The organism is Nocardia sp. NPDC056000, assembly GCF_042269265.1.
GTDB lineage: Bacteria > Actinomycetota > Actinomycetes > Mycobacteriales > Mycobacteriaceae > Nocardia.
Genome location: NZ_JBHJXS010000014.1, coordinates 284077 through 341747, shown reverse-complemented (window position 1 = coordinate 341747; position 57671 = coordinate 284077). Strand labels below are relative to the sequence as shown.

Annotated in this window: 53 protein-coding genes (2 of these 53 only partly in view); 34 read left to right on the top strand and 19 right to left on the bottom strand. The window is 67.3% G+C overall.

The window, feature by feature from the left end; genetic code table 11:
• From ACFC4D_RS36780 to ACFC4D_RS36770, 3 genes are all read right to left on the bottom strand, one after another.
• Positions 1-480 carry the 5' portion of a YeiH family protein gene (locus ACFC4D_RS36780; RefSeq protein ID WP_376070355.1) on the bottom strand. Its footprint begins 660 nt before the window's first position, so 480 of the gene's 1140 nt are visible here — the first part of the coding sequence; it begins with the start codon at positions 478-480; its stop codon lies beyond the left edge, outside the window.
• Positions 481-484: 4 nt separating this feature from the next.
• Positions 485-640 carry a hypothetical protein gene (locus ACFC4D_RS36775; RefSeq protein WP_364628794.1) on the bottom strand — a complete coding sequence of 52 codons (156 nt, stop codon included), beginning with the start codon at positions 638-640 and terminating at the stop codon, positions 485-487.
• Between the two features lie 175 nt (positions 641-815).
• Positions 816-1874: an AraC family transcriptional regulator gene (locus ACFC4D_RS36770; protein ID WP_376070353.1), complete on the bottom strand. Its 1059-nt coding sequence runs from the start codon at positions 1872-1874 to the stop codon at positions 816-818.
• A gap of 82 nt (positions 1875-1956) precedes the next feature.
• Here ACFC4D_RS36770 and ACFC4D_RS36765 point away from each other — a divergent pair, with 82 nt between their 5' ends.
• Positions 1957-3675 (top strand): GMC oxidoreductase, encoded by a 1719-nt coding sequence (locus ACFC4D_RS36765; protein ID WP_375955691.1) that lies wholly within the window; start codon positions 1957-1959, stop codon positions 3673-3675.
• A 55-nt stretch (positions 3676-3730) separates the two neighbouring features.
• On the opposite strand, the gene ACFC4D_RS36760 is transcribed toward ACFC4D_RS36765, so the two are convergent.
• On the bottom strand, positions 3731-4702 hold the full coding sequence (locus ACFC4D_RS36760) for an NAD(P)H-dependent flavin oxidoreductase (RefSeq protein ID WP_376070351.1): 972 nt from the start codon (positions 4700-4702) through the stop codon (positions 3731-3733).
• Between the two features lie 80 nt (positions 4703-4782).
• Complete coding sequence (locus ACFC4D_RS36755) at positions 4783-6024, bottom strand: oxygenase MpaB family protein (RefSeq protein WP_376070348.1); 1242 nt, start codon at positions 6022-6024, stop codon at positions 4783-4785.
• Positions 6025-6238: 214 nt separating this feature from the next.
• Here ACFC4D_RS36755 and ACFC4D_RS36750 point away from each other — a divergent pair, with 214 nt between their 5' ends.
• Positions 6239-6904, top strand: coding sequence for a TetR/AcrR family transcriptional regulator (locus ACFC4D_RS36750; RefSeq protein WP_376070346.1), 666 nt, complete (start codon positions 6239-6241; stop codon positions 6902-6904).
• Between the two features lies 1 nt (position 6905).
• Positions 6906-7445, top strand: coding sequence for a TetR/AcrR family transcriptional regulator (locus tag ACFC4D_RS36745; protein WP_375955684.1), 540 nt, complete (start codon positions 6906-6908; stop codon positions 7443-7445).
• 28 nt (positions 7446-7473) lie between these two features.
• Here ACFC4D_RS36745 and ACFC4D_RS36740 read toward each other — a convergent pair whose 3' ends face one another.
• On the bottom strand, positions 7474-8127 hold the full coding sequence (locus tag ACFC4D_RS36740) for a TetR/AcrR family transcriptional regulator (protein WP_375956109.1): 654 nt from the start codon (positions 8125-8127) through the stop codon (positions 7474-7476).
• 198 nt (positions 8128-8325) lie between these two features.
• Between ACFC4D_RS36740 and ACFC4D_RS36735 the strand changes: the two genes are divergently transcribed.
• From ACFC4D_RS36735 to ACFC4D_RS36710, 6 genes are read left to right on the top strand one after another with little or no spacing between them, the layout of a single operon-like run.
• Complete coding sequence (locus ACFC4D_RS36735) at positions 8326-9186, top strand: metal-dependent hydrolase (RefSeq protein ID WP_375955683.1); 861 nt, start codon at positions 8326-8328, stop codon at positions 9184-9186.
• A 30-nt stretch (positions 9187-9216) separates the two neighbouring features.
• Complete coding sequence (locus ACFC4D_RS36730; RefSeq protein ID WP_376070343.1) at positions 9217-10095, top strand: metal-dependent hydrolase; 879 nt, start codon at positions 9217-9219, stop codon at positions 10093-10095.
• 9 nt (positions 10096-10104) lie between these two features.
• Positions 10105-11673 carry a flavin-containing monooxygenase gene (locus ACFC4D_RS36725; protein ID WP_376070340.1) on the top strand — a complete coding sequence of 523 codons (1569 nt, stop codon included), beginning with the start codon at positions 10105-10107 and terminating at the stop codon, positions 11671-11673.
• On the top strand, positions 11670-12602 hold the full coding sequence (locus tag ACFC4D_RS36720; RefSeq protein WP_376070337.1) for an SDR family NAD(P)-dependent oxidoreductase: 933 nt from the start codon (positions 11670-11672) through the stop codon (positions 12600-12602). Before ACFC4D_RS36725 ends, ACFC4D_RS36720 begins: the two co-directional genes overlap by 4 nt.
• Positions 12599-13666, top strand: a complete 1068-nt coding sequence (locus ACFC4D_RS36715) for a 2Fe-2S iron-sulfur cluster-binding protein (RefSeq protein ID WP_376070334.1) — start codon at positions 12599-12601, stop codon at positions 13664-13666. The genes ACFC4D_RS36720 and ACFC4D_RS36715 overlap by 4 nt, the downstream gene beginning before the upstream one ends.
• 28 nt (positions 13667-13694) lie before the next feature.
• On the top strand, positions 13695-14918 hold the full coding sequence (locus ACFC4D_RS36710) for a serine hydrolase domain-containing protein (protein WP_376070331.1): 1224 nt from the start codon (positions 13695-13697) through the stop codon (positions 14916-14918).
• A gap of 107 nt (positions 14919-15025) precedes the next feature.
• Here ACFC4D_RS36710 and ACFC4D_RS36705 read toward each other — a convergent pair whose 3' ends face one another.
• Both ACFC4D_RS36705 and ACFC4D_RS36700 read right to left on the bottom strand, forming a co-directional pair.
• Positions 15026-16261, bottom strand: a complete 1236-nt coding sequence (locus ACFC4D_RS36705) for an amidohydrolase (protein ID WP_376070328.1) — start codon at positions 16259-16261, stop codon at positions 15026-15028.
• Positions 16258-17496 carry an MFS transporter gene (locus ACFC4D_RS36700; protein WP_376070325.1) on the bottom strand — a complete coding sequence of 413 codons (1239 nt, stop codon included), beginning with the start codon at positions 17494-17496 and terminating at the stop codon, positions 16258-16260. Before ACFC4D_RS36700 ends, ACFC4D_RS36705 begins: the two co-directional genes overlap by 4 nt.
• A gap of 50 nt (positions 17497-17546) precedes the next feature.
• Here ACFC4D_RS36700 and ACFC4D_RS36695 point away from each other — a divergent pair, with 50 nt between their 5' ends.
• The 14 genes from ACFC4D_RS36695 (at position 17547) to ACFC4D_RS36630 (ending at position 34741) form a co-directional block, all read left to right on the top strand.
• On the top strand, positions 17547-18674 hold the full coding sequence (locus tag ACFC4D_RS36695; RefSeq protein ID WP_376070322.1) for an Lrp/AsnC family transcriptional regulator: 1128 nt from the start codon (positions 17547-17549) through the stop codon (positions 18672-18674).
• Positions 18675-19057: 383 nt separating this feature from the next.
• Positions 19058-20752 carry a thiamine pyrophosphate-binding protein gene (locus ACFC4D_RS36690; RefSeq protein WP_376070319.1) on the top strand — a complete coding sequence of 565 codons (1695 nt, stop codon included), beginning with the start codon at positions 19058-19060 and terminating at the stop codon, positions 20750-20752.
• Positions 20749-21408, top strand: a complete 660-nt coding sequence (locus ACFC4D_RS36685) for an SRPBCC family protein (RefSeq protein WP_375955668.1) — start codon at positions 20749-20751, stop codon at positions 21406-21408. Before ACFC4D_RS36690 ends, ACFC4D_RS36685 begins: the two co-directional genes overlap by 4 nt.
• Before the next feature lie 3 nt (positions 21409-21411).
• On the top strand, positions 21412-22428 hold the full coding sequence (locus ACFC4D_RS36680; RefSeq protein WP_376070316.1) for a 3-oxoacyl-ACP synthase III family protein: 1017 nt from the start codon (positions 21412-21414) through the stop codon (positions 22426-22428).
• 9 nt (positions 22429-22437) lie between these two features.
• Positions 22438-23442, top strand: coding sequence for a pyridoxal phosphate-dependent aminotransferase (locus ACFC4D_RS36675; protein ID WP_376070313.1), 1005 nt, complete (start codon positions 22438-22440; stop codon positions 23440-23442).
• Between the two features lie 122 nt (positions 23443-23564).
• Complete coding sequence (locus ACFC4D_RS36670) at positions 23565-23954, top strand: MarR family winged helix-turn-helix transcriptional regulator (protein WP_375956106.1); 390 nt, start codon at positions 23565-23567, stop codon at positions 23952-23954.
• A 165-nt stretch (positions 23955-24119) separates the two neighbouring features.
• Positions 24120-25922 carry an AMP-dependent synthetase/ligase gene (locus ACFC4D_RS36665; protein WP_376070310.1) on the top strand — a complete coding sequence of 601 codons (1803 nt, stop codon included), beginning with the start codon at positions 24120-24122 and terminating at the stop codon, positions 25920-25922.
• 353 nt (positions 25923-26275) lie between these two features.
• Positions 26276-26683 carry a hypothetical protein gene (locus ACFC4D_RS36660; protein WP_364628848.1) on the top strand — a complete coding sequence of 136 codons (408 nt, stop codon included), beginning with the start codon at positions 26276-26278 and terminating at the stop codon, positions 26681-26683.
• Between the two features lie 102 nt (positions 26684-26785).
• Positions 26786-28477, top strand: a complete 1692-nt coding sequence (locus ACFC4D_RS36655) for a condensation domain-containing protein (protein ID WP_376070307.1) — start codon at positions 26786-26788, stop codon at positions 28475-28477.
• A 3-nt stretch (positions 28478-28480) separates the two neighbouring features.
• Positions 28481-29866 (top strand): glycosyltransferase, encoded by a 1386-nt coding sequence (locus tag ACFC4D_RS36650; RefSeq protein ID WP_376070304.1) that lies wholly within the window; start codon positions 28481-28483, stop codon positions 29864-29866.
• The gene (locus ACFC4D_RS36645) at positions 29863-30819 is read left to right on the top strand and encodes an ATP-binding cassette domain-containing protein (protein ID WP_376070301.1); all 957 of its coding nucleotides are present in this window, start codon (positions 29863-29865) and stop codon (positions 30817-30819) included. Before ACFC4D_RS36650 ends, ACFC4D_RS36645 begins: the two co-directional genes overlap by 4 nt.
• Positions 30820-30952: 133 nt before the next feature.
• Entirely contained in the window at positions 30953-31786 is an 834-nt protein-coding gene (locus ACFC4D_RS36640; protein WP_375955656.1) for an ABC transporter permease, read from the top strand.
• Between the two features lie 15 nt (positions 31787-31801).
• Positions 31802-33142, top strand: coding sequence for a hypothetical protein (locus ACFC4D_RS36635; protein WP_376070298.1), 1341 nt, complete (start codon positions 31802-31804; stop codon positions 33140-33142).
• 96 nt (positions 33143-33238) lie between these two features.
• Positions 33239-34741 (top strand): flavin-containing monooxygenase, encoded by a 1503-nt coding sequence (locus tag ACFC4D_RS36630; RefSeq protein WP_375955652.1) that lies wholly within the window; start codon positions 33239-33241, stop codon positions 34739-34741.
• A gap of 65 nt (positions 34742-34806) precedes the next feature.
• On the opposite strand, the gene ACFC4D_RS36625 is transcribed toward ACFC4D_RS36630, so the two are convergent.
• From ACFC4D_RS36625 to ACFC4D_RS36615, 3 genes are all read right to left on the bottom strand, one after another.
• On the bottom strand, positions 34807-35343 hold the full coding sequence (locus ACFC4D_RS36625) for a hypothetical protein (protein WP_364628866.1): 537 nt from the start codon (positions 35341-35343) through the stop codon (positions 34807-34809).
• Positions 35304-35756 carry a hypothetical protein gene (locus tag ACFC4D_RS36620; RefSeq protein WP_376070295.1) on the bottom strand — a complete coding sequence of 151 codons (453 nt, stop codon included), beginning with the start codon at positions 35754-35756 and terminating at the stop codon, positions 35304-35306. Before ACFC4D_RS36620 ends, ACFC4D_RS36625 begins: the two co-directional genes overlap by 40 nt.
• A 120-nt stretch (positions 35757-35876) precedes the next feature.
• The gene (locus ACFC4D_RS36615) at positions 35877-36080 is read right to left on the bottom strand and encodes a hypothetical protein (protein WP_376070292.1); all 204 of its coding nucleotides are present in this window, start codon (positions 36078-36080) and stop codon (positions 35877-35879) included.
• An 83-nt stretch (positions 36081-36163) separates the two neighbouring features.
• Here ACFC4D_RS36615 and ACFC4D_RS36610 point away from each other — a divergent pair, with 83 nt between their 5' ends.
• Together ACFC4D_RS36610 and ACFC4D_RS36605 are read left to right on the top strand one after the other, a co-directional pair.
• The gene (locus tag ACFC4D_RS36610; RefSeq protein WP_375955646.1) at positions 36164-37189 is read left to right on the top strand and encodes a helix-turn-helix transcriptional regulator; all 1026 of its coding nucleotides are present in this window, start codon (positions 36164-36166) and stop codon (positions 37187-37189) included.
• Positions 37186-38607, top strand: a complete 1422-nt coding sequence (locus ACFC4D_RS36605; RefSeq protein ID WP_376070289.1) for an aminotransferase class I/II-fold pyridoxal phosphate-dependent enzyme — start codon at positions 37186-37188, stop codon at positions 38605-38607. Before ACFC4D_RS36610 ends, ACFC4D_RS36605 begins: the two co-directional genes overlap by 4 nt.
• A 103-nt stretch (positions 38608-38710) precedes the next feature.
• Here ACFC4D_RS36605 and ACFC4D_RS36600 read toward each other — a convergent pair whose 3' ends face one another.
• Positions 38711-40942, bottom strand: coding sequence for an Rv1355c family protein (locus ACFC4D_RS36600; protein ID WP_376070286.1), 2232 nt, complete (start codon positions 40940-40942; stop codon positions 38711-38713).
• 138 nt (positions 40943-41080) lie between these two features.
• On the opposite strand from ACFC4D_RS36600, the gene hutH reads away from it, so the two are divergent.
• The 3 genes from hutH to ACFC4D_RS36585 all read left to right on the top strand — a co-directional run bounded on the left by hutH (position 41081) and on the right by ACFC4D_RS36585 (position 44427).
• Positions 41081-42607 (top strand): histidine ammonia-lyase, encoded by a 1527-nt coding sequence (gene hutH / locus ACFC4D_RS36595; RefSeq protein ID WP_376070283.1) that lies wholly within the window; start codon positions 41081-41083, stop codon positions 42605-42607.
• On the top strand, positions 42604-43302 hold the full coding sequence (locus ACFC4D_RS36590; RefSeq protein ID WP_376070280.1) for a hypothetical protein: 699 nt from the start codon (positions 42604-42606) through the stop codon (positions 43300-43302). The genes hutH and ACFC4D_RS36590 overlap by 4 nt, the downstream gene beginning before the upstream one ends.
• A gap of 63 nt (positions 43303-43365) precedes the next feature.
• A complete protein-coding gene (locus tag ACFC4D_RS36585) occupies positions 43366-44427 on the top strand; it encodes an aminotransferase class V-fold PLP-dependent enzyme (protein WP_376070277.1) in 1062 nt (353 codons plus the stop codon).
• Positions 44428-44431: 4 nt separating this feature from the next.
• Here ACFC4D_RS36585 and ACFC4D_RS36580 read toward each other — a convergent pair whose 3' ends face one another.
• Both ACFC4D_RS36580 and ACFC4D_RS36575 read right to left on the bottom strand, forming a co-directional pair.
• Complete coding sequence (locus ACFC4D_RS36580; RefSeq protein ID WP_376070274.1) at positions 44432-45130, bottom strand: hypothetical protein; 699 nt, start codon at positions 45128-45130, stop codon at positions 44432-44434.
• Between the two features lie 150 nt (positions 45131-45280).
• Complete coding sequence (locus ACFC4D_RS36575; protein ID WP_376070271.1) at positions 45281-46822, bottom strand: carboxylesterase/lipase family protein; 1542 nt, start codon at positions 46820-46822, stop codon at positions 45281-45283.
• Between the two features lie 66 nt (positions 46823-46888).
• Here ACFC4D_RS36575 and ACFC4D_RS36570 point away from each other — a divergent pair, with 66 nt between their 5' ends.
• From ACFC4D_RS36570 to ACFC4D_RS36560, 3 genes are all read left to right on the top strand, one after another.
• Entirely contained in the window at positions 46889-48256 is a 1368-nt protein-coding gene (locus ACFC4D_RS36570) for an ROK family protein (protein ID WP_376070268.1), read from the top strand.
• Positions 48257-48344: 88 nt separating this feature from the next.
• Positions 48345-49694, top strand: coding sequence for a M20/M25/M40 family metallo-hydrolase (locus tag ACFC4D_RS36565; protein ID WP_364628899.1), 1350 nt, complete (start codon positions 48345-48347; stop codon positions 49692-49694).
• On the top strand, positions 49691-51217 hold the full coding sequence (locus ACFC4D_RS36560) for a YfcC family protein (protein WP_376070265.1): 1527 nt from the start codon (positions 49691-49693) through the stop codon (positions 51215-51217). The genes ACFC4D_RS36565 and ACFC4D_RS36560 overlap by 4 nt, the downstream gene beginning before the upstream one ends.
• A 1-nt stretch (position 51218) precedes the next feature.
• Here the strand turns inward: ACFC4D_RS36560 and ACFC4D_RS36555 are convergent, their stop codons facing one another.
• Positions 51219-51782 (bottom strand): TetR/AcrR family transcriptional regulator, encoded by a 564-nt coding sequence (locus ACFC4D_RS36555; RefSeq protein WP_376070262.1) that lies wholly within the window; start codon positions 51780-51782, stop codon positions 51219-51221.
• A 109-nt stretch (positions 51783-51891) separates the two neighbouring features.
• Between ACFC4D_RS36555 and ACFC4D_RS36550 the strand changes: the two genes are divergently transcribed.
• A complete protein-coding gene (locus tag ACFC4D_RS36550; protein WP_376070259.1) occupies positions 51892-53202 on the top strand; it encodes a family 1 glycosylhydrolase in 1311 nt (436 codons plus the stop codon).
• A gap of 50 nt (positions 53203-53252) precedes the next feature.
• Here ACFC4D_RS36550 and ACFC4D_RS36545 read toward each other — a convergent pair whose 3' ends face one another.
• Both ACFC4D_RS36545 and ACFC4D_RS36540 read right to left on the bottom strand, forming a co-directional pair.
• A complete protein-coding gene (locus ACFC4D_RS36545) occupies positions 53253-54245 on the bottom strand; it encodes an LLM class F420-dependent oxidoreductase (protein WP_364628911.1) in 993 nt (330 codons plus the stop codon).
• Positions 54246-54355: 110 nt separating this feature from the next.
• Positions 54356-54823 carry a MarR family winged helix-turn-helix transcriptional regulator gene (locus ACFC4D_RS36540; RefSeq protein WP_375955625.1) on the bottom strand — a complete coding sequence of 156 codons (468 nt, stop codon included), beginning with the start codon at positions 54821-54823 and terminating at the stop codon, positions 54356-54358.
• A gap of 86 nt (positions 54824-54909) precedes the next feature.
• On the opposite strand from ACFC4D_RS36540, the gene ACFC4D_RS36535 reads away from it, so the two are divergent.
• Positions 54910-55233, top strand: coding sequence for a rhodanese-like domain-containing protein (locus tag ACFC4D_RS36535; RefSeq protein WP_364628920.1), 324 nt, complete (start codon positions 54910-54912; stop codon positions 55231-55233).
• An 81-nt stretch (positions 55234-55314) separates the two neighbouring features.
• Positions 55315-56037, top strand: a complete 723-nt coding sequence (locus ACFC4D_RS36530) for a dienelactone hydrolase family protein (protein WP_376070256.1) — start codon at positions 55315-55317, stop codon at positions 56035-56037.
• Here the strand turns inward: ACFC4D_RS36530 and ACFC4D_RS36525 are convergent.
• Both ACFC4D_RS36525 and ACFC4D_RS36520 read right to left on the bottom strand, forming a co-directional pair.
• On the bottom strand, positions 55938-56840 hold the full coding sequence (locus ACFC4D_RS36525) for a sterol desaturase family protein (RefSeq protein ID WP_376070253.1): 903 nt from the start codon (positions 56838-56840) through the stop codon (positions 55938-55940). The two genes, ACFC4D_RS36530 and ACFC4D_RS36525, sit on opposite strands and share 100 nt — an antisense overlap.
• A gap of 118 nt (positions 56841-56958) precedes the next feature.
• On the bottom strand, positions 56959-57671 hold the 3' portion of the coding sequence (locus tag ACFC4D_RS36520; RefSeq protein ID WP_376070250.1) for an MFS transporter. It continues 655 nt past the right edge of the window; the window shows 713 of its 1368 coding nt (coding positions 656-1368); its start codon lies off the right edge, out of view; the stop codon is at positions 56959-56961.

The following is a 57671-nucleotide window of genomic DNA, read 5'->3' as shown; positions in this document are numbered from 1 at the left end:
GGTGCCGATGGCCAGCAGCGACCCCAGCTTGCCGGACAGCCCCAGCAGTCGCGCCACCAGCAGGATGATGGCCCCCGAGACCGTCATATCGACCAGGATCTGCAGGAAGCTGGTGCCGCCCAGCTTCGCCACATCACCGAGCAGGAAGCGCGAGCCCAGCGCTACGATGCCGATCTTCAGCCAGAATTCGTAGGTGCCCACGCCCGGCCGGAAAATGCGGTGCAGCCCAACGGTATTGGTGATGAGCAGGCCGATCAGAATGGCCCACAGCACGTACTCGATATCGGGCACGGTCCAATGCTGGTGCTTGGCAAGGGAATTCCACCAGATCTGCGCGTACTTGCCGAGCACGCCGACGCCGATGAGCAGCGCGATGCCGGGCAGATAGGACAGCAGCCGGTTCAGCGTGAGCGGCTCGTTATCGGTGGTCTCATCGAATTCGTCGGATGTGGTGTTCGCGGTGATCGCCGTATCGCTCATGCCGTCACCACGGAATCTTGGGCAGGGCATCGAAAATGGCGAGCACGGTGGCCACGCCCGCCACGATCACGGACCACCAGTCGGCGCCGAGCCGCCCGAGGGCGTCCAACCACGACGATCGGGCGCCGGATGACTCCGGCGCGGGATGAGAACTTGTCACGACTTGCCTCCAGAAACACACTGCGGGTGGACCCCCTCTGGGCCGCAGACCTGCACTATGAGGCTGGGAGCGGTCGCGAACCAGTGTTGAAATCGCGGTGATTCCGGATGCGTGGGTTCGGCCGCCGATCAGGTATCCGGTGGGCCGATCCAAGCGATCGCGGTGATGGGCGGGCTCAATCGCGGCGGTGGGCGCGGCGATGCGCGGCCGGGGTGGTGCCGGTCCAGCGTTTGAACGCGTGGATGAACGGCGTCGCTTCGGCATAGCCGAGCCGAATCGCTATATCGTCGACGGATAGCGGTGTGGCGGTGAGCATTTCCTCCGCGAGCGCCTGCCGCACCTCGTCCAGTAGCGCGCGATACGACGTGCCCGCGGCCACCAGGTGGCGGCGCAGCGTGCGGGTGCTGAGATTGAGGTCGCGGGCCACCGCGTCCAGGCTGGGCGGTGTGCTGAAACCCGTTGTGCCCGAACCGGGCAGCAGTCGATCGCGGACCTCGGCGGCGATACCGGTGCGGGCGCTGCGCCGGTGCAGCAGTTCCCGGCACTGCGCCACGCATACCGCCCAGGTGGGTTGATTGGCCTGGGGGAGCGGGCGAGTCAGCAGATCCGGGTCGATGCCGAAAATGGTGTGCGCGCGATCGAAACGCGGGCGCACCCCGAACAGGGCGGCCATCCGATCGACCTGATCGGTTGCGGGATAGCAGAATTCGGCGCTGCTGAAATCGACGCGCGCGCCCAGCAGATCGCTCATCACCCGGTGCATGGCGACGATATCGCGCTCCACCAGGAAGCGCTGTACATCCGCCGGGATGGTGTCGTGGTGAATCCAGGTGATCACCTCGTGCGGGCGCGATTCCACGATCGGCGTGCAGAACGCGAAACCGAGCCGGTAGTAGCGCAGTGCCAGCGAAATCGCCTCGCGCAGCGTGGGACTGGTGACGCACGCGTAGCCGAAGATGCCGAAGGTGCTGATCCGGTAGCGCCGCCCGACCTCGACGCCCAGCGCGGGCACATCGGTGACCTCGCGCACCAGATTGCGCACCACGGCGAGTTCGGCCTCGGCGGAGACCTGCGCCTCCGGATCGCCGAGCTGTGCCACGCTCACCCCGGTATCGGCCAGCATGCGCGCGAGCGGCACCCCGTGCTCGCCCGCGAACTCGGTCATGACCGCGACGCTGGCGGTGCCGCGCGGAAAATTCCAGGTGCGGACCTCCGGCTCCTCGAGCGTGCTCATACCCCCAGTATGTCCGAAACTGTGGATTTCTTGGCCGCCACGCATTCTCGCTCGCATCGCCGCTGGTCGTAGCGTTTCCGGTATGCGCTTCGACTACGACGTGATTGTCATCGGCTCCGGTTTCGGCGGCAGTGTCAGCGCCCTGCGCCTGACCGAGAAGGGGTATCGCGTCGGCGTGCTGGAGGCCGGGCGGCGGTTCGAGGACCACGAATTCGCCAAGACCTCCTGGCGCGCACGGCAGTTCCTGTGGGCTCCCGCCCTGGGCTGCTTCGGAATTCAGCGGCTGACCCTGCTCAAGGACACCTTCATCATGAGCGGTGCGGGCGTCGGCGGTGGTTCGCTGGTGTACGCCAATACGCTCTACCAGCCGCCGGACAAGTTCTACGCCGATCGGCAGTGGGGGCATATCACCGACTGGAAGGCCGAACTCGCTCCGCACTACGACCAGGCCAAACGCATGCTGGGCGTGACGACCAATCCGGCCACCACGCCCGCGGACCGGGTTTTGCGCGAGGTCGCCGACGATATGGGCATCGGCGACACCTATCAGCGCACACCCGTCGGCGTCTTCTTCGGCGGACCCGGCCGGCGTCCGGGGGAGGATGTGCCGGATCCGTTCTTCGGCGGCGTCGGCCCCGACCGCCGTACCTGCACGCACTGCGGCGAGTGCATGACCGGGTGCCGCCACAATGCCAAGAACACCCTGGTCAAGAACTACCTCTACCTGGCCGAAAAGGCCGGTGCCGCAGTGCATCCGCTCACCACGGTGACCGATGTGCGCCCGCTGTCGGGCGGCGGCTATGCCATCGAGACGGTGCGCACCGGTCGGCGAATTCGCAAGCAGCGGCGCGAATTCACCGCCGAACAGGTGATTTTCGCGGCGGCGTCACTCGGCACCCAGCGCCTGCTGCACCGTCTTCGCGATCGCGGCTCACTGCCGAATATCTCGCCCCGGCTCGGATACCTGTCCCGCACCAATTCCGAAGAGCTGCTGTCTGTTCGGAGCCGCGACCGCGACAACGACTTCACCAAGGGCGTGGCGATCACCTCCTCCATCCACCCCGACCCGGACACCCATATCGAACCGGTCCGCTATGGCAGGGGCAGCAATGTCCTGGCCCTGATGACCACCGCCATGGTCAGCGGCGAACCGCCGCGCGGTCGGCGCTGGCTCCGCGAATTGGCCAGGAACCGGCGCGATCTCGCGAAAATGCACAACCCGCGCCACTGGTCCGAGCAGATGATCGGCCTGCTGGTCATGCAATCGGTGGACAATTCGATCACCACGGTCACCAGGCGCGGCCTCTTCGGCCGCCGCATGACCACCACCCAGGGCGAGGGCGACCCCAACCCCACCTGGGTCCCCTCCGGCCATGAGGTCGCGCACCGCGTCGCGGCCAAAATCAATGGCTTCCCCACGGGTTCGGCCACCAGCAGTATTTTCAATATCCCCATGACCGGCCATTTCCTCGGCGGCTGCGCCATCGGCGATTCCCCCGACACCGGCGTGGTCGACCCCTACCACCGCCTCTACGGCCATCCGGGCCTGCACATCATCGACGGCTCCACCATCTCCGCCAACCTCGGCGTGAACCCCTCCCTCACCATCACCGCCCAGGCCGAACGCGCAACATCGCTGTGGCCCAACAAGAATGAGCCCGACCCGCGCCCCGCCCTCGGTGCGCCCTACGAACGCCTCACCCCGATCACGCCACACAACCCGATGGTCCCCCCGACCGCCCCCGCCGCACTGCGCCTCCCGATCATCGCGATCAACGAAACGACGCCCGCGGAAAGCTGATTCGGGCGCAATACCCCGTCATCCCGGCGAAGGGGCGGTGCGCCCGACGAGTGTGTCAGAGCTGGGCCAGTCGGGCCTTAGCCGCGGCGTATTCGCGAGCCAGGCGGCCCACCAGGTCGGCGGTGGGCACCACGGCGTCGACGGCGGCGATGCCCTGGCCCGAACCCCAGATATCGCGCCACGGCTTGGGCCCGATGGTGGGGGAGTCGCCGGTGCCGAAGTCCATGGCGGACGGATCGGCCTGGCCGAGGTTGTCCGGATCCAGGCCGGCGGCGGTGATGCTGGGGCGCAGGTAGTTTCCGTGCACACCGGTGAACAGGTTGGAGTACACGATGTCCGAGGCCGAGGAGTCGGCGATCATCTGCTTGTAGCCGTCGACCGCATTGGCCTCCTCGGTGGCAATGAACGCCGAGCCGATGTACGCCAGATCCGCGCCCGCCGCCTGGGCCGCGAGGATGGACCGGCCGTGTGCGATGGCCCCCGAGAGCAGCAGCGGCCCGTCGAACCAGGCCCGAATCTCCTGGATGAGCGCGAATGGCGATTGCGCGCCCGCATGCCCGCCCGCACCGGCCGCGACGGCGATGAGTCCGTCCGCGCCGCGTTCAACCGCCTTGTGCGCGAACACGTCATTGATCACATCGTGCAGCACGATGCCACCGTAGGAGTGCACGGCCTCGTTCACATCCGGGCGCGCGCCGAGCGAGGTGATGACGATCGGCACCTGGAATTCGACGACCGTGGCCAGGTCTTCCTCCAGCCGGTCATTGCTCTTGTGCACGATCAGATTCACCGCGTACGGCGCGGACGGCTGCTCCGGATGTTCCGCGTCATGTTTGGCGAGCGCCTCGTTGATCTGGATCAACCATTCGCGGAACTGCGCCTGCGGCCGGGCGTTCAGTGATGGGAACGAACCCACCACGCCCGCACGGGATTGCGCGATCACGAGCTCCGGCCCGGAGACGATGAACATGGGGGACGCGACGGCGGGCAGCCGCAGACGTTCGGACAGGATGGGCGGCAGGCTCATTGACGCATTTCCTTCGATGGGCGGTTAACTTCGCGCGGGGCGCGCTGGTGATACTGCCAGCGCGCGCCCGCGCCCGCGATTCAGGCCGCGTGACCGATGTAGTTGACCGACCCGCCGATCGTCCCCTGCTCCTTCGGACCGATCAGGACCTTGATGAACGACTGCTGCGCGCGCAGCCCCGCGCGGGCCTGCCGAGCGCGCCAGCCGGGCACCAGCATGCCGACGCCGGAGCGCGCCACATTGACCGGGAACTTCGCCACCGGATACCAGGGCGGCATATAGCCGGGCAGGCCGAGCTGCCGCATCCGGCCCCGCCCCAGGAAGGCCGTGCTGATCGAAAGATGCTGTGCCCAGGCGATTCTGCGGCGCAGCGCCGGAAGTGTGGAGTAGTGCCAGGTCAACGGGTCCTCGGCCATGGGCCGGGCCAATTCCATACTGCTGTCGTCGGGCGCGGTGAGGACGCTCAGATAGTGGTAGAGCTGTTTGGTGGCATCCAGGAACCCGTTGGGCAGGTACCGTTCCTCGATCCCCATGACCCAGCCGACATAGCGGGTGAGGTGCACGATGGCGTCGAGTTCCCTGGGTGTGAAGACATTGCCCATCATCATCCCGGTGAGCGCGGGCGCGTAGAGCGCGCCCAGCATGGTGACGGCCATATCGGTCTGATTGACCGGCACGCCCCATTCCTCGGCATTCCACTCCGGCAGTTTCGCGACGTGCCGTCGCACGAAGGTGTGGATAAGCCGCACGTGCAGCGTGGAGCGAAAACCCTTGCGGCCGGGCCGCATTCCGCCGTCGGAGATGACGTCCAGCGCCCATTTCATGGTTTCGGCGAAGCGCTGGCCGCCGCCGGTGGCGCCGCTCTTACCGGTATTGGTGAGCAGCAGCGTGCGGTTGATGCCGGAGGCGACGAATCCGCCGAGGAACGGCACATCGCGTGCGAGGTAGATGCCGTCGAGTCCGGCGGCCTGGAAGATGCGCTCGCCCAGTTCGATTCGCTTCCAGTCCACCCATGCGGGCGGGTTCTCCACCTGGGTGAAGAAGGCGCGCAACGGTTCCGGTGCGTCCGGGACATTGTCGATACCGTGCTCCAGCGCCTGATCGAAGAGCGGCCGCACCTTGCCCATTCCGGCCGTGTACATCCACTCGACAAGCTCGTCCATGGGCCGGTCGCCGATGGTCAGGGCCTCGCCCATGGCCGTCCACTCCGCATCGTCGGGCGGCCGCATTCGCATCAGCTTGGCCACCGGGCCCAGTACCGGCACCGCGGCCGGGTGCACGGGGTGCCGGGTCGGAATGGTGGACGGTCGAGTGCGCGTCATCGGGCAGCTCCTTCGCAATTCTGGTGAACTTCCTCACCAGATATCTGGCAATAGTCTCCACCAGACGGGCGACCGTGACAAGACTCGAGAGAAAATCTCTCATGCACTCAGACCTGCTCAGGGGTGGTATCGGACCGGGCCGAGCCTGTCACCAGTACGTTTGGTGATAGGCTTCACCAAAATTGCCGAGAATTTCGGACGGGCGGTGCGGCACGTGGTAGCGGATCGTGGGCGATACGCCGGACTCAGCGCCGAGGAGCGCATGCGGCAGCGGCGCGGGAAATTGCGCGAGGCCGCCCTGGCGACCATTGCCGAGCAGGGCCTGTCCGGGCTCAAGGTGCGGGCGCTGTGCGCTCGCGCGGGTCTGAACGACCGCTACTTCTACGAGAGCTACGCCGATACCGACCAATTGCTGTTCGAGGTCATGGAGATCGAACTCGCCGCCGTCATGGCCGAATTGGTCGCCGTCATCGCCACCGAACCCGCGGATACCCGGGTGCGCCTGCGCGCGGTGGTGGAGGCCGGAATCGCCGCGGTCGCGGACCATCCGGTGCGCCGCGCCATCTTCGTCGATTTGCAGACCACCGGTGAATTGCGCCGCCGCCGTGCCGAATTCGTCGCCATCGTGGGCGGCATCATGCTGGATCAGGGCCGTGAGTTGCTGGGCGCGGACGCCGTCACCGGCATCGACGCCGAACTCGCCGCCCGCACCATCTCGCACGGCGGACTGGAGTTGGTATCGGAATGGCTGCGCGGCGATCTGGATATCGAGCGGGCCCGGCTCATCGACTTCCTGGTCGCGATGATCCTGACCACCTCGCAGATCACCACCACCGTGCGCCGCGAGATGGCCGGGGCCACCGACGGATCGCGAGGCTGAGATGGCGGCCGAACCCCGGGTGGATTGGCTGGCGGGCGGTGTCCGCCGCTCGCTCGCCAGTGATCGGATAGTCGCGGTCGCGCGGGAATTGTTCCTGGCCAAGGGTTTCGACCGGGTCGGCATGGACGATGTGGCGGCGGCCGCCGGTTGTTCCCGGGCCACCCTGTACCGGCATTTCAAGGGTAAGCCCGCGCTGATCGACGCGGTGATGGCGAATTCCGCCGTGGTGGTGGCCGAACGGGTCGCGGCGGCGGTGCGGCGCTACGAGGGTTCGCGCCGCATCGTGGAGGCCATTCTCGCCTCGGTGACGGCGGTGCGCTCGGATCCGGCCATGGCGCGCTGGTTCGCGGACCGCGCGGGCGGCACCGACGAGGTCTTCGCCACCTCACCGGAATTGGGGCGGATCGCGACCGTGCTGACCGGTATCGCGCCCGATGACGAAGCGGCGCAATGGATTGTGCGGGTGGTGCTGTCCCTGCTGTGCTGGCCGCTCGCCGATGCCGCGAGCGAACGCCGCATGGTGGAGCGCTTCGTCAGCTGACCACCGGATCTCAGCTGACCACCGGATCTCAGCTGAGCAGCGGCGCGTCCGGATCCAGGATCAATCCGCGCGACTCGGCCGTGGAAGACAGTGCGCCCCAGGCGAAATGGGTGAGCTGTTCGGCCAATTCCTTACCGTCGATGACCGGATCGTTGAGCCAGCGCAGTACGCCGAGCCCGACCGCGCCCAGCAGCGCGTCCACCACGAACTGGGTGTGCTCCCCGTTCGCGCCGCGCAGGCGCAGCACCCCGGACAGGAATTCGGCGACGGCGTCGGAGAGCGGCCGCCCGTCCTCGATCAGCCGCGCGGCCCCGAACGCCGCCACCACATGCGAGCTGACAATGAACCGAAACAGGTTGGGCCGCTCGGAAACCAGATCGATATAGGCCGTCAGCGCGGTGCGAATCGCCTCGCGCGCCGAGGCGGCCGGATCGAACAGTGGCGTCACCCGCTCCACGATCAGTTCCTGCACCCGCCCGCTCACCGCGGCCAGCAGTTCCACCTTGTCGCCGAAGAACCGATACAGCTTGGGGCGAGGTATACCGGCCGTTTTCACCACATCGTCGATGGACAGATCCGGCCCGTGCGCGTCGATGGCGCGAATGGTGGCCTCGATGAGTTCGGCGCGCACCAGCGCGCGATGGGTATGCCAGCGGTCATGTCTGGCATCGCCTTTGAGCATGCCCGCGCCTTTGAGCACGGCCGCCGGACCGCGCGGGATCTCGGGCAGGGGATCGCGCGGCGGATCGGAAGCCATGCGGCAGATTCTAATTCGATCCGTTACGACGCACCCCTTGCTAGCTGTCTGGGACAATCCTACACTGACATCACATCGAACACTCAGTACTAGGTACTCCGTGTTGCACCAAGGATGGTCGAGATGACACTTGCCCCCGTAGCAGGCACCTATCCGAAGGCCAGGCGGATCAAATTCCGCTTCGACCAACACGATTCGAACGATAAGTACTTCGTCGACGGCGATATGGTCTTCAGCCACTTCGTCGCCGGACTCTCCGGCGGATTCCCGCCCGGTGAGGAATCCTTCATCCGCTCGGTCCGCCGCGTGGCCGACCGCATCACCGATCCACTGCTGAAGAAGCGCATCGCCGGATTCGTCGGCCAGGAGGCCACACACGGCCAGGAGCATCGGCAGCTCAATCGCAAACTCGTCGAAATGGGTTATCCCATCGAATGGATCGATACCGAGCAGGCGCACGCCCGCATGCTCGCCATCGAGGAGCGCTTCTCCGATCTGGTGCATCTGGCCGCCACCGCGGCGGCCGAGCACTACACCGCCGTGCTGGCCGAACGCGTGCTCTCCAGCGACGAAATCCAGTCCATCCCGGCCGAACCCGAGTTCTGGAATCTGCTCAACTGGCATGCGCTCGAAGAGCTGGAACACAAATCAGTGGCCTTCGACGCCTTCCGCGCGGCGGGCGGCACCGAAGGTGTGCGCATCGGCGTGATGGCCGGGCTGTACGCCTTCACGCTGCCGTTCACCTTCGGCAGCCTGGCGTACGCACTCGTCCGCGATCCGGTCGCGCGCCGGCAGCCGGTGCGGGTCGCGCGTGAGGCGTACGACCTGTTCCGCGGACCCATCTTCCGCGGCCTCATGGTCGAGCTGGCCAAGTACATGCGGCCCGGTTTCCATCCCGACGATATCGACACCACCGCCCTGCTGAAGCACTGGCAGACAGAGCTTTTCGGCGATGACGGCGTACTGGTCGACCACCTGAAGTAAACACAACTCCATTTGAGAAAGGACCGGCCAATGACGATCGGTCAGGACGCCAAGTCCCTCACCCCCTACCCCAAGGTCCGGCGCATGCGATTCCGGTTCGGCCAGCCCGAACCGATGACGCACATCTTCGCCGAGGGCGATATTCCGCTCACCCATCTGATCGCCGTGCTCTCGGCGGTCTTCCCGCCCGGCGAGGAATCCTTCATTCGCTCGGTGCGCAAATTCTCCGGTGAGATCACCGATCCCGTACTCAAGAAGCGGGTGGCCGGATTCATCGGGCAGGAGGCCGTGCACGGGCAGCAGCATCGCGTGCTCAATGAGCAGCTCATCCGGCTCGGATTCCCGATCGTGCGGGTCTTCACCTTCGATCCCGGTGCGCGGCGCGAACGCGCGCTCATCGCGGTCGAGAATATGGTGCCGCGACAGGTGCATCTGGCCGTCACCGCGCTGGCCGAGCACTACACCGCGACGCTGGCGCACCGGGTGCTCGGAACGCCGGAGATCCAGGCTCTCCCCGGCGATCCCGAAGTGCTGAACCTGTTGAACTGGCACGCTTTCGAGGAGCTCGAGCACAAGTCCGTCGCCTTCGACGTCTATCGGGCCACCGGTGGTTCGGAAGTGGTGCGCATCGGTCTGATGGCGGGCAGCTACGCCCTCACCATTCCGGTGGTCGGGCTCGGGGTGTTCGCCTCCATCCTGAGCGATCCGCGCAGCTGGCGGCCGATCAAGGTGGCCCGGCAGACGGTGAAACTGGTGCGCGGCCCGATCGTGAAGGGCCTGCTGCTGGAGATGCGGCCGTATATGCGGCCGGGCTTCCATCCCGACGATATCGACACCAGCGAACTGCTCGAACGCTGGCGCGTCGAATTGTTCGGTGTGCGGGGCGAACTCGTCGATCGCATCGGCTGAGGACCACGGATGAACAATTTCGGCGACAAGGGTGCGCCGGACCGAACTCGTCCCGATCACGAGGTCATCGTGGTCGGGGCCGGTTTCGGCGGCATCGGCACCGGTATCGCGCTCCAGCGCAAAGGCATTCACGACTTCGCCATCGTCGACAAATGGGATCGGGTCGGCGGCACCTGGCATGCCAACACCTATCCCGGTGTGGCGGTGGACATTCCCTCGTTCATCTACAGCTTCTCCTATGAGCAGCGCGGCGACTGGTCGCGGATCTTCGCGCCGGGCAGTGAACTTCGCGACTATGCCGAGAGCATGGTCGACAAGTACGGGCTGCGATCCAAACTGCGCTTGAACACCACCATCGTGGCGGCGGAATTCGATGACGAGCACAGCCTGTGGCGGTTGACCGCCGACGGCGGGCGCGAGCTCACCGCACGGCATATCGTGCTCGCCATCGGCGGTCTCGAACGACCGAAGATGCCGGATATCGAGGGGCTGAACGATTTCGGCGGCACCCTGGTGCACACCGCCATGTGGGATCACGATGTCTCGCTGCGCGGTAAGCGGGTCGCGGTGATCGGCACGGGTGCGACCGCGCTGCAATTGATCCCGGCGATCGTCGAGGAGACCGGGCACCTCACGGTCTTCCAGCGCACCCCGATCTGGGTGTTCCCGAAGAACGACGCCGAGATCGGCGCGCTCGGCCGACAGCTACTGGGCCGCAGGCGGATTCGCTCCGCCTTGCGCATCGCGGGAAATCTGGGCACCGAACTGGCCATGAGCGGAATGGTGGTCGGTCCGCCCTGGTTCACCGAATCCGGGCGGCGGCTGGCCGAGGGGCCGATACGCCGATGGATGCGGAGCCAGGTGGACGATCCGGTGCTGCGGGACAAGCTGACCCCGCGGTACGGGCTCGGCTGCAAACGGCCGTCCATGTCCAATGACTACCTGAAGACGTTCAACCGATCCGATGTCAGCCTGGTCACCGATTCCATCGAGCGCATCACCGCACGCGGCGTGCTCACCGCGGACGGCACCGAACACGAAATCGATGTGCTCATCTGCGCCACCGGTTTCAAGCTCTGGGACAAGGGCGCGATCCCGCCCTTCCCGGTGCGCGGGCGGCGCGGGCTCGATCTGGAGCGATTCTGGGATGAGCACCGGTACCAGTCGTACCAAGGGGTTTCGGTGCCCGGCTTCCCGAACGCCTTCACCATCACCGGGCCGTACGGCTTCGTGCTCGGCTCCTACATCTGGATGATCGAGGCCACCTCCGCACATCTGAGCCGCGCCATCGCGGAGGCGAATCGCCGGGGCGCCACCGAGATCGAGATCCGGCAGGAGGTGCACGACGAGTACTTCGAGCGCTGCCTGAAACGGCAAGAGAAGAATTTCCTGTTCACCCCGGTCTGTGCGGGCTCGAACACCTACTACATCGACAACAAGGGTGATTCCCCGTTCCGGCCGTCCACGCACGGCGAGATGTATTGGCAGAACCGGCATTTCGATCTCGACGTGTACCGGTACAGCACGGGCGCACCGCATCCGGCGGATATCGCGGCCCTGTCCGAGGAGGTCTCGTGAAACTCAATGACATCCGGCCGCGCCTGGTCGTGGTCACCGGTGCGGGCAGCGGTATCGGGCGGGCGGTCGCATTGCGCTTCGCGCGCGGCGGCGCGCAGGTCGTGGTCTCCGATATCGACAAGGACGCCGCGCTGGCCACCGTCGCCAAGATCCAGTCCGAGGGACGTCGCGCCGTCGCCATGCAATTGGATGTGACCGATCCGGCGGCCTGGAAATCCTTCGCCCGGGACGTGCACGCCGATCTCGGGGTGCCCGATGTACTGGTCAACAATGCCGGAATCCTGGTCAGCGGAGCGTTTCTCGATCTGGAGCCCGAGGATTGGGACCGGCAGCTGTCGGTCAATCTGCTCGGCGTGGTGTACGGCTGCCGTGCCTTCGGCAAACAGATGATCGAGGAGGGCAAGCGCGGGCATATCGTCAATATCGCATCGGCCGCCGCCTTCACGCCGACCCCGGTCATGTCGGCCTACTCGGTGTCCAAGGCGGGGGTGAAGATGCTCACCGAATGCCTGCGGCTCGAACTCGCGCCGAAAGGCGTTGGTGTGAGCGCCATCTGCCCCGGGGTGATCAACACCAATATCGGCGATCACGCCATCACCGTCGGCGTCGATCCGGCGCTGGTGCAGCGCGGTAAGGAAATCGCCAGGCAGGTACAGGATTTCGCGGAACGGCTGCCGTTCTCGCCGCTGAGCCCGGATCTGGTGGCCCGCGCGGTGGTGCGCGCGGTGCGCTTCGATCTGGCGGTGGTGCCGGTGCGTACCGAGGCGTGGCTGGGCTACTTCATGCTGCGTCTCGCGCCCGGCGTCAATCGCCGTATGACCCAGCCGATTTCGATGGAGCGCATCGAATCCGCGGGTGCCTGGCTGCTGCATCGAATCGGCTACGAGGTGCCGCCCGAAGTGGCCGTGGGCTCGGGGAGAGCCGGATGAACGCACGCGCCCACCGGATCAAGGTGCGCGAGGTCATCAGCGAGACCGCCGAGGCGGTCTCGCTGGTCTTCGATATCCCGGAGGATCTCGGCCGCCGATTCGCCTATTCCCCGGGACAATTCCTGACCCTTCAGGTGCCCAGCGACCGCACCGGATCGGTGGCCCGCTGCTATTCGCTCTCCAGCAGTCCGCACTGCGGCGACCGCCCGACGGTGACGGTCAAGCGCACGCCGGACGGCTACGCCTCGAACTGGATTTGCGACAATATCGAGGCCGGATCGATCGTCACCGTGCTCGAACCCGCCGGAAACTTCGTGCCGCGCAACTGGAATCGGGATCTGCTGCTGTGCGCGGCGGGCAGCGGGATCACCCCGGTGATGTCGATCCTCAAATCGGCGTTGTTGCTGGGCCGATCGAAAATCACACTGCTGTACGCCAATCGGGATCGGTCCTCGATCATCTTCGCCGAACAGCTGCGGCAGCTGGCACAGCGCCATCCGCGAAGGCTCACCGTGCTGCACTGGCTGGAATCCGAGCGGGGCCTGCCCACCGCCCGGGGTCTGGCCGGACTGGCCAAGCCCTATCGCGGCTATGAGGTCTACCTCTGCGGCCCGGCCGGGTTCACTATGGTTACCCGGCAAGCCCTGGCACAATTGCGGATATCCGAGCGCGTCATCCGCCAGGAGGAATACCGCTCGCTGACGGAGAACCCGTTCGAGCAACCCGCACCGGCGGTCACGGCCGCGGCGGCAGCGGCGGTCATAACCGCGGCGCCATCGAACGCGGATACCGCCGTCGTGCGGGTCGATATCGACGGGCAGACACACCAACTCGCGTGGCCGCGCGGCCGCAAACTGCTGGACGTCCTGCTCGAGCACGGTATCGACGCACCGTATGTCTGCCGGGAATCCGCCTGCGGAACCTGTGTCTGCCGCGTGGAACGGGGGAGGACGCGCATGCTGATGAACGAGGCCCTCATCGACGAGGAACTCGCCATGGGGTTGACCCTGGCCTGCCAGACCCTGCCCGAATCCGACGACCTGCACATCACTTTCGACCAGTAGTTCCGGCCCGACAATGAGGTTGCCCGCCATGCTGACCCCGACCGCCACGCTGACTCTGCCCGAGGGAATCCGCGGCGCCGCGGACCCGCGCTTCGCCGCCCCCGTCCGCGCCTTCGCCCGGCTGTTCACCCACTACGTGCGCACCGGCGGTGCGCTCTCGGTACATCTGAGAGGTGAACCGGTGGTGCGCGTCTGGACCGGCACCGCCGATGCCGCGGGCGATATCCCCTGGGAGGCGGACACCACGGCGCTGACCTTCTCCACCACCAAGGGCATCACCTCGCTGGTGGTGCACCGGCTGGCGGATCGCGGACTGCTCGATTACGACGCGCCGGTCGCCGAGTACTGGCCCGAATTCGCCGCGGGCGGAAAGCATTCCATCACGGTGCGCGATGTCCTCGCGCATCGCGCGGGGCTCTCGGATCTGCGCCGCGTGGTGCGCGCACCCGGCGATGTGCTCGATCACCTGCTCATGGAGCAGCGCCTGGCGGCGGCCACCCCGGACTGGACCCGCGGGCTGCCCGTCTACCACGCGGTGACGTTCGGCTGGCTGCTCGGCGGTCTGTGCCGCGCGGTCACCGGGCAGAGCATGGCGGAGCTCTATCGCACCGAACTGGCCGACCCGCTGGGCATTACGGGCCTGCACCTGGGCCGCCCGTCCGATGGCACCCCGGTCGCGGATCTGGTCGGCCCCAGCCTCAATGCCACCGGAAGCCGCCTGGGCAAGCCGATCACCCTCGCGGCGGTCCGCGTCCCGCTGGTGGGCAAGGCGATCAGCTCCATGCACTTCACCGGCGGTGAGGAAGCCATGCGCGGGCCGATTCCCGAGCTGTCCTACTCCGAAAACGGCGCGGCCACCGGTGTATTCACCGCCGACGCGATCGCGAGCGTTTACGCCACCCTGGCCAATGACGGCAGCTGCGGTGACACCCGGCTGCTCTCCTCGCGGACCACCCGCGCCCTGATCCGCTCCACCAACACCAGCCCCGATCCGAACCGCCTCACCTTCTGGCATCTCGGCTACCACCCCTTCCCCACGGTCGGAGCACCCCGCGGCCTCGGCCATATGGGCCTGGGCGGCTCCGGCGGCTGGGCCGACCCCGATTCCGGCCTCTCGGTCGGCTTCGTGCACAACCGCCTCGACCTGGCCCGCCTGCCCATCGACATGACCCTGATGTCGCTCCTGCTGCCCACCGTGACCCGGGCGGCATCCACCGCGGGCCGCGCCGAAAGCGCCACCCGCGCAGCCTGATCCACCGCCGCGTACGCGCGCGGAAACAGGACCGGGTGGGACGACCCGCGCCGAACCCGCGGCACCCGGTCCTGCTGAACCCTTTCGCCGGAATGAAGGGCCGGTGATTATGCGCGAGCGAGTTCCGAGCGCGCCGCGACCACCATCGCGGTGATCATCGCGGGCAGCGTCTGCGCCGGATCCGGTGCGAAGCGCGGGGAGTGATTGGAGGGGAAGCGCGGCGGAATGGTGTGCTCGGCCAGCATGAGCGCCTGATCCTCCTCGGTGAACCGCGCCGCGTCGATACCGCCGATATGCCAGAACACCGACGGGCACCGCGCGGCGGTGCCGAAGATGCCGAAATCCTCACTGCCGGTGAGCGGATGGGTCAGCGGCATGACCGGGACGCCGCCGTCGGTGAGCGTCTGCATAATGCGTTCGGTCGCGCCGTCGGTGTTCACCGTGACCGGGAACGGGTCGTACGGGGTGACCTCCGGCGGGACGGGTGCGCCCGCGCCCTCGGCCTCACTCGCGGCGAGGCGGGTGATGTCGTCGAGCATGGCCGCCCGCGAGGAATCGCTGAAAGTCCGCAGCGTGAGCAGGATTTCGGAGGTCTCGGCAATGATATTGGGCCGGGTGCCCGCATGCAGCGCGCCCGCCACCAGCACCGGGCTCGCCGGAACCGCGGCCTGCCGGGCGGCCAGCGCCTGCATGCGCACCACGAAATTGGCTGCCATGAGCAGCGGGTCCACCGCCAGATGCGGTTGTGAACCGTGCCCGCCGCGCCCGGTGAACCGCACCCGAATGGAATCCGAGGCGGCCATGATCGGCCCGCTCTTACTGATCGCCAGTCCGGCGGGCAGCGGCGCGACATGCTGGCCGAGCACGATGCCCGGAGTCGGAAAGCGTTCGAGCACACGGTCGTCCACCATGCGCTGCGCGCCCGCGCCGGTCTCCTCGGCGGGCTGGAAGATCGCCACCACGGTTCCGGCGGGCCGATCCTGGGACAGCTGCGCACACGCGCCGAGCAGCGCCGCCACATGTGAATCGTGTCCGCAGGCGTGCATGACTCCCGCTGTGCGCGAGGCGTATTCGAGCCCGGTGGCCTCCTGTACGGGCAGCCCGTCCATATCCGCGCGCAGCCATACCACCGGTCCCGGAGCACCCCGCAGTACGCCGACCACACCGGTGCCGCCGACGCCCGTGGTCACCTCCCAGCCATCCAGCTTCCGCAGTTGCTCGGCCACCAGACTCGCGGTGCCGTGCTCTTCGCCGGACAGTTCCGGATGTTCGTGCAACTGCCGGTAGACCTGCTGCCAGTGCTCGGATATCGACTGTGCGACAGCGGTATCGGTGGTGGTCACGGGAGACTCTCCTTCGTCGGTTCGACCGCCGACGCGCGCCGGGCCACCTTCGCCCGGAACTCGTCCGCGGTCTGCGGGACCAGCGACGCCGCCACGATGCTGAGCAGCGGTCCGATGGCCATGATCTCGAAAGCCGTTGTGTAAGAGACGTGGTCGGTCACCACCCCGAAGAGCAGCGGGCTGAGCACACCCGCCACCTGACCGCCGAAAATAATCACACCACTGGCCGCGCCCATATACGCGCTGCGCAACGCGCGCAGCGGCACCGAGAACGCGGGCATGAACGCCAGCCCGGCCGCCAGGCTCATCACGGTGCCGACCACCACGAACAGCGGGAACGGCTCGGTGCGCGGCAGCACGAACAGCATGGCCGCGGTGAACGCCATCGCGGGCACCACGATCACCCGGGGCCGTCCGCCCAGCCGATCGGAGAACCGCGCCCCCAGCACCACACCGGCCCCCGCGGCCAGGGTCGACGGCACCGCCGCGACGGCGACCAGGGTCATGGAGACCCCGCGCTCCTCCTGCAGGAAGGTCGGCGTCCACGCGGTGACACCCCAGACCAGCACGTCATAGCCGAAGAAGATGGCGGCGTAGCCGAGCAGTGCGGGGGAGAACAGCACCGCGCGCCGTTCGGCCGCCGACAGCTCCTCGTTCTCCTGGGTCGCGTCCTGCGGCAGCGGTTCCGGCATCCATCTGCGCCACGCGATGATCACCGCCATACCGAGTACCGAGATGAGCGCGAACATGATTCGCCACCCGACCGTCGGCAACAGGATGCCGGAGATCACCGCCGCCGCCAGAATCCCGACCGCGTTCGAGGAGTTGGTCCAGCCGGTCGCGGTGGTGCGCTGCTCGGGGACCGAACGCTCGGCCAGCGCCTTCATCGCGGCGGCCGGGAATACGCCCTGTACCAGTCCGAACAGGAAGCGAATCGCCAGCAGTACCGCGAAAGACCATGCTACGGCGGTCAATCCGGTGAAGACCGACCATGCGATCAGCCCGATGGTGCCGACCTTCAGCGCTCCGTAGCGGTCCGCCAGCAGCCCGCCCGGCACCTGCACGATCGCGTACGCCAGGAAGAACACCGAGATGAGCAGACCCTGCTGGGTGTGGTCCAGCCCGAGATCCTTGCCGATCGACGGCAACGCGAAATTGATCACGGTCCGGTCGATGTAGTCGACAACCCAGGCCGCGAACAACAGCATGACGGTTATCCGGGTGGTGCGTGGCATTCCTGCCCCTTCACAACGTGGAGGCGTGGCGAAATGCCACAATGGCCCCCATGGCCGAGGATATGGCGAAATCGCTGGATAACGCCATTTCCGATCAACTCCCGCCGGATTCCGCCACCGGCGGCGGTCGCGCCGGGATCGAACCCGCCGAGGCGCGGGGGATCGCCGCGGGGTTCGGGGAGCAGGATCTGGATCTGGTCAACGCGTTGCAGATCAATCCGCGCGCCTCGTGGACGCGGATCGGCGCTTCGCTGGGAGTGGACGCCACCACGGTCGCGCGGCGCTGGGCGCGGCTGCGCGGGACCGGGCTGGCGTGGATGACGGCGTACGCGCCGGAGTTCGCGGTCATCGGCTACGTGCGCGTGCACTGCCGGGCCGATGCGGTGGCGATGCTGTCCGATCGGATCTGCGCGTACGAATGCGTCTTCTCGGTGGAGCGCACCAGCGGGCGCTATCAGCTGAATCTGTCGGTCGCCGCCGAAGAGGCCTGCGCGCTGGACGATTTCGCGGTGCGCGCACTCGCGGCGCTGCCCGGTGTGCTGGACGTGCGGGTCGCGGTGGGACTGCGCATCTATATCGAGGGCGGGCACTGGCGGCCGGGCGCGCTCGATCCGGTGCAGCGCACCCTGCTGACCGATGCGCAGCGGCACCCGCCCGCACCCTCGCGGGTCCGCGCCGGGGATATCGAACTCATGCTCGCGCTCGCACCGGACGCCCGCCGCGGTATCGCCGAATTGTCCGCGGATACCGGACTGAGTGAGACAACCGTGCGCCGCCGCCTCGCGGATATGACAGGTTCGGGTCGTTTGCAGATTCGCTGCGACTTCGCTCAGCAGTCCGCGGGCTGGACCGTCAACACCAACCTGTGGGTACGGCTGCCCGCCGGTGAACTCGACGCGCTGGGCGCCGAACTCGCGCAATGGCCCGAGATCCGGCTCTGCGCCGCCGCTACCGGTGCCAGCAATGTGCTGGTCATCGCCTGGCTGCGCTCGCAGCACGAATGCATCCTCCTGGAAAACCGTCTGCTGCAAAGTTTCCCGAATCTGGACATTACCGAGCGCCAGCTAACCCTGCGTGCCCTCAAACGTATGGGCAGACTGCTCGCGCCGGACGGCGCCGCCACCGGTCATATCCCCTTCGCGGTGTGGCCCGCCCCGGTCGCGAGCCGGGTGAACTAGGCCCGGGAGCGGTGCCCTGTCCATGTGCCGGGGCTCAGAACCGGTGCGGTGCCATTGGTTCCGGGCACAAGGTTCCGGTGAATACCGCGCTCGGACTTGCTTTCGGGCGCTCGGGACCTAGATTGAACCCGCGCGGGGTCTGAACCGTTAGTCCTGAAGAGTCGATCGAATCCCGGTTGCGGGCGAGATGCTGACTCGAATGTCACCGCATTCGGGTCGCAGCGCCACCGGGATCCGTTCGGCGGCGTCCCTACACGCCAAAATCGCTGACTACCAGCACTTTTCAAGCAATCCTGTGACCTGTGACACATTGTCTGGGACGGGTGTCCGTGGATACATTGTGGACGATGTATCGCGGGCAATGTATATCGAAACGGGGGATCGTGAGCGAACGCGGAGCAGCCGTTCAGACCGTCGCGGACGTCATCGTCGCGCGACTCGGCGCCTACACCGATCACCTCTTCGGCGTGGGCGGTGCCAATATCGAGGACCTGTACGACGCGGTCCAGCGCCGCCCCGATCTGCTGACCGGCATTGTCGCCAAACATGAATTCGGCGCGGCCACCATGGCGGACGGGTATGCCCGCGCCACCAATCGGCTCGGCGTGGTCGCCGCCACCTCCGGCGGTGGAGCGATGAATCTGCTTGCGGCGCTTACCGAGTCCTACGACTCGCGGGTACCGGTGCTGGCGCTGGTCGGTCAGCCGCCGATCGGGCTGGAAGGCCGGGGTGCGTTCCAGGACACCAGCGGCGGGCACGGGCGGCTCGATGCCGAGCGCATCTTCGGCGCGGTCAGCGTTTCGTGCGTGAAAGTCGCACGGCCGCAGGATATTCACGCCGATTTGGAGCGGGCCGTCGAGGCCGCGCTTTCCGGTGGCCCGGCGGTGCTGTTGCTGCCCAAGGATATTCAGGCGGCCATAGCGCCCGGTGGTTCGTGGCCGGTATATCGCGAGGCCGATCCCGTGCCCGCGCCCTGGCAGGTCGATGTGCGCGCCGCGGGGCAGCTCGCCGAGGCGGCCGAACTGCTCACGCTGGCCGCCGGGCAGGGTCCGGCGGTGATCATCGCCGGACCCGAGATCGCGCGGGCCGACGCCCGTGCCGAACTCGCCGCGCTGGCGGTATCCCTTGATGCCCGGGTGCTGGTCACCCCCGACGCGAAAGACGCCTTCCCGAACCGGCATCCGCGTTTCGCCGGTGTCACCGGCATCATGGGGCATCCGCACGCGCCGGAACTGGTCGCGGCCGCGGCGGTATGTGTACTCGCCGGGACGCCGCTATCGATGACCGCGCGCGCCGGATTGGACGACGCGCTGGCCGCCTGCCCCCGGGTGCTGCACCTGGGCGAGGACGAGCCGTTCGTGCCGGTGCGGGTGCGCGTGCCCGGATCGCCGCGCCGCCGCCTGCTGGAGCTGTCCGCGCGTACTTCGCGGCCGGGATTCGGGACGGCACAGCCCGATCGGGACGCGCTGCCGGAACTGTCGCCGCCGCCCGCGAACGGACCCGGCGTGCGCTATCGCGATGCCGTACAGTCGATTTCGTCGCGCTTGGAACCCGGCACCGATGTGGTTGCCGATGCGGGCAATACCGGTGCGGCGGTGGTGCATCACCTCCCCGTTCCCGACGGCGGGCGCTTCCTGATCGCGCTCGGCATGGGCGGTATGGGTTACTCCTTCGGCGCCGGCATCGGCTGTGCGCTCGGCCGTCGCCGCCGCACCTTCGTAATCGCCGGTGACGGTTCGTATTTCATGCACGGCAACGAGGTGCACACCGCCGTCGAATATCAGGCCCCGGTCACCTTCGTCATCTTCAACAACAACGCGCACGCCATGTGCGTCACCCGCGAACAGCTCTATTACTCGGGCGATTACAGCTACAACCGCTTCCGCCCGGCCGAGATCGGCGCGGGGGTGGCGGCCATGTTCCCGCAGCTGCCCGCCTATACCGCGAGCACCCTCGCCGAATTCGACAACGCCCTGGACAAGACCCGCAATGAGGCGGGCCCGGTCTTCATCGAAATCCTCTGTGATCCAGATGAACTCCCTCCCTTCGCCCCCTTCCTGAAGGAGCCCCGCGCATGACCGACACCGTCAAGGCCGAACCGGTCGAGGTACCGCATCTCGACGTCCCCGGCGTGTACCGCATCGAGACCATGTCCCTCAAGGAGGGCATGCCGATGGTCCTGGATATGACCCGGGCGGTGTACCCGCACGATGAGATATTCGGCGAGTACTGCACCGTCAACGAATACATCGACGCACCGCCGGACGAGGTGTTCGAGTACCTCTCCGATACCCGCAGCCTCTGCGAATGGACCTACAGCATGCGGGGTTTCGAGCGCACCGACACCCCGGACCTGTGGGTCTCGGACGATCGCATCGGCTCGCACACCCGCATCTACACCCGCACCGAATCCAGCCGTGAGACCCGCACCGTGGACTACCACTGCGCCTGGGATCAGGGTGAGCACCTGTGGATGATCTACCTGATGCGGGTCGTGGACGCGCAGAAGGTGCTCAACAAGCCGGGTTCGGTGGTGCTGTGGACCAACTGCCACCACCCGTTCTACGACGAGAACGCCTACCCCGCGACCGCGCCCGAGGGCCGCCCGGTATGGGTCGGCGACTTCTGGCACCTCTTCGCCGCCGGGCATCTGCTGGAACTGCGCAATCTCAAAGCCATTTGCGAACACCGGCACGCCAACGGCCAGCCGATCAAGCCCGAATGGATGGACTGAATCATGACCACAGCTACCGTCAGCCTGCTCGACGTCGCCGGGTACCTGCCCGAAACCGTCGTTCCCGCAGACTATTTCGCGCAGTACGCCGATGCCGAGGACGTCACCGCGAACATCATGTTCAAATCGCCCAAGTTCCGGCATCACGTGGCCCCGGGTGAGACGCCCGCCGATATGGCCGAGCGCGCCGTCGCCCCGCTGCTGGACCGGCACGGACGAGATGTGTTGCGGGACATCGATGTTCTGATCGTGCACACCCAGCTCCCGGAGACCGGCATCGTCGGCAATGGCGGTGAGGTCGCCGCGCGCCTGGGCATCAATCCCGAATGGCTCATCGATCTGCACAATGGCGGCTGCGCGGCCTTCGTGCACGCCATGAAGCTGGCCCGGCAGATCCTGGTCAGCACCGATGCCAAGGCCGCGCTCATCGTCACCATTCAGAATGCCGCCGGGCAGATCTTCACCCAGGAGCAGGTGCGCGGAAAACCGCAGGCCGCCATACCCGGTGACGGTGCGGGCGCGGGTCTGCTGGTGAAATCCGATATCTCGCCCATCCTCGATATCGAGACCCGGCATCTGCCGCAGTTCGCGGGTGAGATGACGGTGCTGGCCGATCCGCCGCGCAAGTACTGGGAGGCCGGGCCGGGCCAGATGCACGTCGGCTTCACCGAATCCAAGATCGCCAAGGTGCTCGGGCGCGGCAATCGGATCGTGCCGGAGGTGGCGCACGCGGTGTGCAAGCGGCTCGGCGTCCCCAGTAGCGAACTGGATCTGCTGGTCACCAATCAGCCCAACCGCGCGTTCCTGCGCAACTGGCGCGATGCGCTGCTGCTGCCCCAGGACAAGCATCCGGACACCTTCGACGAATGCGGAAACCTGTTCGGCGCGGGCATTCCCGTCAATTTCGACCGGGCGATCGATGAGGGCCGCGCCGCCCCCGGATCGCTGGTGATGTTCGCCGGATTCGCGCACGCCGGCGACTTCGCGGCCGCCGCCGCGGTGCGCTGGGGCGGGCGCTGAGGCGACGCGATGGCACCCCTGGCCCCGCTCGGGCATCAGTTGCAACTCAATGAAAACCCCTATGGGCCACCGGCTTCGGTGCGTGAGGCGCTCTCGCGCGCACTGTCCTCGGCGAATCGGTATCCGGAGTTCCTGCCGCAGCGGCTGCCCCGGCTGATCGCCGAGCGGCTCGGGGTGGACGCCGATCGCATCGTGGTCGGGGCCGGGGCGACCGGCGTCATCATGCATATCGTGCAGGAATTCGGTTCCGGCGGTGCGGGTGTGGTGATGGCGACGCCCACCTTCGACGGGTATCCGATCCTGACCACCATGTCGGGCGGGCGGCCGGTGACCGTACCGCTCACCCCGGATGGACGGCAGGATCTCGACGCGATCGCCGACGCCATCGATGACCGCACCCGGCTGGTGGTGCTGTGCAGTCCGCACAATCCGACCGGAACACTGATCACGCCACGGGAATTCGAGAAGTTCCTGCACCGGATGCCCGCGACGGTCCCCGTCGTGCTGGACGAGGCGTATGTGGACTTCGTGCCCGGCGAAGATCGCATCGAGGCTTTGGCATTGGTCGAACGACATCCGAATCTACTGGTGCTGCGCACCTTTTCGAAGGCGTACGGACTCGCCGCGCTGCGTGTCGGCTACGCCATCGGGGATCCGGAGCTGATCGAGCGAATCGCCCGCTGGCAGTTGCCCTTCGGGATGAATGCGCTCGCCGAGGTCGCCGTGCGCGCCTGCTATGCGGCCGAGCCGGAGATCGCGGCCCGGGTGAGCGTGATCGCCGGGCATCGGCATCGCCTCACCGCCGGACTGCGCGAGCTGGGTCTGTCGGTGCCGGACAGCTATGCCAACTTCTCGTATCTGACCCTGCCCGAGCCGGATATCGATCGGGTGGCGGCGGCCTTGGCGGGCGCGGAGATTCACGTCAAGCGCTATCCGACCGGTATCCGCATCACGGTCGGGGACCGCTCGGCCACCGACGCCGTTCTCGCCACCGTGCGCAGTACAGTGCAGTAATGTCAGAAAATCCGCCTTCCGCACCCGATGGGCACCGGGCCGGAGCGGACGAGGAGATCGACTACGCGCTTCTGTCGCTGAACGCTCAGCTGTGTTTCGCGCTGTACTCCACGTCGCGGTCCATGACCGCTGCCTACCGTCCCTTCCTGGACGATATGAATCTCACCTATCCGCAGTACCTGGTGCTGCTGACGCTGTGGGAACGTCCCGGAATCACCATGAAAGAGCTCGGCGAGCATATTCACCTCGACTACGGCACGCTGTCACCGCTGGTACAGCGACTCACCGCCAACGGTCTGGTGGAGAGTGAGCGCAGTGCCTCCGATGGCCGGGCGCTGGTCTTGCGCGCCAGCGCCGCCAGCGCCGAACTGCAGGTCGCGGCCCAGCACATGATCCATGCCGTACTCGAATCGGTCGGGCTCCCGATCGAGGACATCGAGGCATTGCGGGACCGGGTCAACGCGCTGGGCGCGCGGCTCGACGCCATGGTCGTGGCCGCCCGCTCCCACTGATGGGAATGGTCTGCGGCACACTCGGGTGATGTGCGCGGTGTTCGCCCGCACATTGTGATCCACCGCGCAGGGCTCCAGCATTGTGAGTTGGCCCTGCTTCGGGGGTCATGCGAGAGTGTGCCCGCGTGCCGGACACGGGGACCGGCAGCAGAGAGGTCGTAACAGATGGGATCCACCGCGGTTGCAGGGCGCGAGTTCGAGGCGCAGGCGTCCTACACCATCGCCGAGGGTGCGGCGCTGACCGATGTCGTCGACAACCTGGAGCGGGATTCGCCTGATTTCGTGGCGTTCCAGATCCCCGAGGGCTCCGGCTGGCGCGATGTGACGGCGGCCGAATTCGCGGCGCAGGTGCGCGCGGTGGCCAAGGGACTCATCGCCTCCGGTATCGCGGCGGGGGATCGGGTGGCGCTCATGTCCGCCACCCGCTACGAGTGGACCCTCATCGACTACGCCATCTGGACCGCCGGTGCGTGCACCGTGGCCATCTACGATTCCTCCGCCACCGATCAGGCGCAGTGGATCCTCTCGGATTCGGGTACCAGACTGCTCATCGTCGAGAACGAGCGGCATGCCGCCGTCGTCGCCGAGATCAGCACGCCCGATCTGGGCGAGACGCTGCGGGTGGATTCGGGCGCGATCGATACGCTGATCGAGCGCGGAAAGTCGGTGCCGGACAGCGCTATTGCCGAGCGCCGCGCCCAGGTGCGCGCCGAATCGCCCGCCACGCTCATCTACACTTCCGGCACCACCGGGCGTCCCAAGGGCGTGGTGCTGACGCAGTCGAATCTGCTGGCCGAATCCATCTCCGGCAAGATCGCGCTGCGGCATCTGCTCGCCGAGGGCAAGACCACGCTGATGTTCCTGCCGCTCGCGCACGTCTTCGCCCGCGCCATCGCGGTGGGCTCGCTGGCCGCCAAGGTGACCGTCGCGCACACCTCCGACTGGACCACGCTCACCACCCAATTCGCTTCGTACAAGCCGGATTTCATCCTGGCGGTGCCGCGCGTATTCGAGAAGGTCTACAACGGCGCGCGCCAGCAGGCGCATGACGGCGGTAAGGGCAAGATCTTCGATCTGGCCGCCGACACCGCCATCGCGTACAGCACGGCGCTGGAGGCCGGCGGCCCGGGACTGGTGCTGCGGGCCAAGCACGCGCTGTTCGACAAGCTGGTCTACTCCAAACTCCTTGCGGCCCTTGGTGGTCGGTGCACCGGGGCGGTGTCCGGCGGCGGTCCGCTCGGTGCGCGGCTCGGCCATTTCTTCCGCGGTATCGGCGTCCCGGTCTTCGAGGGCTACGGCCTGACCGAGACCAGTGCCGCCGTCACGGTGAACACGGTGTCGCGGATGCGGGTCGGCACCGTCGGCGTGCCCATCGAGGGCAATGCCGTGCGCATCGCCGAGGACGGTGAGGTCCTGCTCAAAGGCTCGGTCGTCTTCGACGGGTACTGGAAGAACGACGCCGCGAACGCCGACGCCTTCACCGACGGCTGGTTCCACACCGGCGACCTGGGCGCGCTCGACGCGGACGGTTTCCTGTCCATCACCGGCCGCAAGAAGGAAATCATCGTCACCGCCGCGGGCAAGAACGTCTCGCCCGCGCCGATGGAGGACACGCTGCGCGCGCATCCGCTGATCGGGCAGTGCATGATCGTCGGCGATAACAAGCCGTTCGTCGGCGTGCTGATCACCCTGGACCGCGACGCGCTGCCGGGCTGGCGGCAGCGCAACGACATCCCCGCCGACGCCACCATCGAGGATCTCACCGTCAACCCGATCCTGGTCGCGGAAATCGATGCGGCGGTGGCGGATTCGAACAAGAAGGTCTCGAAGGCCGAGGCGGTCAAGAAGATTCGCATTCTGTCCGCCGACTGGACCCAGGAAACCGGCGAGCTGACACCCAAGATGTCGCTGAAACGCGCTGTGGTGCTGGAGAAGTACGCCGACGAGGTCGCGGCCATCTACTCCTGACACATCCCGGTCACACCGCTACCCCGCAATCCCCCGTTCGCCGCGACAGGCGAGCGGGGGATTGTGCGCTTCGGGGTTTAATTCCGCGCGGTGAAAACCATTGAAAGTGAATGACTGGGCAAAATTGGCTTTCAGTGGTCTGGCACACAGTGAAAGTGCACGAGAACATTCCGTTAACCATTTGTTTGCACGCCGGTGTATTGCATCCATCTGGTAACAATGATGTTCTTGGTTCGCGCCCGACTCGGCGCATTCCCGGCAGCGTCGCCGCCGCTCTCTCAAACTGCTCGTCAGCCGAGCCGCCGTTTCGGCGAACAGCTTCAACTGATGAAGGTTCGAAAGGATTTCAGGCCATGAACGCACGTATCGTCATCCGGGTTGCCGCCAGCTGTGCGGGCACCGCCCTGACATTCATCGCGCCTGCCCTGGCTACCGCCGCACCGGCGGGAGGCGATATCCCGCCTCCCGCCGATGCGACCGCTCCCGCCCCTGTTCAGTCCGTCCTTCCGGCGCTCGGTTCCGGTAGCGCGGCCGCCGGAACAGGCAGTTCGACCGGAGCCGGCGTTCTCGGAGCACTCGGCACCGGCAGTTCCGCCGCGGGTTCGCTGGCCGGACTCGTCCCGGGACCGGGATCGGTATTGAGCCTGCTGGGCACCGGCAGTGGCGCGGCAAGTGGTTCGGCACAGGCGGGCGGCACGCTCGCGCAGGCCCTCGGATCCGGAAGCGCCGCAGCGGGTGCGGGCTCCTCGGGTGTGAAGTAAGTCAATAGCTTTCAATTCGCCAGACGTGAATTGAAGGGCGTGGAATTTTACGGAATCCATACGCCCTCACCGCCGGGCATGAAATTCGATGAGGACATCGATATGGAATACACACATCTTTCCGAATTCGCCCTGCGCCCGGGCACATTGACGCTGTGGCGGCCGGAACTGGCCGCGGGACAGGAGTGGACGGGCGATCCCCGGCCCTTCACCAGCGTGCATGTCCGGCACTGCCTGGACACCGACGCCACCGATCCCAAGCCCGGCCGCGGCCGCTGGATCGGCACCATCTTCGAAATGGACGCGGCCTTCGAACCCGAGCATTGGCGCGAGACCGTGCGGCTGTGGCATGCCCGGCACGAGGGTCTGCGCACCACGCTCGATCGGCACACCGATTCCGAACCGCAGCGACTGGTGTGCGCACCGGAGGCGGTCGCGGTCGCCGACGAACCGGTGCCCGAGCTCACCACCCCCGGCGCCATCACCGAATACCTCTGCGACGCTTTGGAATCGCGACTGTCCGCACTGGTGTGGCCGCACTGCCTGCTCGCCACCGTGCGGCACGAGAGTGATGACTTCACCGTGCTGATCGCGGCCGACCATTCGGTCATGGACGCCTACTCGCAGGCCATCGTCATCCTGGAACTGCGCACCCTGTACCGCGCGGTGGTGGCGGGCGAACCCGCACGCGAATCGGTGACCTTCGGCAGCTCGGCCGATTTCGCGGCCCTGGAGCGCAGCACCGCCGCCGCGCTCACCCCGCAGTGCGAGGCCGTGCGACTGTGGCGCACCTTCCTGGACGGGTCCGGCGGCATGCTGCCGCGCTTCGAACCCGCCATCACCGCGGGCAGCGGTACCCCGTCCGAACTGCCGCAGACCAGTGTTTCGCGAAAGCTGCTGCCGCTGGATGAACTCGAACGCATCGAGACCATGGTCACCGCGCGCGGACACCGGCTGTCCGTTGCGGTATTCACCGCCCTGGCCATCGCCTACCGGCGGGCCTTCGGCTACATCTCCATGCGGGCGATCATGCCGATCGCCACCCGCCCGGATCTGAAGTGGCTGGAATCCATGGGCTGGTTCGTGAATGTCGTCCCCATCGACATCACCCTGTCCCCGGACCTGGATCTGGACAGCGCCCTCGAATCCACCCGTAAAACCCTGCGCCGCTCCAAGGTCGCCAATGACGCCACCTGGACCCGCGCGCTGGAGCTGCTCGGCTGCGAGGACCGCCCCCGCTTCGGCATCTCCTTCCTCGACATTCGTGTCCTGCCCGATTACGAACTCGTCGAATCCCTGCGCGGCCACACCCTGCGCGCCGAGTCCTACTCCGGCGACGAGGTCTTCTTCTGGATCGTTCGCGCCGCCGACGGCCTGCGCCTCTCCACCCGCTTCCCAGCCGCCTTCCCCGCTCACGAAATGGACCGCTTCCTCACCGAATTCACCCGCGCCATGCGCGAATTCGCCGGAACCAGCATGGTGGATCGAGAAGCCTCCGCCCTGGCGGAAGCCGGTGACCTGGTTCGTGAGGTTACGGACTTCCCCGGGACGCAAGCTGTCCCGGCCGCCGCACATGAGGTGGTGGCCGCCGCCGGAGCCGGGATGGCGGACCGTACGGCCGCCGCCGGAGGGCATGAGGTGGATCGCCGGGTTCCCGCGTCGCGCGGCGGGCCGGGTGAACCGATTTCGTCCGCCGGAGCGCAGCCACCGGCCATCGTCGCGGCTGCGGCGGAATGCGCGGTGGTCGCGAATGATGCCGCGGCGCAGCGGGTTCCGGTCGCGGCGCAGGGCTGAGCGATGAAGGTGCTTCTGGCCTTCGCGGGCAGCCGGGGTGATGCGCAGCCGGGGGCGCTGCTGGGCCGGGAGCTGGCCGCGCGCGGACATCGGGTGACGGTGGCGGTATCGCCGAATCTGGTGGAATTCGCGCGCGGGCACGGGGTTTCGGCTGTCCCCATCGGTGTGGACAGTTCGGAACTGCTGCGGGCGCAGCAGCGCGATGAGCGATTCGCCAGCTGGAGTCCGATGGCGCGGGTGCGGGCGGTGGTGGATCTGCAACGCCGCGGATTCGCCGAGGCGGCCCGGGATCTGCTGGCTATCGCCGGGGACGCCGACGTTCTCGTCACCGGAATGGCCTGCGAGGAACTCGCCGCCGAAGTGGCGCGGTCGCAGAGGATTCCGCTCGCCGCCATGCACTTCTTCCCGATCCGGCCGAATCGATCCGTACCCGTGGTGCCCGCGTCCTGGGCGAGCCGCCTGCCCGGATCGGCGCATCGGCTCGGCTGGCAGGCGCTCACCAAGGCCCGCGCCTGGGCGCTGGCCACCGAGATCACCGCCTTCCGCGCCGACCTGTCCCACGCCGCACGACTGGGAGCCGACGGCCGAACCGATCGCCCGGCATTGCGAGAGTTTCTGCCCTACACCGCTATTCAGGCGTACGACATCGAACTGTTTCCCGGGCTGGCGGATGAGCTGGGTGATGTGCCGGTCACCGGATTCCCGGTTGTCCCCGGCCCGAGCCCGGCGGCGGCCACCCCGGCGGAGGATTCGCCCGAGCCGCTCGCGCCGCTGTTGGCGCGCTGGCTGCGGGCGGGCGAGCCGCCGGTGTACGCGGGATTCGGTTCCATGCCGGTCGCCGATCCGCGCTCGGTGCGGCAGCTGGTGCGCGAGGTGGGCAGACGGCAGCGCCGCCGGGTGCTCTTGACCGGCAACATGTTCGAGCCCGAACTGAGCCCGGAGCTGGCGGTGCTCCCGCAGGTCGACCATCGCGCGGTGCTGCCGCGCTGCGCGGTAGCCATCCATCACGGCGGGGCCGGGACCACCGCGGCCGCGTTGCGTGCCGGGGTGCCGTCGGTCATCTGCTCGGTGCAGGCGGATCAGCCGTTCTGGGGCCGCCAGCTGACCGCGCTCGGCCTGGGAGCCACACTGCCGTTCGCGGAACTATCGGCGGATCGCCTGGAACGGGCACTGATTCGCGCGACCGAACCCACCGTGCTGCTGCGGGCCTCGGCCTACGGTATGCGGTTCCGCGACGACGGTGTCGCCAGGGCCGCCGACGTCATCGAGTCACTGTCCGCCGGTTCGGCGGATTCCGATGCACCGCAAGACAATTCAGTACCGTCTCGAACCACCCCGGCAGGGTTGCCGGACGGTGCGGCGGTCCTCAGGATCGGAGATGTGCGATGAGCGCCGAGCTCGCAATCGAAACACAGTCGCTGGGAAAGACTTTCGGCTCGCTGACCGCGGTCGACAAGGTGGACCTGCGGGTGGAGGCAGGTACGGTCTTCGGCCTGCTCGGCCCGAACGGCGCGGGCAAGACGACCACCGTGCGCATGCTCGCCACCCTGCTGCGCCCGGACTCCGGCACCGCAACGGTTTTCGGCCACGATGTGGTGCGCGATGCCACCGCCGTCCGTTCCATGATCGGTCTCACCGGTCAGTACGCGGCGGTGGACGAGAACCTGACCGCGCTGGAGAACCTGCGCCTGTTCGGCCAGCTGCTCGGCCTGACCCGTCGCGCCGCCGCCCGTCGCGCCGAGGAACTGCTGGAACAGTTCGAGCTGACCGCCGCCGCCCGCCGCCGCGTCGGCACCTTCTCCGGCGGAATGCGCCGCCGCCTGGACCTGGCGGCGACCCTGATCACGTTGCCGCCGTTGATCTTCCTGGACGAGCCGACCACCGGCCTGGACCCGCACACCCGCGAGAGCATGTGGACGATCGTGCGTGAGCTGGTCGGTCGCGGCGCGACAATCCTGCTCACCACCCAGTACCTGGAGGAGGCCGACGCCCTGGCCGACCGCATCGCCGTCATCGACCACGGCACCGTGGTCGCGGAAGGCACGGCGGCCGAACTGAAGTCGTCACTCGGCGAGGAGATGCTCCGCATCGATCTGGTCGATCCGGCCCAGCGTTCCCTGGCGGACGCGGCGGTCGAGCGCATCGTCGGCGTCACCCCGCTGCACGGTGACACCCCCGCCACCCTCTCGGTCCCGCTCCGCGATATCGAGAGCGCCGCCGATGTCATCACCGCCTGCCGCGACAGCGGAATCCGCTTGCGCGGCTTCGCCGTCGACCGCCCCGACCTCAACTCGGTCTTCCTCACCCTCACCCGCAAGACCGAGCGGAGGGCCTCCGCATGACCGCCCGCACTTTTCAGGGCGTCGAATCCCGTTGTAACTCAACGCGCTCGCATCGGGACCGGACCGGGACCCGCCGTATCGGGGAGCACTCACCCATCACATCGAAATCCCGCACCGAGAGGGGGACCCGCGCATGACCGTCCTCACCGAGACCCCCGTGATCGCCGAGCCGCAGGCCCGCATCGAGCGCAAGCCCACCGTCCGGCACGTGGGACCGCTTGCGGCGCTGCGACAGTCGCTGACCATGGCCAAGCGCGGCATGCTGACCTTCCGGCACAGTCCGCAACTGCTGTACGACGCGGTGCTGCTGCCGATCATCGGGCCGCTGTTGTTCGGCAGTGTGTTCGGCACCGCCATCGCGGGCAGCATGCACGCCTACCTGCCGACCCTGATACCGGGCGTGCTGGTGCAGATCGTGCTCACCTCGTCGGTGGCGACGGGAGTGCAACTGTCCGAGGACATTCGGTCCGGTGTCTTCGATCGCTTCGTCGCCATGCCGATCGCCAGGTCCGCACCCGTCACCGGTGCGCTGGTGGCCGGGGCCACGCGGTACGTGATCGCCGCGGTCATGGTGCTGGTGGTCGGCTTCGGAATGGGTTACCGCCCCGAACATCCCGGTGGCCTGGTGCTGGGCGCGCTATTGGTGGTGCTCGCCACCACGGCGCTGAGCTGGATCTTCGCCTTCATCGGTGTGACGGTGGCCAAACCGGCCGCGGTACAGGGCATGTCGATGCTGGTGCTGACCTTCCTGAGTTTCGCCTCCAATGCCCTGGTGCCGGTGGCGGCCATGCCGACCTGGCTGCGGCACGTCTCGGACTACAACCCCGTCTCGCATCTGGTGGCGGCCGTGCGCACCCTCGCCGACGAGGGCCGCGTGGGCGGTGACCTGATGTGGTCGGTGGCGGCGGCGCTCATCGTCGCGATCGTGTTCGCCCCCTTGACCGTTCGCACGCTACGCAATCGCTGATTCGGAGGATCCGGGATGAACCGGCTGACCGCAGACGATGATCTGTTCCTGAAACTGCACGCCCTGTACGGCAACGCCCTGGTCAATCAGCTGGCCTGGCGTTTCGACGAACCCGTGGATCAGGCTGTGCTGGAACGCTTTCACGCGCATCTGGCGCACGGCTTCCTGGCCCGGCGGGTGCGCACCACGGCGGTGCCCTTCGCCCGGCCGTGGTGGGTGCCCGCCGCACAGTCCATCCCGCTGGCCGCACAGGCCGACACCGTGCCGGAAGACGGTGTGCTGGACTGGTTCTTCGACCAGAGCCGCGTCGATTTCGATCCGTCGGTGGGCCGGGTGTGGCGGCTCTCGTCCGCCCCGACCGATACCGGGGGCATGCTGCTGTCCCTGGTCACCTCGCATGTCGGCGCGGACGGGGGAGCGGTCCTCTACGCGGTCGGCGATGCCCTGGATCGCCTGGATTCCGGTGCGCCGGTGGATATCGCGACCAGCTCCGGCCGTCTGGTCGGTGACCTGCCGTCAACGGGGTTGTACCGCAGGCACTTCGCCGACGCGCTCGGTCAATTGCGCGCCGCCGCCAAGGGAATTCGCGCCGCCGTCGCCGCTCGCGGTGTCCAGGAACCGGCGCGCAATCCGCGCCCGGCCGAACCCGCCCTAGACCTGCCGGACCGGCACACCGCCGCGAGTCTCGTGGTGGAAGTCGGCCTGGCCGAATGGAATACGGTCGCCGCCGCACACCAGGGCACGGCCAACGGCCTCATGGTCGGGGTCGCGGTCGGCATCCTCGGCTGCACCGGGCGCATTGCCGACGGTGCCGAGGTGCGGGTGGACATTCCGCATTCCATGCGCCTTCCGGACGATCCGCGCGGCAACGCCACCACGGGCCTGCCCATCGCCGTGCGCTACCGCGCGGGTGAGCTCACCGATCTCGCGCAGGTGCGCGCCGCCATCAAGAAGGCCGCGCGCGCCTACGCCGATCCGGCGACCACGCCCGCGCTCCAGCATCTGCAACCGGTGCAGATGATGCTGCCCAAATTCGTGCTGGACCGTTTCTCCCGCACCGCCAAGGCTCCCGAATGCCTGTGCACCAATCTCGGCGAAACCGGTCAGACGGTGGCGAGCTTCGCGGGTGTGCGCGCCCGCTCGGTGCTCATGCGGCCGGTGGTGTGCACGAATGACACCGAACTGTTCCGCCGCGTGGAGGTGGGTCTCAATCTCTCCTGGTCCAGCGATGGCGAAACCGTCACCCTGGCGGTGACCGGCGCGGATCCCGATCGTTTCCCGACCAGGGAAGCCCTGCGCGAATGCGTGGCCAAGGAGTTCGCCGCCTGGGGTCTGCACCCGGTTTTCTGGTCCTGAACCCGCGCCAGAGTAGACGTTACTATGGATAACAGATAACATGCGGGAAACCCGGACGACGGAGCCCGGGCATGAACAGACGAAGCGAGTACCTCAATGACGCGGCATGTCGACGTACTGATCATCGGCGCGGGCCTGTCCGGTATCGGCATGGCCTGCCATCTGACCCGGGAGAACACGGGTCGCAGCTATCTGATCCTGGAACGCCGCACCGCCATCGGTGGCACCTGGGACCTGTTCAAGTACCCGGGCATTCGCTCCGACTCCGATATGTACACCTTCGGCTACGGCTTCCGCCCGTGGATCGGCACCAAGGTGCTCGCCGACGGCCCGCATATCCGCCAGTACGTCGAGGACACCGCCGCCGAATACGGCGTCACCGAGCACATTCGCTTCGGCCGCAAGATGACCACCGCGAGCTGGGACAGCGCCGCCGGCCTCTGGACCGTGCAGGCCCTGAACGAGACCACCGGCGAGACCGAGACCTACACCGCGAACTTCGTGGTCGGCTGCACCGGCTACTACGACTACGACAAGGGTTACCGCCCCGAGTTCCCGGGTGAGCAGGACTTCACCGGCCAGATCATCCACCCGCAGCACTGGCCCGAGGACCTCGACTACACCGGTAAGCGCGTGGTGGTCATCGGCAGCGGCGCGACCGCCATCACGCTGATCCCGGCCATGAGCGATAAGGCCGCGCACGTCACCATGCTGCAGCGCTCGCCCACCTATATCGCCGCGCTGCCCGCCAACGATCCGGTCGCGGTCGGCCTCAAACTCGCGAAAGTGCCTGCCGCCATTGCCTATCGGGCGGGCCGGGCGCGCAATATCGCATTGCAGCGCGCGAGTTACCAACTGTCCCGGACCAATCCGAAGCTGTCCGCCAAGCTCATGCTGGCCGCGGTGCGCGCCCAGATCGGTTCCGGAATCGATATGCGGCACTTCACCCCGTCCTACAATCCGTGGGATCAGCGCCTGTGCGTGGTGCCCAACGGTGATCTGTTCAAGACGCTGCGCAGCGGTAAGGCGTCCATCGCCACCGATCAGATCGAGACCTTCACCGCGAACGGCATCAAGCTGCGCTCGGGCGAGGAGCTGGCCGCCGATATCGTCGTCAGCGCAACGGGTTTGACCGTGCAGATGCTGGGCGGAGCCACCCTCGAGGTGGACGGTGAGCAGCTGGCGACGCGAGATCTGGTGGCGTACAAGGGCGCTCTGCTCGGCAATGTCCCGAACCTCATGGTGATCCTGGGCTACACCAACGCCTCCTGGACCCTGAAGGCCGACCTGGCCGCGGAGTACTTCTGCCGCCTGCTCAACCATATGAAGGCCGAGGGCTACACCGAGGTCGTGGCCGTGCCAGAGGAGGGCGATCGCTCCGAGGCCTCGCTCATGGGCGGCGCGCTCACCTCCGGATACATCCAGCGCGGCGACGGTGTCATGCCCCGCCAGGGCACCCGCGGTCCGTGGCTGGTCATCAACAACTACTTCCGGGACCGCGCCATGCTGCGCAAGGGCGCGATCGAGGACGGCATCCTGCGGTTCCGCCGCCGGGTCCGCAAGGCCGAGCCGGTGGCGGCCGAATCACGTTCCGCCTGACCATGATCGCGTGACCACCGGGCGGTGGCGATGTCCCCTCCGCGCCACCACCGCCCGGCACCCGGTCAGGCTCTGGTGGTGCCGATCAGCAATGCCATCAGCACCAGGCAGGTGGCCGCGGTCATGGAGGACATGGCCCAGCGGCTGATATGCCTGCTGCCGGTGCGGATATTGGTGACGGTGGAGGCCCGGAACTCCCCGGTCCGGCTCCGATGTCCCTCGGCGAAGGCCGGATCACCGCTGTGCAGATCGGTGCCGAACCAGGGCAGGAAGTGCAGTGTCCAGCGCACGCCCGCGTCATCGGTGATGCGCAGGCGCATACCGGTGCGCCAGCGAATCGGCGCGAACGGCCGGGCCAGGCGCGAAATGAGCCCGATGCGCGCGCCCGCCACCACATGTACGAGCAGCGCTGCCGCCGCCACCGCGCCGACCGTGGCGGTCATGATCGCGCGTGAGAACGGCGGCAGGCCCTCCAGGAAGAGCGCGGCGGTGGCGAGCAGGAACCAGAACGGTTGCAGCACCGGCATTTCCATCGGTCTCGGATCCACGGTGACGGTGCCGGTCAGGCTCGACCGGCGGTAGCCTGCGGTCGGCAGCGGCACTGCCGCGATCCGAGGCAGCGGTTGTGCGCAGCCGGGGCGGTGCCCGGCCGCGATGTGACCGGTCCAGCCGCAGCGTTGACATCGGAGTGTGGCGTCGGAATACACAGGTTCTCCTGACTGCGGAGCTGATCGCGCTGTGCCATCCGAATCGACAGGCGCAGTACGACTTCCCGCAGGGTGGTGCCGAGTTCACCGGCCCGGATGGCGGCCAGTTCCAGGGCGAGTTCGCCGTCGGCGAGGGCGGGATCGCTCAGGATCTCGTCCAGCACCATGCCGCTGACGGCCTGTTCGAAGCTCAGCGGCCGGTCCGGCAGCCAGCTCAATTCCCACTCGTGTTCGGAAGTAGTTGAGCGCAGGGCGATTTCGGGAGTCACGTCACTGGTTATCAACCACGTGGTGAATGCGAGGGCCATGTGAACACCTCCTCGGGAAGTGCAGGCGATTCCGCGGCTGAAACCGCCTGTGCCATCAAGGGTATGCGATATCACACATGGCAAAAAGCGAGTTCTTGTGGTGCAGAGCGCTATTCGAGATCAAAGCAGGATATGAAATATGCCTTCTGATGACTCAGTATCCGGAATCTGCTCACAAATAGGCCGGATCGCTTGAAAACCGAGGCGAAAATGCTTGCCGCAGAGCACGGGTGACTGCACCGCACGCTTCGAGTAGCCGCAGTTCGGGCCTGTTTTTTCTGCTGCAATCTTGCAAATCGAAAACTCGCCGGACTTGCCTGGCACACATGACACATCGTGCTTACTATGGGTGCCGCATGGCACGTGGTGGCACGGCTAATTTTCGGAACTCTGATGGGAGAGGCAGCATGTCTCGCTCAGCCGCGGACGGCGAGCAGGTCGGTGAGCTGGTCCGCCGACTCCGCAAGGAACGCGATCTCACGCAGTTGCATCTGGCCGAACAGGTCGGCTGCTCGCGCAGTCTGATCCAGCAGATCGAGAACGGCACTCGCATACCGCCGCTCGCGCTGCGGGAGCGACTGAGTTCGGTTCTGGGCGAACGCATGCCGGTCGTCGGCACCGAGACGCAAGCCGATCTGGTCAGCAGCGATCTGCGCATGCAGTTCAACATCCTGCTCGGCAAGGATCCGGAATCGGTCGCCCGGGTGCTCGCCATCGCCCAGAGCCTGATCGATGTCGGCGCGGCGCGCAGTGAGGTCACCCCGCTCGGCTTCATCGCCAAACGGCAACTCGAACGCGCGGAAGAGCTTTTGACCCAGATCCCTTCGGGTAGTGCCACGGTATGGGAGTGGAACACCATCAATGACTGGCTGACCGTGCTGGGCCGCGCGTCCCGGGCGATCTGCGCCATTCACACCGCGGATCTCGGCGCCATCGGCGGTGACCTCGGCGATGAATACCACCTGGAGATCATGCGCATCGCGCGCGCCGGGGTGTCGGTGCGCCGGCTCTACGTCATCGACGCCATCGCCGATGTGGTGCCCTACGAGGACAAGATCTGGCAGCAGGTGCGCGCCGGCGTCGAAACGGTGCTGGTGGATCGCGCACACGCCAGCAACGCGCAGAGCATGTTGATCGTCGACGAGAGCTATGTGACCACCGGCGAATACGATTACGCGCGGCGCGAACGCGTCGCTACCCGCTTCTCCGCGCTCAAACACGATGTGCAGTTCGCGCAGAGCAGGTTCGACAAACTATACGAACTCAGGAGTGCCGGAATGGCCCTCGTGGTCAACGAAATCATGGCGCAGCCCACGCTGGCGCGGTTTTCGAGGCTCGGACCCGAAGACAGCCGTGCGCTGTTCCGCGACGCACTGGCCCAATCCTGGGCCGAGGGCGCGGGCGCGTCGAGCGGTGAAGGCGGGTACCGGTGACCGAACGCACGGCAGTGCTGTGCCCGGACCCGGTGCGGTTGACCAATCGCTCCGATGAGCGCAAACAGGCCGCACGCGCCTTCCTCGGCCCCGATCCGCTGTTCCCGGGGACCCGGGGGCGGACCTATCCGGGCATCATCGATGCCTACCACGGCGAGACCGGCTTGGAGATGGACGAGCTCACGGTCGCGGCCCTGAACACCGCCTGGCATGAGCTGATGACCCGCACCCAGCCCGACGAGTACCGGGACGGACGGCTGTACGACAAGAAGCAGCCCCTGGTACTGCGAAAGCTGGCCGCGGACAGTCTCTTCCAGCGGTTGCACGCGCCCGTGCCGGAGGTGGCGGGCGTACTGGTCGATCCCGCCGAGGTGCTGGTGTGCCCGTACTCCAGCACGGTGTTGCTGGAGGAGGCCATCGCCACCATCGCGCGGCCCGGTGGCGTGCTGGTGTGTCCCGAGGGGTATTACAAGAGCGCCAGCGTGCATATCGCCAAGTACGGATTGCGCATGGTGTCCAGCGCGGCGACGGCCGATCGCGCGTTCAAGATCGATCCCGTCGAATTGGCGCGAACGCTGGAACTCCATGCCGCACAGGGGAATCTGTGCGGGGTCATGCTCACCCTGCCCGGCAATCCGGTGGTCGCGGACTACACCGTCGCGGAACTGACCGAGATCGGCCGGGTGCTGGTCGCGGCCGCGGTACCGATCATCTGCGATATGTCCTTCGACCTGCTGGTCGATGATCATCTACCGATCGCCGCGATCACCGTGCCGACCGCGGACGGTCCCGTGCGGCTCTATGATCGCGTGCTCAGCATCACGGGAAACTCCAAGGCGTACAACGCCTTCGGCCCGAACAAGATCGGCGCGGCGTGCTCGGGCGACAGCGCCTGGCTCGATGAGATCCGTGCGCGACTGGCCGTATCGTTCCAGCGCGAGACCACTCACCTGGCGCGCGCCACCATCGAACACATCTCCCCGGATCAGCTGGCGCACAACCGAAGCCGCCTGCGTGCTCAGGTCGATACGGCCTGGGAACTGCTGGCGGCGGTCAATCTGCGGCTCGGCGCGGAGCTACTGCATCCGCTCGGCAGCAGACAGGGCATGTTCGTCACGGTCGAATTCGACGCCGAACTGCTCACCGCGGCCGGTGTGCACACCAGCCCCGAACTGGAGGATCTGCTGCTCACCATGGCGGGAATCGACAGTGTCGCCCTGGGCCGCACCGGTTCCCACCGCCTCGGCGTCCGCCTCAACGCGGCCGCCCCGCGTTACGGCGCGGGCCAGGAGGACCGGGCACTGGAGCTGCTGCACCAACTCTTCGATCGCCTCGAATGCCTCATCGAACGCCTGCGCGGCGGCATGACGTACGGGGATGCCTTGTCGGAGCGGCACATTCCCGCCATCGCGTCCTGAGCTGGGAACCGACCGTCCGCGGATCCCGAGAGGTGATCCGCGCGACGTCATGCTCCCGGCATGAACAGGACGCGGATGAAGCTCGCCACCGGGATGGCTCGGATCAGCTCAGGGTCAGCACCGATTCCAGGGGCAGGCGTAGTGAGCGGGCGGTGGGCGGGGCGGCGTGCGCCAGGCGGAAGAGCAGGACTTCGGCGTGGTCGGCGGGGGTGTCGAAGAGGCGGCGATAGCGCTGGCGCAGGGTGGTCAGCTGCGTGCGTTCATTGGGGTCCAGGCCCGCGCCGCCACCGCGTTCCAGGCGGGCGAAGAGGTAGGGCAGGGCCGTCATGGGTTGCAGGGCGATGGACTCCCGGGTGGCGGTGAGCCACAGGCGCTGCATGATTCGGCCGCCGCGCAGATAGCTTTCGCGGCCGATGCCGGGAACGGTGAGCAGGCAGACGGCGGAGGCCGAGGCGACGGCACTGCGCGCGAGGTCCTCCAGTGCCCGCCCGCCGCCGATATCGCGCAGACAGCGCATGACATTCCAGTCGCGGACCAGGTGCAGGGCGGTGCGTTCGGCGGCGGTCAGTTCGGCGGTGGCCAGATCGAGGCCGTGCCGCTGGGTGCGGGCCTCCTCCGGGGTCCAGCGATAACCGCGCATGGCCTGGTGATGCATCGACTCGTTCAGCAGGGTGAGGCGGTCCGCCGCGCCTATGAGTGCGCCCGCCTCGTCGAGATCCTTTGGTGTGCACAGGAATTGCAGAGTCGCGTCATGCGATTCGGCGGTGGTGGAGAGCAGGTCGGATATCCGTGGTTCGAGTTCGCGGTGTTCCTGGCGGACGCGATTGGTGATCCGGGTGACCAGGTGCGAGCCGAGCCGGTCGACGGTGAATGTCGCGGGTGCGGGCGTGAATTCGACGGTCGCCACCAGATCGGGTGCGGTGGGATCCGGCCAGGTCTCGGGGTGCGCGCACAGCCCGAGCTGGGCGGCGGCCAGCTCGATATTCTCCAGCAGAGCGCCGAATCCCACCCAGGTGGCGCAGTTCTCGAAATCCAGGGCGGGCAGATCGCGCGCCGGATCGTGGCGGCATTCCAGCCGGGCGTGATCGCGCCGCCAGTGCAGCGTCCAGGGCTGGGCATTGTGTGCGGACGGGGCGAGGGTGCCCAGGGCGGCGATCCAGCGCACGGCGTCATCGGCGAGCACCTCGCCGTTGTTCGATACGTCTCGTCCGGTGGGTTTCGGCGGTAGTGACGGAGTGGTACGAGCTTCAGGTGCGATGGCGAATTGCGGTGCGGGAGTGACCGGTTCGCGGTAGAGCGCATGGCGTTCGGTGACGAGTTCGCCCGGGTCTACGTGATAGCGGCCGGAGGGAATGTCTTCGCCCAGGAGCAGGCGGCGGGCGGTGTCCGCGAGTATCGCGCCGCCCAGTGCCACGCCCGAGGCCAGTTGCGGCCAGCTGCCGATGGAGTGCCCGACCTCGGGTAGTGACGCGGCGGCACGGGTGCTGGGCGCGCCGAGAATGGCCATGATGTGCGGGATCTTGTCCCGGGTGGACAGGCCCCGGAGCTCCTCCGCGCGCAGCGATCCCAGCAGGCCGTGCAGCAGTGGCCGGCCCGGCTCCAGGTCGAAGCGTTCGACGTCCAGCATGCCGCGGTCGCTGGTCTCCATCAGCACCGGAATGCCGTGCGCGCGTGCGCGTTCCCGGATCAGCACCTTGGTGTGCAGGTCATCGCATTCTTCGATGAGCAGGTCCAGCCGCCCGCCGCCGAGCAGGAAGTCGTCGACGAACGAGTCGCGAATGCCGTTGCTGTGCAGTTCGATTCGCAGGAACGGATCGATCTCCAGCAATTGCCGGGCGGCCAGCACCGTCTTGTCGACGCCGAGGTCGGCCACCCGCGCGCGCAGCCGGTTCAGATTGGTGAGGCCGAGCCGGTCGAAGTCGGCGAGTTTGAATTCCCCGCCGATGCCCTCCATCGCGAGGGTGACCGCCGCGGCGTTGCCGACCGAGAGCCCGACGATGCCGATGCGCATACCGGCCAGCCGCTGCTGTTCCGCGCGGGTGATCTTGTACCGATTGCGGTCGGCGCGCACCGCGCGGAACTCCTTCTCGGGCAGTAGATGTACGAGATCGCCCGTCCACGGGTACCAGACCCAGACGCCGTACTCGGCGAGATCGCCCGGCGTCGCCGTACCGCGTGGCGTTCCGAGTTGCCGCAATTGTCCGGTAATCGTGTCATGTATTCGCGGGTCGGCCGAGGCGCGGAGTTCGGCGAGCGCGAGCCGATCCCTTTCCGAGGCCGCATTGAATTGAACTGGCCGCCATTCAGAATTGCTCGCGTCGATCCGGGTCCGCATTATTCAGGTCTACACCCGGAACACTCGATCATGGCTATGATTGGAATAGCTGATCACTGGCTGAATATCGCCTGTTTCCATTGCTCTACTGCGTCATCGAATGCTGCGAACTGGTGCTCGGGGGAGAGGAAACCAGTCGTGACCGTGTCATCGGCTCCGACCGTCGTGCTGCGCTTTCCGGGCACGCTCACCACATCGCATCTGGAGGCCGCGCGGGGCCCGATCCGCGTGGAGATCTCCGATGCCGCCCTACACGACGTTCGGGAGTGCCGCGACTTCGTCGATGAGCTGATCCGTTCCGGCAGACCGGTTTACGGTGCCACCACCGGCTACGGCGCACTCGTCGGCTATCACGCCGAGCCCGACGGCGCCGAACATTCGCGGGGCCTGGTCGACTTCCTCTCCGTCGGCCAGGGACCGCCGCTGCCGCCGGAGTTGGTGCGCGCCATGCTGCTCGCGCGGGTATGGAGTCTGGCGCACGGCAATTCCGGCGTCTCGCCCGCGATACTGCACCGCCTGGTCGAGGTGCTCGGCACCGGCCTGGCCCCGGTGGTGCCGGAGTACGGATCCGTCGGCGCGAGCGGGGATCTGGTGCCGCTCGCGCACGCCACCGCCGCGCTCATGGGACGCGGGGACATGTTCGAGGGGGTGGAACGGCTGCCGGCCGAGGTCGCGCTCGCCCGTGCGGGCCTGTCGCCGCTGCCGCTGGCGGGCCGCGATGGACTGGCGCTGGTCAACGGCACCGCACTGACCGGCGCGGCGGGCGGGCTGGCCTGCGCGCAGGCGTCGCGCGCGGTGCGCACCAGCCTGCTGCTCACCGCCGCGCTCGCCGAAATCCTCGGTGTGGACACCGAATTCGCCGACGCGACACTGGCCGAAGCCTCCGGGCACGGCGGCGCGGAGATGGCGGCCCGGCTGCTGCGCGCTCTGCTGGCGGGTTCGGTGCCCTCCGGTACGCGTCCGCTACAGGAGCCGTACAGCCTGCGCTGTGTACCGCAGCTGGTCGGTGCGGCGCTCACCTCGGTGCGGCACGCGACCAGCGTCGTCACCGCCGATCTCAATGGGGTCAGCGACAATCCGCTGTTCTTCCCGCGGGTGGGGGAGGTGGTGCACGGCGGCAATTTCTTCGGTCAGCCGGTCGCCTTCGCCGCGGATCTGGTCTCCAGCGCGCTCACCCAGCTCGCCAATCTCGCTGAGCGGCAACTGGATCTGCTCATGGATCCGCACCGCAATACCGGCTTGCCCCCGTCGCTGTCCGCCGCGCCGGGCCGCAGGCACGGATTGACCGGTGTGCAGATCGCCGCCACCGCCATCGTGGTGGCCATGCGGCGCGCGGCCATTCCCGCTGCGATGCAGAGCATTTCCACCAACCAGCACAACCAGGACATCGTCCCCTTCGGCACGCAGGCCGCGCTCACCGCGTACGAGCAGGCGCGCAAGCTGCGCTGGATACACGGTTCGCTGGCGGTGGGGTTGCGGCAGGCGCTGCACCTGGCTGACGACCCGCCGCTGTCGGCGGCCGGTGCGGCCTTCTTCGAACAGCTCTGCGCCGCAGTCGCTCCCGTGGATCCGGACCGGCCGCTCGATGTGGATGTGCGCCGTGCGGCCGATCTGCTGGACGACATATCGGCCGCCGAAACGGAATTCGAAGGGCAATGGAAATGACCGTCGCACCGGAAGACCCCGGCAAACTGCTGCTGTGCCTCGAATCCACGGTGGGTGCACCACAATCCGACATCGAGCAACTGCCCTGGTTGGTCGAGTTGCGTGAATTCCGGGCGCGCATAGCGTGGAACAGCGGCCGTCGCCCCGATTTCCGGCAAACCGACGGCACTTTCGCCGATCCGGACCCGCACGATCTGCGCGCCTATCACCTCATGGTGCGAACCGATGCGGGCGAGCTGATCGCGTGCTGTCGCTACGCGCCGCTGGAAGCGCTGCCGTGCAGTCGAATTCGCGAACTCGATCCGGTGGGCGCGGACCGCATCGCTGGAGAACTCGGTTGTCTGGACGCCGAAATGCTGGAGGGCGGACGCCTGCTGGTCGCCCTGCAGTGGCGGCATTACGGCCTCGCGACCGAACTGCTGCTCGCCGGAACGGCTTTGGCGCGGCTGCTCGACCGCCGCGCCATCTGGGGCACCGCCGGGGTGCGCGACGGGCAGGAGCATGTGTTCCTGCGCCTGGGCTACCACTGTGCGGCGGCCGATCTCATCCCCGCCCCGCACTACGATGACGAACTCCGCATCATCGTGTGTGATCCGGCGCGCGTTCCGGCCGCCATCGAACCGCGCATCACCGCGCTCGCCACCGAACTGCGCGGTCTGCTCGGTCGTATCGAACCCCACCGCACCGGAGCGTGAATCATGCCAGTTCCGGTACCAGTGGATATTTCGCACCGGATGCCGGATGGGCAGACTTGGTAGATGACGATCGCGTCGAATCCGGCCCTGCTGTCCGATACCGTCCGGGAGGCGTTCGCCCCGACGGTCACCTATCTGAACGCGGCCGGGTACGGACTCATGCCCCGCGCGGTGCTGCATGCCGTCGAAGCGGCCGAACGCGGCAGGGCGAGCGGTGAATTCGAGATAGCGGACGTCGACGCCACCATGCGCGCCTGCCGTGCCGCCTTCGGCGCACTGGCCGGGGTGCGCCCGGATCAGGTGGCGGTCGGGGCGCAGGTGTCCCAACTCGTCGGGCTGATCGCGCAGAGCCTGCCCGCCGGTGCCCAGGTGCTGGTGGGCGAACATGAATTCACCTCGGTGACATGGCCTTTCCTGGCGCGCGATGATCTGCGGGTGCGGATCGTACCGATGGCGGAACTGGCCGCCTCGGTGCTGCCGGAGGACGATGTCGTTGCCGTGGCCGCGGTCCAATCGGCCGATGGCTACGTGGTGGACGCCGCGGCGCTGACCGCCGCCGCACACGCCAACGGCGCGCGCGTACTGCTCGATGTGAGTCAGGCCGCGGGCTGGCTGCCGGTGCACGACACCGGCGCGGATTGGATTGTCAGCGTCGGGTTCAAATGGCTGCTGGGTCCCAAGGGCACCGCGTTCCTGGCCGGAACCGATGCCGCGCTCGATGCGCTGCGCCCGATCGCCGCGGGCTGGTACGCCGGGGACGAGCCGTGGCAGACCTGTTATGACGCGCCGCTGCGACTGGCGAGCGATGCCCGCAGATTCGATGTCTCGCCGGTCTGGCCCGCCTGGCTCGGCCAGCAACCGGCGCTGGAACTACTGCTCGAGGTGGAGATCGAGAACATCCGGCGGCACAATCTCGCGCTCGCGAACCGCCTGCGCACGGGTCTCGGTCTGCCCGTGGGCAATTCGGCCATTCTGTCGGTACCGGTGACATCGGAGACGCTGGAGCGATTGCGCTCCGCGCGGGTGATCGGTGCGGTTCGAGCCGGGCGGCTGCGGCTGGGTTGCCACCTCTACAACACCGAGGCCGATATCGACCGGGCCTTGAACGTGCTCACCGATCACTGACCGGTCAGATCGGCTGGTAGCCCGCGCCCAGGCCGCCGTGCGCGTCCGCGTCCGCCCGGATCGCGTCGAAGGACACCGCGACCACCGGCGAATGCAGGGGATTGGCGGAATTGGTGCAGCTGAAACGCATTCCGGCGGTGTCACTGATCAGCGCCCGCGATACCAGCCCCACCAGCCGATTGCCGACGGTCAGCGGACCGCCCGAATCGCCGTAGCTCGAACACGCCTGATCGATGAAACCGCCCGGCCCCGCGGACCATACGACGCCGCAGGCGAATCCGATGGTGCGCCCGTTCTGGCAGGCCACATCCAAAGCGGTGGGGGCGGAGCCGATTTCGGTGATGGTGGTCGCGCCCACCGTGCGCAGCGGGGTCACCTTGGCGGGATCGAATTCGATGACGCCGTAATCGAGATCATTGTCGGAGTCCCGCATCACCCCGACCACGCCCGCGTCCGGGAACTGCTCGCCGCGCACCGGTGTCCCCGCTTCGGCGCAGTGTCCGGCGGTGAAGCCGACCAGGCGGCCGGCGGCGTCATTGCCGATGGTGGTGAGCGTGCATTTGGTGGACCGGCCGAGCACGATTCCGGACCCGCCGCCCAGCGCGGCCTCGGTCTCGCCCGGTGCGGCCTGCGCCTGCGTGACCGGCAGCCCGAGCATGGCCATCATGACGGCGGGCACGGCCCACCGGCGAAATCCGAGCATCTGGAACCACCCATCCGTCTCGACACCCTCCGACCTCGGAGTTGCCCTCAGTTTGCCATTGCGGTGCATGGACGGGGCATACCCGGTGCGCCCGCCGTCACGCTCGCCGGTCGATATTCGGCGGGGCGGCGGGCGCGGCCGGTTTCCGGGTCAGCGCGACCAGAGCGCGCGCTGACCGGCGAAGGGATCGGCCTGCACCCGGGGTGAATCCGACCAGATCATGGTCTGGCGCTGCTCCGGGGTGTAGCGCGGCCAGGCCGTACCTGGATCGCCGGAGGTGATGAAGGACACCCAGGATTTGTGCACCGCGTCCGCGAGGGACTGCGGTGGATTGTCACCGGCCACCGCGGTGACGCCCTGCGCCTTCAGACAGTCGAAGGCGAACGGCACATCGAGGCAGTGGAAGGAGCTGCCCTGGAATTTCGGCGCGCTCGACGCCCAGGTGAACTCGTACAGCCAGGTGGGCTGATTGCGGGTCGCGCGGTCCTCGGCCAGCCGGTAGGTGGGTGCGCGCAGCAGCAGATCGCTCTGCGCCTGGCCGAGCAGCTGTGCGGCATTGTCACCCGGGTACGCGGTGCGGAAGGCGTCGATATCGCCGGGCGGCAGGCCCATGGCGGCGAAGGCGACGGGCAGGGTGGCATCGGTGACCGGCTGCTCGCTCGCCATACCGTTGAATTCGTCGCGGGTGAAGCCGAGCAGCAGCGGAACATTGGTCGCCCCACCGGATTTCAGCAGCTCCGGGGTGGACTGCGGAATGGTGCCGCCGTCGGCGAACGGGGCCAGTCCCAGGGCGGACACGGTCCCGCTGTCGGGGCCGATGGCGCGCAGCTTATCCTCGAGATCCTGAATCTGGCTGCCGGACAACCCATTCAGCGCCGCCGTGGTGGCGGGCAGGCCGGTGCGCCTGGTGAACAGTTCGGCCTCGGCCACCGCGGTCGCCAGATCATTGGGCTGCGACACCGCGCCGGAGGCCGAAATACCCGCGTGGAAAAGACCTTTCGCGGACGGTGCGGCCATGAGCGCCCACACCGCGCCGCCGCCCGCGGACTGCCCGGCGATCGTCACCCGGCCCGGATCACCGCCGAAGGCCGCGATATTGTCGCGCACCCAGGTCAGCGCCGCGATCCAGTCCAGTACCCCGCGATTGTCCGGTGCGCCCTGAACCCGCAGGAACCCCTCGATGCCGAGCCGATAGCCGACGGACACCACGATCACGCCGTCCCGATTGAAGGCCGCGCCGTCGTACCAGGGACTGGCCGCACTGCCCGCCACGAAGCCGCCGCCGTGAATCCACACCAGCACGGGCAGTTTCGCGCCGGTATCGGGTGTGAAGACGTTCAGGTTGAGCACCCCGTCGCCCGGGATGCTGGGCTCCGGAATCGCGGTCACCTCGGAGAGCCCCTTGCGCTGCGCGGTGGGCCCGTACTTCGTGCAATGGAGCGTCTCGCGCCACGGGGTCGGCGGCACGGGGGCCGCGAATCGCAGCTCGCCCACCGGCGGCTGCGCGTAGGGGATACCCAGATACGCGGTGCCGGTCTCGCGCCGCACCCCTTTGACCGGTCCGTACGTGGTGGTGATCGTGTCCGCCGGGCCGGTCTTGTCATCGGACTTGCTCGTCGAACACGCGGTGGCCAATGCCAGTGCGCCCGTTCCGAGCAGGAGTGAACGGCGTCTGAAGTGCGGCACTGGCATGGCAAACCTCTGGTCCATATTTAAGTCAACGGTTGAAATAATTATGGGCCAGCATAATGTCGACCTGTGAAGCACGCACATCCGCAGGGGGACATCGCGCGGCGCCCGGCCGATTCCGCCGCGGTGCGCCGCCGCAATCTGGGTGCGGTGCTGCGGCATATCGCCGAGCACGGTCCGTGCGCGCGGACCGATATCGCGACCGCCACCGGATTGGCGCACGGTTCGGTCACCGCGCTCGTCGGCGATCTGATCGAACGCGGACTCGTGTACGAGGACGATGCGTTGCGCAGTGGAGGGCGGGGTCGCCCGGGCCGTCCGCTGCGGCTCGCCGCGCGCCGCGCGCTGTCGGTGGCCGTGCAGATCACCTCCGAGCAATTACGCGTGGTCGTCGCCGATCTCGGGGGTGAGATCGTCTGGCGCGAGTCCGCACCGCATCGCAGTGCGCCCGGCCGACCGGAATCCATGGCCGACGCGGTCGCGACCGCCGTGCTGCGCGCCAAGCACGCCGCCGTCGCGACGGTGCGATCGGAATGCGGTGCTGTCGGGCCGGTAGCCGTCGAAAGCGATTCCGCCGCAGTTGCTTCCGACACGATCGGTGCTGTCGGGCGAGCGGGCGAGCCGGATTCGGCAGATTCGGTGCCGGTGCGGATAGTGATCGCGATGGCTGGGCCGGTGCGCGATGACGCCGCGCAAACGGTCATGGCTGCGGCGGATTTCGGGTGGTTGGAGCCGGTGCGGCTGGGGGAACTGGTGGCGGAGCGACTGCCCGGGATCGGGTGTCCGATCGATGTGGTCAATGACGGGAATTCGGCGGCGCTGGCCGAGTATCACGCGCGCGGTCGGCGGGGCAGGCTGGTGCTGATCGAGGCGGGCACCGGTATCGGCGGTGGCGTTGTGCTGAACGGGCGCATTGAAATCGGCAGTCACGGGGTGGCGGGGGAGCCGGGGCATATGCCGGTCGCGCTGGACGGGCCGGTATGCCTGTGCGGGGCGCGCGGATGCCTGGTCCTCTATGCCGGGCCGGAGGCGGTGCTCACCGCGGCCGGGCTGGGGGAGGAGTTCGCCCGGGACGGGCTGGAGGCCGCCTCGGCGCTGTTGATCGACGCGCTGGCGGCGGGTGACGCCCGCGCGGCGGCCGCGCTGGAGACCGCGGGGCATGCGCTCGGCGCGGTGATCATGAGCATCACCGCACTGCTGGATGTGGATGAGGTCGTGCTCGGCGGGCTGCTGGCGCAATGGTTTCCCTGTCTGGAGCCGACCATCACGGCTCGGCTGGCCGGGCGGCGGGCATTGGCGCGCGGGGTGGAACTCGGAATCGGACCGGCGGTGCTGGGGGAGGACGCCATGCTGCTCGGTGCAATCGAATTCGCCAGGCGCACAGTGCTTTCCGATCCGGCCACGGTGCCGGTGCGGGCGGACTCGCCCGGGATCTGAAACACGCCAGCAGTGGCGTGACCTGGCGGTTCGGCAAAGATCGCCACAGATTCGCTGATCTGACCGCGAGTGGTGGTTTCATAGCGGAATGGATCTGCGGCCGGACCTGCGTGGCACTGTCGGCGACCTCATGCCCGAGCTGAAGGATCTGCTCGAGCGGCTGGTCGCAATCCCCTCCATCGCCTTCCCGGACTATCCGAAAGAGAATGTGCAGCGCGCGCACGATCTGGTAGCGGATGAGTTGCGAAAGTCCGGAGTCGCGGATATCTCGGTATTGAATCTGCCGGATACCTCCCCGGTCATCTACGGCCGGATTCCACCGCCGCCCGGCGCGCCGACGGTACTGCTGTACGGCCACTACGACGTTCAGCCCTCGGGCGATGAAAGTCTATGGAATACACCGCCGTTCACGCCGACCGAAAAGGACGGCGCGATCTACGGGCGCGGCGCGGCGGACTGCAAGGCCAATGTCGTCGCCCATATCGGGGCGCTGCGGGCCTACGGCGGCAAACCGCCGGTCGGGGTCACCATCGTCATCGAGGGCCAGGAGGAGTACGGCTCCGGCTTCGACGACTATCCGGGGGAGAAGCCGGACCTGTTCCAGGCCGACGCCCTGCTCATCTGCGATGCCGGGAATATCCGCGCGGGCACGCCCACCCTGGTCACCGCATTGCGCGGTGTCGCGGATGTTTTCGTCGAGGTGCGCACGCTCGCCGCCCCCGTGCACTCGGGGCAGTTCGGCGGTGCCGCCCCGGACGCGCTGCTCGCACTGGTGGCCGGGCTCGCCACCCTGCACGACGCGGATGGCAATGTGGCCGTGAAAGGTCTGCGCCGGGACGACTGGACCGGTGCGAACTACACCGATCAGGAATTCGCCGAAATCACCGGTATGGCACCGGGAATGCCGCTGCTCGGCACCGGCCCGATCGGTGAGCGCATCTGGTACGGCCCGGCCATCACGGTGATCGGCCTGGACGCGCCGCCGGTGAAAACCGCTGCGTCGGCGGTGGTTCCGTATGCCAAGGCGTATTTGAACGTGCGCGTGCACCCGGAGCAGGATCCGGCCGAGGGGCAGCGCGCGGTCATCGAACACCTGAAGAAGGTCAAGCCGTACGGCATCGAATTGACCGTCACGGGTGGTGATGTCGGCGCCGGATTCGCCGCCGGGACAACCGGTCCCGCGTACGCCGCTATGCGTGAGGCCATGGGCAAGGCGTGGAATACCGAGGTGGTCGATTCGGCCATGGGCGGCTCCATTCCGCTCACCAATTCCATGGCCGCGGCCAATCCGAACGCCGAGGTGATCATGATCGGCGCGGAGGACTCCAAATGCAATATGCACGGCTTCAATGAGCGAGTCCTGTTGAGCGAGTTGAGCAATACCGCGCTCGCCGAGGCCGAGTTCTTCCAGCTGTTCGCGAACAGGATGCGCAAATGAGCGACACCACGGTGGCCGATCCGGCTCCCGCTCCGAAACCCGCGCAGCACAAGAAGAAACGCGGCTTCCCCTCCACCTACACGATTCTGGCGGGCGTCACGGTCGCGGTGTGGCTGGCGGCCTTCGTGATTCCGCCGGGTGCGTACCAGATGGACGACAAGGGCCACACCATCGCCGGGTCGTATCACCGCATCGAGGGTGCGAAGGGTTTCGGCGAGCGCCTGCGGGATCTGTTCCTCGCGCCGGTGAACGGGCTCTACGGGATTCAGGGGCAGGACGGTCAGGTCGCGCCCGACAGTTCCGGTGCGCTCTACGGTGCGGCGGCGGTCTTCCTGTTCGTGCTCGCGGTGGGCGCGTTCATCACCGTCGCCTTCGCCACCGGCGCGCTGGACAGCGGAATCGGGCGGCTGGCCTATAAATTGCGCAGCCGGTCCTTCCTGTTGATCGTCGGCATCATGGTGGTGTTCGCCATCGCGGGCACGGTGGAGGGCTTCGCGGAGGAAACGCTGGGCTTCTACGCGCTGCTGGTCCCGCTGATGCTCGCGCTCGGTTATGACCGGATGACGGCGGTCGGGGCGATCATCGCGGGTGCGGGCATCGGCGTGCTGTGTTCCACGGTCAACCCGTTCGCCACCGGTACCGCCTCCTCGGCGGCGAATGTGGCCATCGGCGACGGCATTGTGCTGCGGCTGGCCATGCTGGTGGTGCTCACCATCGTCACCGTCGCGTATGTGCTCTGGTACGCCCGGCGGGTCAAGAACGATCCGGACAAGTCCTGGTCCGGCTGGCAGCCCGGGGACCGGGATGTGAAAGCCGAAGAGCATGAACCGGATCCGCTGACCGCGCGGCAGGTGGCGGTGCTCTGGCTGGTCGGGCTCACCTTCGCGTTCATGATCTTCTCGATCATTCCGTGGGGCACGGTGATCAATGGTCCGGACGCGAAATCCTTTCCGTGGGAACTGGATTGGTATTTCCCGGAGCTGACCGCGCTGTTCCTGGTCGGTGCGGTGGTGATCGGCCTGGTGGGCGGGCTCGGTGAGGGCAAGATGTCCGAGGCCATCGGCAAGGGATTCGGCGATTTTGTCGGCGCGGGCATCGTGATCGTGCTGGCGCGCGGGGTCACGGTGATCATGAACAACACCCAGATCACCAGTACCGTGCTGCACGCCCTGGAGGGCGTGGTGACCGGGACGTCGTCGGCGGTGTTCGCGGTCGCGGTATTCCTGGTGAATGTGCCGCTCGCCTTCCTGATTCCATCCACCTCGGGGCATGCCACGCTGGCCATGCCGATCATGGCCCCGCTCGCGGATTTCGCGAATGTGCCGCGCTCGCTGGTGGTCACGGCATGGCAGTCGGCCTCGGGCTGGGCGAATCTGGTCACGCCGACCACCGCCGTGGTGACCGGTGGTATCGCACTGGCCAAGGTGCGCTACGACCGGTACGTCAAGTTCATCGCGCCGCTGATGGGCATTCTGTTCGTGCTGATCTGCGTATTCCTGGCCGTCGCGGCCTGGATCGGCTGACTCAGCGAATCAGGTTGTGCCAGCACCGTTCCAGATGTGCGGCCATATCGAAGCTCGGATCGATGAGCCAGCGCGATTGCAGGCCGTCGGCGAGGGCGAACAGCGTGGTGGCGGCGTCGTCGGGGTCCAGGTGCGCGGGCAGTCGCCCGGCATCGCGCAGGGCGCGCAGCGAGTGCGAAAAGCCTTCGATGCCAAGGCGATACCGTTCGCGCATATAGTCGTGCGCGGGGTGGCGGGGGTCGGCGGCGGCCGCCTGCATATGGGTGAACAGTTCGATGAGCCCCGGCACCCGGGCATTGCGCCGCACCACGTCGATGAAGGCTTCCGGAGTGTATTCGGCCGCGGCCGCCACATCGGTCTCATCGCGGCGGCGCAGCACCGCGACGAACAGTTCCTCCTTGGAACCGAAGTAGTGCAGCAGACCGCCCTGGCTCAGGCCGACCGCCTCGGCCAGTTCGGCGACCGAGGTGGCCAGATAACCGCGCTCGGCAATGGTGCGCAGCGCGGCGTCGAGAATCTGCTCTCGCCGCTCGATGCCCTTGCCGTAGGGTCCCCGTTTCGCCACGCACAGAGTCTAAAGCCAGGTCCGGGGTGTTCTTGCCACTCAAAACCGAGCGCTGTACGGTTTTCAATGCGGCCACTGCCGCGCACAAGCGAAGGAGAATCCGGTTCCGATGCGTGTCCGTCCTCGATATTTCGCCCCCGCCGCCCTGGTCGCCGCCACCCTCGTCCTCGGCATCACCCCGGCCGCCGCCCGGCCCGCCCCGCCGACCCAGGTAGCACCGCTGGGCAGCGATTTCCTCTGGGGCGTGGCGGCCTCCGGTTTCCAATCCGAGGGCGACGCCCCCGACAGCAATTGGTCGCGCTACGTCGCGCAGGGCAAAACCGATGACCCGTACCGGGACTCGATCGACTTCCACTCCCGCTTCCGCTCGGATATCCAACTCGCCAAGAACCTCGGTGTGAAGGTGTACCGCATGGGCATCGAATGGGCCCGCGTACAACCACAACCCGGCGTATGGGACGAGAACGGCCTGAAGTTCTACGACGACGTCATCTCCACCATCACCGCCGCGGGCATGCAACCCATGCTCACCCTCGACCACTGGGTCTACCCCGGCTGGGAGGTCGATCGCGGCGGCTGGAACAACCCCGACATCGTGCCGGACTGGCTGGCCAACGCGCGCACCGTCGTGGACCGCTACGCCCATTTCAACCCGCTCTGGGTCACCTTCAACGAGCCGGTCATGTACATGCTCAACGAGACCCGCCACGGCGGCATCTCGGCCGCGACCATTCCCGCCATGACCGATCGAATCGCCCAGGCGCACAACGGCATCTACGACTACATCCATCGGGTACAGCCGGGAGCCATGGTGACGAGCAATGTCGCCTACATCCCGACGGCCGAGGACGCGATCAACGGCCCGCTCATGAACGCGATCGCCGCGAAGCTGGACTACATCGGCATCGACTACTACTACGGCATGTCCCCGGACGATATGCGCGCCATCTCCACCGAACTCTGGAAGAACTCATTGCAGCCCGAGGGCATCTACTATGCGCTGCAACACTATTCGCGGGCCTTCCCGGGTAAGCCGCTCTATATCGTCGAGAACGGCATGCCCACCGAGAACGGCCTCCCGCGCGCCGATGGCTACACCCGTGCCGACGACCTCCGCGACACCGTCTACTGGATCCAGCGCGCCAAGGCCGACGGTATGAACGTCATCGGCTACAACTATTGGAGCCTCACCGACAACTACGAATGGGGTTCCTACACACCCCGTTTCGGTCTCTACACGGTGGACGTGCTGACCGATCCCACCCTCACCCGCAAGCCCACCGACGCGGTCCCCGCCTATACGGCCATCACCGCCAACAGCGGTGTCCCCACCGACTATCGCCCCACCCGCGACCCCAAGGCGTGCTCCCTGGTGGACGCCCTGGCCAGCTGCGCCGACCCGGTCACCGTCCCGCGCTGATCGGACGCAAACGCCCCCGGCCGCAATGGGCCGGGGGCGTAGGTGATCCGTCAGCGCAGGGCGGGGATTACCTCGTTCTCGAAGATCTCGATGCCCGTGGTGTCGTAGGCGGCTTCCGGGAAGTAGTGGATGCTGTACGACAGGCCGAGATCCTTTGTGCGGGTGATGTTCTCGATGACCTGCTCGGGGGTGCCCACGGCGGGGCTGTTGCGGAAGAGGCTGTCCACATGGGACTTGGCGGCTTCCTCGCCGAGGGTTTTGGCGAAGCGGACTTCCAGATCGGTGAGGCGCTGCTGGACCTCGGATTCGGTCGCGCCCACCAGGGTGTTGAAGTTGGAGCTGCGGGTGATGGCATCGAAGTCGGTGCCGACCTTATCGCAGTGGCCGCGCAGCAGCTCCGACTTGTGGGCGAACTCCGTCGGATCGCCCGAGAAATTGGTGTACTGCGCGTACTTAGCGGCAATCCGCAGCGTCACCTTCTCGCCGCCGCCCGCCACCCAGATCGGAATTCCGCCCTCCTGCAACGGAAGCGGGCGGACGATGGCGTTGTCCACCTGATAGTGCTTACCGTCCAGGGTGGCCGCACCGGTGGTCCACGCCTGCTTGAAGATCTGCACGCCCTCGTCGAGGCGGCCCAGACGTTCACCGGCGGAAGGGAATCCGTAGCCGTAGGCGCGCCATTCGTGTTCGTACCAGCCGCCGCCGATGCCCATTTCCACGCGGCCGCCGGAGATCAGGTCGACGGTGGCGGCCACCTTGGCCAGGTAGGCCGGATTGCGGTAGCTGATGGCGGTGCACATCTGGCCGAGGCGGATGCGGGAGGTGGTGGCGGCGAAGGCGGACATCAGGGTCCACGCCTCGTGGGTCGCCTCTTCGGTGGGGACCGGCACGGTGTGGAAGTGGTCGTACACCCACAGCGATTCCCAGTCCGCGTTCGCGTCCGCGCGCTGGGCGAGATCGCGCATTACGTCCCACTGTGCGGCGGGGTCGATATCGACCAGGTCCAGCCGCCAGCCCTGTGGGATGAAGATGCCGAAACGCACGAGTTGTCTCCTCCGTATGGATGGATGGTTCCGGCGATCCACCCTTCCCCCTCGTCAGCGCGAGGGCAACTATTCGACTCCGAGCGCGCCGAACTCCCAGGCCGGTGCGATCAGCGGGTGCGCCGCGGTGCCGGATCGGGTAGCTCGGCCGGGCTGAGCACCTTGTGCAGGGCGTTCGCCACCGTCTCCAGCTCCGCGTGATCCAGTTGTCCGCCGAAGCGGCGTTCGATGCCCGCGAGATAGTGCGGTGCCGCCTCCCGGAATCGCTCCCGTCCCTTATCGGTGATGCCGACGAAGGCGGAGCGGCCGTCATCGGGATTGGATTCGCGTCGCACCAGCCCGTGGGACTCCATCTCGGTGACCAACCGGCTCACCCGAGTTCGGCTCAGCACCACGCGCTCACCCAGATCGCTCATTCGGAGTTGGTGCGGCCCATCGAGTTCCAGCAGGACGTCGTACCAGCTCAGCGGTAGTCCGGTGGCGCGGCGCAGTTCGGCGTCGAGTTCGGGCACCAGTGTGGCGTGCACCTGGAGCAGCGCGGCCCAGGCGGCGACGGCGGGGTGGGATTTCGGCGGCACCGGTTCAGCATAACCGGTTGCGTGCGCGCGCACATAAGTAGTAGCGTGCACACGCACATACTTTTGTGTTCGGGAAAGGAAAACCCATGACCACGTTGATCACTCGCGAAGAACTGGCGCACGAGATCGAGGCCGGAGCGGTGACGGTGCTGGACGCCCTCGGCGGCGAGTACTACGCCAAGGCGCATCTGCCGGGTGCGATCGCCCTGGTGGAGGCGGACGTCGAGACCCTGGCCCCGCGACTGCTGCCCGATAAGACGGCCGCCATCGTCACCTACTGTTCCAACGCCGCCTGCCCCAACAGTCAGAATGTCGCGGGCAAGCTGGAGCGGCTCGGCTATACCAACGTGCGCAAATACCGTGACGGCATTCAGGATTGGGCCGAGGCGGGCCTGCCAATCGAGAGTTAAGCCCGGAGAAATCGTCCCAGACGCTCTAGAATTCGCAGCAGTCATCATTCGGTGTTCGCAGACTGCGGAGGGGGCTCGTCGATGAGCTCAATGCAATTGGACGCGCCCGACGGGCCCATCGAGGCCTATCTCGCCACACCGTCGGGCGACGGCCCGTGGCCGGGGGTGGTGGTGCTGCACGACATGCTCGGTATCGGCAGCGCCGTACAGAAATCCACCCGAATGCTCGCCGATCACGGGTATCTCGCCATCGCACCGGACCTGTTCGCGCGCGGCAGGGTTCGGTGCGTACCGGGCATGATCCGCGACCTCATGGGCAATAACCGCGATGGCGTCGCGGTCCGCGATATTCTCGCCGCCCGCGCCCAGCTGACCAATGATCCGCGCTGCACCGGCAAGGTCGCGGTGGCGGGCTTCTGTCTCGGCGGCGCGTTCGCGCTGCTCGCGGCCACCGAGGGATTCGACGCGGCCGCGCCGTTCTATCCCGCCGGACGCGGCAATTACGAGGAGATGCTGCGCGGAACCTGCCCGGTGGTGGCCAGCTACGGCCGGCGCGATCCCCAGAACATCGGGCGCGGGCCGAAACTCGAGCGCGTCCTCACCGCGGCCGGGGTGCCGAATGATGTGAAAACCTATGCGGCATCGGGGCATTCGTTCGCCGATGACCATCCGGGGCAGCCGCTGCTGAAGGTGATGGGCCTTGGCTACAACGCCGACGCCACATCCGACGCCTGGCGGCGCATCTTCGCCTTCTTCGACAACCACTTATCACCCGGCGACCAGCCCGGCGGGCCGAAGGAATAACCCAGCCAGTCCCGAATTCGCCTGCTGGAGCGCAGATCCCGCCACAGTGCGCCGAACTCGTAGTACTGCAATGTGAGTACGTTGCCGCTGTCGATATTCTTCGTCAAACCGTAAGTGGGACGGAATGTTTCGGCCCGGAAGGTGCCGAACATCCGGTCCCACAGAATGAATATGCCGCCGTAGTTCCGGTCCAGGTACTCCGCGTCGCTGGCGTGGTGCACGCGATGGTGCGAGGGCGTATTGAACACGAACTCGAACCAGCGCGGCAGCCGCCCGATGGTCTCGGTGTGCACCCAGAACTGATAGATCAGATTGAACGACCAGGCGGTGAACACCATCCACGGCGGTACGCCCAGCAGCGGCAGCGGAATCCACGCCAGCAGCTCGAACCACGGATTCCACTTCTGCCGCAGCGCGGTCGCGTAGTTGAAGTACCGGCTGTTGTGGTGCACCTGATGCGCCGCCCACACCACCCGCACCCGATGCGAGGTGCGGTGATAGACGTACCAGAGCACGTCGACCGCCAGGATCACCGCGACCCAGCTCAGTGGATTGCGCGGATCGACCTGCCACGGCGCGTGCATGTACAGCACCGCGTACCCGAGCAGCGCCACGAATTTGGCCGCACCACTGACGAAGATCGATACCAATCCCATGATCAGGCTGTTGCGCGCATCGGACTTCTCGTATCCGGTGCGCTCGTCACCGTGCGCCCGCAGCGAGAGGATCTCCACCACCATGGCGAGCACGAAGAACGGGATCGCATACGTCACGGGCTGATTGATCTGGTCCCACAGATTCACGGCGGCTACTCCACTCCCGCGCCGATGTGCGCGCGGTCACTACATCTGCACCGACTGTAAGGCCCGCGACGCGATCTCCGGAAGCCCGCGTTTCCGGAAACGTTCGTGCTGCCGACATTCAGCCTCGGCGACAGCGCGTGACCAGCGCCAGACAGCCCACCGCCAGTGCGGCGACGACGCCGAACATGGCCGGATAGCCGACACCGGTGCCGTCGTGCAGCATCGCCATGACGGCGGGCACGCCGAAGCCCAGATAGCTGACCGCGTAGAAGACCGCGGTCAGACCCGCGAGATCCTCCGGCCCCGCCATCCGCTCGATCTCCAGGAGCCCGGCCACCAGGCCGATGCCGAAGCCCATACCGAGGACGGCGGCGGTGGCAATGGTGAGCCACAGCGTGAGCGCCCCCGAAGCCGCGGCGGCCAACACCATTCCGGCGATCACCAGAATCAGCGCCAGCACCGGCAATCGAATGGTGCCCGGCCGATCCAGTTTGCGCGCCACCGATTGAATGGCGAAACCGCACCCGAGCGTGATCACGGTGATGAGCGCCGAGAACGCGATGGGCGCACCGTGCACGCGCGGCATCATCAAGGTCGGCATGATCGCGTAGGCGGTGGCCGATGAGGTGAACAGCCACAGCGAGACCGGCAACGCGACCAGCCGGAACCGCCGATGCGCCGCGGCCGGAACCTTGAGATCATCCAGCAGTCGAGCGGTAGTCGGCACGGGCACAAGGGTTTCCGGCGTCCGGGTCAGCGCGGCGGCAGCGGCCAGGCACAACCCCACATTGATCAGATAGGGCAGCACATCCGGTAGCGGACCCCACTGCG

Coding starts and splice junctions, on each gene's coding strand:
- ACFC4D_RS36770 (WP_376070353.1), bottom strand. CDS start 1,874: ATGAGCACGCTCGAGGAGCCGGAGGTCCGCACCTGGAATTTTCCGCGC.
- ACFC4D_RS36765 (WP_375955691.1), top strand. CDS start 1,957: ATGCGCTTCGACTACGACGTGATTGTCATCGGCTCCGGTTTCGGCGGC.
- ACFC4D_RS36760 (WP_376070351.1), bottom strand. CDS start 4,702: ATGAGCCTGCCGCCCATCCTGTCCGAACGTCTGCGGCTGCCCGCCGTC.
- ACFC4D_RS36755 (WP_376070348.1), bottom strand. CDS start 6,024: ATGACGCGCACTCGACCGTCCACCATTCCGACCCGGCACCCCGTGCAC.
- ACFC4D_RS36745 (WP_375955684.1), top strand. CDS start 6,906: ATGGCGGCCGAACCCCGGGTGGATTGGCTGGCGGGCGGTGTCCGCCGC.
- ACFC4D_RS36740 (WP_375956109.1), bottom strand. CDS start 8,127: ATGCTCAAAGGCGATGCCAGACATGACCGCTGGCATACCCATCGCGCG.
- ACFC4D_RS36735 (WP_375955683.1), top strand. CDS start 8,326: ATGACACTTGCCCCCGTAGCAGGCACCTATCCGAAGGCCAGGCGGATC.
- ACFC4D_RS36730 (WP_376070343.1), top strand. CDS start 9,217: ATGACGATCGGTCAGGACGCCAAGTCCCTCACCCCCTACCCCAAGGTC.
- ACFC4D_RS36725 (WP_376070340.1), top strand. CDS start 10,105: ATGAACAATTTCGGCGACAAGGGTGCGCCGGACCGAACTCGTCCCGAT.
- ACFC4D_RS36715 (WP_376070334.1), top strand. CDS start 12,599: ATGAACGCACGCGCCCACCGGATCAAGGTGCGCGAGGTCATCAGCGAG.
- ACFC4D_RS36710 (WP_376070331.1), top strand. CDS start 13,695: ATGCTGACCCCGACCGCCACGCTGACTCTGCCCGAGGGAATCCGCGGC.
- ACFC4D_RS36700 (WP_376070325.1), bottom strand. CDS start 17,496: ATGCCACGCACCACCCGGATAACCGTCATGCTGTTGTTCGCGGCCTGG.
- ACFC4D_RS36695 (WP_376070322.1), top strand. CDS start 17,547: ATGGCCGAGGATATGGCGAAATCGCTGGATAACGCCATTTCCGATCAA.
- ACFC4D_RS36685 (WP_375955668.1), top strand. CDS start 20,749: ATGACCGACACCGTCAAGGCCGAACCGGTCGAGGTACCGCATCTCGAC.
- ACFC4D_RS36680 (WP_376070316.1), top strand. CDS start 21,412: ATGACCACAGCTACCGTCAGCCTGCTCGACGTCGCCGGGTACCTGCCC.
- ACFC4D_RS36675 (WP_376070313.1), top strand. CDS start 22,438: ATGGCACCCCTGGCCCCGCTCGGGCATCAGTTGCAACTCAATGAAAAC.
- ACFC4D_RS36670 (WP_375956106.1), top strand. CDS start 23,565: ATGACCGCTGCCTACCGTCCCTTCCTGGACGATATGAATCTCACCTAT.
- ACFC4D_RS36665 (WP_376070310.1), top strand. CDS start 24,120: ATGGGATCCACCGCGGTTGCAGGGCGCGAGTTCGAGGCGCAGGCGTCC.
- ACFC4D_RS36660 (WP_364628848.1), top strand. CDS start 26,276: ATGAACGCACGTATCGTCATCCGGGTTGCCGCCAGCTGTGCGGGCACC.
- ACFC4D_RS36655 (WP_376070307.1), top strand. CDS start 26,786: ATGGAATACACACATCTTTCCGAATTCGCCCTGCGCCCGGGCACATTG.
- ACFC4D_RS36650 (WP_376070304.1), top strand. CDS start 28,481: ATGAAGGTGCTTCTGGCCTTCGCGGGCAGCCGGGGTGATGCGCAGCCG.
- ACFC4D_RS36645 (WP_376070301.1), top strand. CDS start 29,863: ATGAGCGCCGAGCTCGCAATCGAAACACAGTCGCTGGGAAAGACTTTC.
- ACFC4D_RS36640 (WP_375955656.1), top strand. CDS start 30,953: ATGACCGTCCTCACCGAGACCCCCGTGATCGCCGAGCCGCAGGCCCGC.
- ACFC4D_RS36635 (WP_376070298.1), top strand. CDS start 31,802: ATGAACCGGCTGACCGCAGACGATGATCTGTTCCTGAAACTGCACGCC.
- ACFC4D_RS36630 (WP_375955652.1), top strand. CDS start 33,239: ATGACGCGGCATGTCGACGTACTGATCATCGGCGCGGGCCTGTCCGGT.
- ACFC4D_RS36620 (WP_376070295.1), bottom strand. CDS start 35,756: ATGGCCCTCGCATTCACCACGTGGTTGATAACCAGTGACGTGACTCCC.
- ACFC4D_RS36610 (WP_375955646.1), top strand. CDS start 36,164: ATGTCTCGCTCAGCCGCGGACGGCGAGCAGGTCGGTGAGCTGGTCCGC.
- ACFC4D_RS36600 (WP_376070286.1), bottom strand. CDS start 40,942: ATGCGGACCCGGATCGACGCGAGCAATTCTGAATGGCGGCCAGTTCAA.
- ACFC4D_RS36590 (WP_376070280.1), top strand. CDS start 42,604: ATGACCGTCGCACCGGAAGACCCCGGCAAACTGCTGCTGTGCCTCGAA.
- ACFC4D_RS36585 (WP_376070277.1), top strand. CDS start 43,366: ATGACGATCGCGTCGAATCCGGCCCTGCTGTCCGATACCGTCCGGGAG.
- ACFC4D_RS36580 (WP_376070274.1), bottom strand. CDS start 45,130: ATGCTCGGATTTCGCCGGTGGGCCGTGCCCGCCGTCATGATGGCCATG.
- ACFC4D_RS36575 (WP_376070271.1), bottom strand. CDS start 46,822: ATGCCAGTGCCGCACTTCAGACGCCGTTCACTCCTGCTCGGAACGGGC.
- ACFC4D_RS36565 (WP_364628899.1), top strand. CDS start 48,345: ATGGATCTGCGGCCGGACCTGCGTGGCACTGTCGGCGACCTCATGCCC.
- ACFC4D_RS36560 (WP_376070265.1), top strand. CDS start 49,691: ATGAGCGACACCACGGTGGCCGATCCGGCTCCCGCTCCGAAACCCGCG.
- ACFC4D_RS36550 (WP_376070259.1), top strand. CDS start 51,892: ATGCGTGTCCGTCCTCGATATTTCGCCCCCGCCGCCCTGGTCGCCGCC.
- ACFC4D_RS36535 (WP_364628920.1), top strand. CDS start 54,910: ATGACCACGTTGATCACTCGCGAAGAACTGGCGCACGAGATCGAGGCC.
- ACFC4D_RS36530 (WP_376070256.1), top strand. CDS start 55,315: ATGAGCTCAATGCAATTGGACGCGCCCGACGGGCCCATCGAGGCCTAT.